Below are 57,671 nucleotides of genomic sequence, written 5' to 3' on the forward strand. Positions count from 1 at the left end.
TCACGTTCCTCGACACACCAGGTCACGCCGCCTTTACGACGATGCGTGCTCGTGGAGCCGAAGTGACAGATATCGCGATTATCGTTGTCGCAGCGGATGACGGCGTGATGCCACAGACGGAAGAAGCCATCTCACATGCGAAAGCGGCAAACGTGCCGATCATCGTCGCCGTGAACAAAATGGATAAAGAAGGCGCAAACCCTGACCGCGTCAAACAAGAATTGACAGAGTTCGGTCTCGTACCGGAAGAGTGGGGCGGCGAAACGATTTTCGTACCGATCTCAGCTTTGAAAGACGAGGGGATCGATGAGTTGCTCGAGATGATCTTACTCGTATCAGAAGTCGAAGAGTACAAGTCGACGCCTGAAATGCCAGCTCGCGGTTCGGTCATCGAAGCGAAGCTCGATAAAGGCCGCGGTCCTGTCGCCACGCTTCTCGTTCAACATGGGACACTCCGGATTGGTGACTCGATCGTCGTCGGCAGCACGTTCGGACGCGTCCGGGCCATGGTCAACGATATCGGTCGTCGTGTGAAAGAAGTCGGTCCATCGACGCCAATCGAGATTACAGGATTGAACGATGTCCCACAAGCCGGGGATCAGTTCATCGTATTCGAAGATGAGAAAAAAGCACGTGCAATCGGAGAAAAACGTTACCAACGTTACCTCGAATCACAGCGTCGCGAATCGGCTAAAGTTAGTCTTGATGACTTGTTCAGCCGCATTCAAGAAGGCGAAGTCAAAGATTTGAACGTCATCATCAAAGCAGACGTTCAAGGTTCGGCTGAAGCACTCGCTGGTTCACTCCGCAAAATCGACGTCGCAGGCGTTAAAATCAACATCGTCCACCAAGGTGTCGGTGCAATCACAGAAGGTGACGTCATTCTCGCTTCGGCGGCAAATGCGATCATCATCGGATTCAACGTTCGCCCAGATGGTAACGCCCGGTCGATGGCCGAGCAAGAGCATGTTGAAATGCGTCTGCACCGCATCATCTATAACGCGATCGATGAAATCGAGAGCGCGATGAAAGGGATGCTCGACCCTGAGTTCGTTGAAGAAATCACAGGACAAGTTGAAGTCCGTGACGTCTTTAAAGTCTCGAAAGTCGGTACGATTGCCGGCTGTTACGTCACAGAAGGTAAAATCTCACGCGACGCCGGCGTCCGCATCATCCGTAACGGGATTGTTGTGTACGAAGGAAAACTCGATACGCTCCGCCGCTTCAAAGACGACGTCAAAGAAGTCGCGACAGGTTACGAGTGTGGGATTAAAGTAGAGAAGTTCGACGACATCAAAGTGGAGGACGTTATTGAAGCGTTCATCATGAAAGAAGTCGAACGTAAATAAAGCGAGGAGGGAACACGTATGAACATTCGTGCCCAACGCGTCGCAGAGCAGATGCGTAAAGAGATTACAGATATCTTGCTCCGTGAAGTCAACGACCCACGTACGAAGAACGCTACAATTACAAGTGTCGATGTGACAGGAGATTTGCAGCAAGCGACAGCCTACTACACGGTGCTCGGAGACGACGCCGAAGTGAAGGCTGAGACGCAAGCTGGTCTCGATAAGGCGAGCGCATTTATTCGCCGCGAGATCGGGAGCCGCATTCGTCTTCGGAAAACGCCAGAATTGTCGTTCGAATACGATTCATCGGTCGCATATGGTAGCCATATCGATTCATTGATTCGTGACTTAAATCGGAACGACCAATAAATTGAAGGGGGGACTCGCGTCTCCCCTTTTTTGATGGGAGGAATCCAGATGGAACCAACAGGTGTATTGATTTTAGATAAAGACAGCGGCATGACGAGCCACGACTGCGTGTTCAAGCTCCGTAAATTGTTCCAAACGAAGAAAGTCGGTCATACCGGCACGCTCGACCCCGAAGTGACCGGTGTCCTGCCGATCTGTCTCGGCCGGGCGACAAAGCTGTCACGTTTTCTGACCGATGAAGGCAAACGGTACGCCGCCGAGATTACAATCGGGACGGCGACGATGACCGAGGATGCCCATGGCGAGGTCGTCGAGACGCGCGAAGTCGGTCCGCAGGCGTTCACTGCTGCAGACATCGATCGCGTCCTCGAGACGTTGACAGGAAAAATTGAGCAAGTCCCACCGTACTTCTCTGCCGTCAAAGTGAACGGCAAGAAATTGTACGAATACGCCCGAAAAGGTCAGACGGTGGAACGACCGCGCCGTATCGTCGAGATTCATCGCCTCGTCCGGACGAATGACCCGGTCATCGAAGACGGTGTCTGCCGTTTCCGTGTCGACGTCGAGTGTGGCAAAGGCACATTCATTCGGACGCTCGCCGTCCAAATCGGGGAGCGTCTCGGCTATCCGGCCCATATGAGCGACCTGCGGCGGACGAGGTCTGGTTCGTTCGAGGAGACGGCCGCTGTCACGTTGCAACAACTCGCCGACCTCGAGACGGTCGAGGAACGCATGAACCACCTCATCCCGCTCGAAGAGGTCATCAAGCGTTGGCCTGCCATGACGATTCCGGCCAATCGGGAGCGGTATATTCGAAACGGGGGACGTTTGAACGACGTCTCGCTCGAATTTGAACTGTTTACTGTCTATAATGAAGAAGGAATTCCACTTGCCCTCTATCGACGGCTTGACGGAACAACAGACGCAAATGTCGAGGTCATGTTGACCATCGACTAAAGGGGAGATTGAAGTATGGAAACGATCCATCTGACGTATCCTGAGACACCAGACCTGGTCCCTTCGGTCATGGTGCTCGGATTTTTCGACGGCGTCCACACCGGACATCAGGCCGTGATTCGGCATGCACAGGCGCAAGCGAAACAGCTCGATGTACCCGTGACCGTGATCACGTTCGACCCGCACCCGAAACAAGTGCTCTCAAACAAACCGGATGCGGTCCGTTATATCACACCGCTCCAGCGGAAATTGAACCGAATTGCCGGACTCGGTGTCGAACGGTGTATCGTCATCACGTTCACGAAAGAGTTGGCGAGCCTGTCACCGCAACAATTCGTGGATGACTATTTGATCGGTGCCGGTGCGGTCCACGTGACGGCAGGTTTTGACTACTCGTACGGTAAATTTGGCGAAGGGACGATGGAGACGCTGCCGTATCATGCGCGCGGTCGCTTCACGACCTCGGTCGTCGCCGAACAGACGAGCGGCGGCGAAAAAGTGTCGTCGACGCGGATTCGCCAATTGCTCGGTGCCGGTGACGTCGATGTGGCGAGCGAGTTGCTCGGTACGCCGTACGTCATCTGCGGGGAAGTCATCCACGGCGACGCCCGTGGCCGGACGATTGGCTTCCCGACGGCGAACGTCGTCATGGACGCATCGTATGTCATGCCGCGTCTCGGTGTCTACGCGACGCGTGTACGGCTTCAGGACGGCCGGACGTTCGACGCGATGACGAACGTCGGTCGGCGGCCGACGTTTTATGAGACCGGGGACGTCTCGATCGAGAGCCACTTGTTCGATTTCTCAGAGGATCTATACGGGCAACTGATCGAGATCGAATGGATGCATTATTTGCGTGACGAGCGGGCGTTCGACGGACTCGACGCACTCATCGCTCAACTCAAGCAAGATGAGACAGCCGCCCGGGCAATCCTGTCTTGACTTTGAATGGGTGGTACGGTATCCTAATTTGGTACGCAAAGTACACCGCTTCGCTTGGCTGGACGATTCACCAACGACGGCTCGGCAACGCGGCAATTTTCTATTAAATGGAGGTGGAGAGGCAATGGCACTCTCAAAAGAACGTAAAAACGAAATCATCGCGGAATACGCGACAAAACAAGGTGACACTGGTTCACCGGAAGTTCAAGTTGCAGTATTGACTGAACAAATCAACACTTTGAACGATCATCTTCGTACACACAAGAAAGACCACCACTCACGTCGCGGTCTTTTGAAAATGGTTGGACGTCGCCGTAACTTGCTTACGTACCTTCGTAACAAGGACGTTACACGTTACCGTGAATTGATTCAACGCCTTGGTCTCCGTCGTTAATCCGAACGGACCATGTGACGGACTGGGACACTTGTTCCTAGTCCGTTTCTTCTTTTTTGGGAGGAAAATCATTAGACATTCATATGAATGAGTTACATAATAAACTAGATAAGGTTTGAGAGGAGAATGTTCATGTTAGGTACGAAACAAGTCTTTTCTACTGAATGGGGCGGTCGTCCGCTATCTGTAGAAGTCGGGCAACTTGCGAAACAAGCAAACGGCTCGGCACTCGTCCGTTATGGGGACACGGTCGTGCTCGCCACGGTCACAGCATCGAAAGCGCCGAAGGATTTAGATTTCTTCCCGCTCACGGTCAACTATGAAGAAAAATTATACTCGGTCGGTAAAATCCCAGGAGGTTTCCTCCGTCGGGAAGGACGTCCTGGAGAGAACGCGATTTTGACATCACGTCTCATCGACCGTCCGATCCGTCCGCTTTTCCCTGACGGATTCCGTCACGATATTCAAGTCATGATCTACGTCATGTCGAACGATCCAGACTGCTCGGCTGAAATGGCCGGTATGCTTGGAACGTCGATCGCACTCTCGATTTCGGACATCCCGTTCGACGGGCCGATCGCCGGAGCGACAGTCGGACGTGTCAACGGTGAGTTCGTCGTCAACCCGACGACAGCTCAACTCGAACAGACGGACCTTGAACTCCAAGTCGCCGGAACAGCAACTGCGATCAACATGGTTGAAGCAGGCGCGAACGAAGTACCGGAAGACGTCATGCTCGAGTCAATCTTGTTCGGTCACGAAGAGATCAAGAAATTGGTCGCGTTCCAAACAGAGATCGTCGAAGCTGTCGGGAAACCGAAGTTCGAATATACGGTATCGAAGTTTGATGACGCTTTGTCGGCTGAGCTCGAAGCAGCACGTCCAGAAATCAACGCCGCGGTTCAAGTCGAAGAGAAGCATGCACGTGACGCAGCAATCAACGAAGTGATTGCCAAATACGTAGCTGCATACGAAGAATCACTCGCTGACGAACCGGCCAAGTTGAAAGAAGTATCTGGCATCTTGAACAAGTTCGTCAAAGACGAAGTCCGCCGTTTGATCACGGTCGACAAAGTTCGTCCGGACGGTCGTCGCCCGGAAGTCATCCGCCCGCTCGCATCAGAAACGGGCTTGTTGCCACGCGCCCACGGCGTTGGGTTATTCACACGTGGACAAACACAAGTCATGTCGGTCGCGACACTCGGCGTCATCGGAGATGCTCAAATTATCGACGGCATCGGGTTAGAAGAGAACAAGCGCTTCATGCACCACTATAACTTCCCGCCGTTCTCGGTCGGAGAAGCTCGTCCGGTGCGTGCGCCAGGTCGTCGTGAAATCGGTCACGGTGCCCTCGGAGAACGTGCACTTCTTCCAATCATCCCGAAAGAAGCCGACTTCCCGTACACGATTCGTCTCGTCTCGGAAGTACTCGAGTCGAACGGTTCGAGTTCACAGGCGTCAATCTGTGGTTCGACACTCGCCCTCATGGACGCAGGTGTGCCGATCAAGGCACCAGTTGCCGGGATCGCAATGGGTCTCATCATGGAAGGCGAACACTATACGGTCCTCACTGACATCCAAGGTCTCGAAGATCATCTCGGAGACATGGACTTCAAAGTAGCAGGAACGAAAGACGGGATCACGGCGCTCCAAATGGACATCAAAATTGCCGGGATCACGCGTGAGATCTTGGAAGAGGCACTCGAACAAGCACGTTCAGGCCGTCTCCATATCTTGAACCATATGCTTGAGACGCTCGACGCACCGCGTCCGCAGTTGTCGAAGTATGCACCGAAAATCGTGACGATGACGATCAATCCGGACAAGATCCGCGACGTGATCGGACCGGGCGGGAAGATGATCAACAGCATCATCGACCAAACGGGTGTCAAAATCGATATCGAGCAAGACGGTACAGTCTTCATCGCGTCGACCGATCAAGAAGGCATCGACATGGCGATGGCGCTTATCGGCGATATCGTCCGCGAAGTCGTCGTCGGCGAAGAGTTCGATGCGACGGTTCGTCGTATTGAGAAATTCGGCGCTTTCGTTGAGTTGTTCAAAGGCAAGGACGCGCTCGTCCACGTCTCTGAGTTCAGTCTTGATCGCGTCGCGAACGTCGAAGACGTCGTTAAACTCGGTGATACAATTAAAGTCCGCGTAACGGAAATCGATGACAAAGGCCGAGTCAATGCCTCGCACAAAGTGCTCATCCTTGAAGGATTGTCACCGGAAGAACGCGAAGCATACGAAGCGAAACGTAAAGCGCAGCGCGAGAGCCGTCCACCACGTGACAGCCGTCCGCCGCGTCGTGACGGAGACCGTCGTCCGCCACGCCCGACAAACTAATCATGATGGCCATCGTCTGGTGCGATGGCCTTTTTCATAGGAGTGATAACATGGAATGGATCACATTAGACAACGGCGTCCGCATCGTGATTGAACCGATGGCGGATGTCCGCAGCACGTCGACCGGTGTCTTTATCAAAGCTGGCACTCGCACCGAAGGCATGACCGAGATTGGCATCAGCCACTTGATTGAACATATGCTATTCAAAGGAACAAAGACGAGAACGGCAAAAGAGATCGCGTCGTTCTTTGATGAACTTGGCGGAAGCGTGAACGCGTTCACGTCAAAAGATCATACGTGCTATTACGTGAAGACGCTTGACGAGCACGCGGTCATCGCCTTCGACGCGCTTGCCGACATGCTATTCGATTCGTTGTTTGATGAGACGGAGCTCGAGAAAGAAAAGCGGGTCGTCTTAGAAGAGATTAAAATGTATGAGGACACCCCGGAAGATCTCGTCCACGAGCTGCTCGCGAAAGCCGTCTATAAGGACGACATCCTCTCCGAACCGATTCTCGGGACGGAAGCGAGCGTCCTCGGACTATCTCGGGAGCAATTGCTCCGCTACGTCGCTTCGACGTATACAGGCAACAGTGTCGTCGTCTCAATCGCCGGCCACGTGCCGCAAGAGTTGGTCGAGGCGGTCACGAGAAGGTTTGCCGACCTTCCATCAGGGGAATCACCGAAAGAATCGACGACGCCGATCTTGTATAGCGACGTGGTGAAAAAACAGAAAGAGACGGAGCAAGCGCACCTGTGCTGGAACTTCGAGGCGATTGCCGCCAAAGACGATCGATTGCCGCATTTGGCCTTGTTGAACAATGCGATCGGGGCGACGATGTCGTCACGGCTGTTCCAGTCGATTCGAGAAGAGGAAGGCCTCGCCTACTCGATTTACTCGTACTATACGACGTTCGACGACCACGGGACGTTCACCATTTATATCGGAACGTCACCAGAAACGCTCGCGCAAGTCGAGACGATCATGACGCGTGAGCTCGAAACGTTAAAAGCGGATGGGCTGTCCGATGAGGAAGTCGAGAAAGGGAAACGACAACTGAAAGGGTCGCTCGTCCTTGGGAACGAGAGCACGAGCGCACGGATGAACCGCAACGGGCGCAACCTCGTCCTGCTCGATGAAGTCGAGGATTTGAACGAAGTGCTCGACAAAGTTGATCGCATTGAAACGCGTGACGTCAACACCCTTATCAATGAGGTGCTCGGCCACGCCCCTGCCAAATCATATGTCCTTCCGTCCGAAGACTGACTTGAAACCGAATTGTAAGTTCTCTACACTGATTAAGAGGTATTCTTTACTTTGGACAGGAACAGGTGAAAGAAGGGAAAGACTTGAACTTAACGGATTTAGCTAACCACATACAATTGATTAATCAACCAAACCTACAAGGCATCACGGTGACCCATGTGACGACCGACTCGCGTGAAGTCGTCCCAGGGACGCTGTTCGTCGCCATTAAAGGCTATACGGTCGACGGTCACGACTACGCTGATTTAGCAGTCACTAAAGGCGCAGTCGCCGTCGTCAGTGAACGGCCACTCTCTTTGAGTGTGCCGAACTTGATCGTGCGTGACAGCACGCGTACGGTCGGTCTATTGGCGTCCGCGTTCTATCAATATCCGTCTGAGCAGATGCGTCTGTTCGGGATCACGGGAACGAACGGCAAGACGACGACGACGACCATTTTACGTGATGTCCTCACCGAGCTCGGACATAGCACCGGCTTGATCGGCACGGTCGAGGTACGCATTAACGATACGGTCGTCCCGAGCAAAAACACGACACCGCAAAGCTCTGAGCTGCAACAGTTGCTCGCCCGGATGCACGAAGAAGGCGTCACCGATGTGATGATGGAAGTGTCATCGCACGGACTCGAACTCGGTCGCGTCATCGGTACGGACTTCGATATCGTCGGCTTCACGAACTTGACGCATGACCATCTCGATTTCCATGGTACGTTCGAAAACTATGCGCGGGCGAAAGGCTTATTGTTCGCTCAACTCGGACAGATGGCGTCGCGTCACAAAGTTGCCGTGTTGAACGCGGATGATCCGTACAGCAAGCTGTACGAGACGATGACGGGCGCCCGAGTGATCACGTATGCAATCGACGAGATGGCCGATGTGACGGCATCAGATATCGTTCAGACGCTGTCAGAGACGAGTTTTAGCCTCAACTACCAAGGGGAGAGTCATCCGTTGACCGTTCAATTCATCGGAAGGTTCAACGTGTACAACATCTTGCTCGCGACCGGGTGTTTGATCGCTGCCGGCTATCGTTTGCCCGAGATCGTTCAGGCACTCGAGTCGATTCATCCTGCCAAAGGGCGGATGCAACGTCTCGACGTACCGGGGTATAACGTCTATGCGGACTATGCGCATACACCGGATGGCATCGAGCAATGCTTGAAATCACTCGTCGGTGTCCCGAAAGAGAAGATTGTATTCTTGATCGGTACAGGCGGGAACCGTGACGTTACGAAGCGGCCGACGATGGGAGAGATGGCCTCGAAATATGCGGGGACGGTCGTCATCACGACGGATGACCCGCGTTTTGAAGCGTACGACTCGATCACGAGCGGAATCGCCGCCGGGATGACCCACGATAATTTCGTCGAGATTGGGGACCGGGAAGAGGCTGTCCGTTATGCGGCTCGGTTGGCCGAACCGGACAATATCGTCGTCTTGGCCGGAAAAGGGCATGAGAAATATCAAATCATCGGTAATGAGAAAATTCCGCTAGATGAAGAAGCAATCGTCCGAGCGACAATTTTGAAGACGGAGGAAATATGATTTATGGCAGTACAACCGATCACCTTGACAGAGAAAGAGCATGACGATTTCGTCAAAACACACGACCGTGGGGACTTGCTTCAGCTTTCGAGTTGGGCCGACGTCAAACGACAAAACGGCTGGTTCGCCGAGCGGGTCGCCGTCGCGAACGATGGGGTGACGAGCGGGGTGGCGTTACTCTTATTCAAACGTGTACCGAAGCTCCCATTCACACTCTGCTATGCGCCACGCGGCTTCGTCGTCGACTATGACGACGTGGCTTCTTTACGGGCATTGACCGAGGAGGCGAAGCGGGTCGCCAAGGCGAACAAAGCGATCGTCGTGAAAATCGATCCGAATATCGATCGAGATGAAGTGCCAGGTCTATTGACCGAGATGGCGAGTCTCGGCTTCGCCCATAAAGGATACGGCGGTGGGTTTGATTACGCCCAACCGCGGTTCACGATGGAGACGGATTTACGCCCGAGCGAGAAAGACATCTTCGGCAAATTCCATCATAAATTCCGCTATAACGTTCGCTTGGCCGAACGGAAAGGGATCGTCTGCACGGAAGTCGGGCGCGACGGGCTTAAGACGTTCGCCGACTTGATGAAAGTGACGGGCGAGCGTGACGGTTTTGCCATTCGTGGACTTGACTATTTCGAGAACCTATACGATTGTCTGCAACCTGATGACGCCCGTTTGTTTTTGACGAAACTCGAGCCGAAACTCGCACTCGACCAACAGATGGCCACGCTCAAAAAAGCGGAGCGTGACCTTGGGAAAATCGAACGGTCACTCGAGACGGAAACGGTCGAGAAGAAACGGACGAGCTTGTTGAACCGTCAAAAGCAGACACGTGAGCAAATCGAGAAGATTCAAGCCGCGTTACCTGAACTGACGGAGTTACACGAGAAATACCCGAACGGTCTCGTCTTGTCGGGCGGTCTGTTGACGCTTGCCGGACGACGCTCGTATTATCTGTACGGGGCATCCTCGAACGAGTTTCGTGAGTTCATGCCGAACCACCTCATGCAATGGACGATGATGCAAGCAGCCAAGGCGAGCGGGGCCGAACGCTACGATTTCGGTGGCGTATCGGGTAGCACGGAGCCTGATGACGAGTATGCAGGGCTTTATGCGTTCAAGTCGGGCTGGGGAAGCGATTTGATCGAGAAAGTCGGCGAGTTCGACCTCGTCTTGAATCGTCCGCTCTATTTCGCCCTCGAGACGGGATTACCGCTCGTCAAAGGACTCCGTAAACGGTTGCGCCGATGAAATGGACCGGCGTTTTGACGTTCGCGATGACGGCGTTTTTAGTCGGAATCTTTTTAGCGTACACGTTGTCACGTCCGGGCCCGATGCCATGGGTCGATGAACCGACATTTGAAGCGGGAATGTGTGAACGCAACCCGGGCTCGGAAGATGTCGTCGTCGAGCGAAGTGAAAAGGCGTTCGCGAAGCTTCATCCGCACGTCCGCGAGCGGAGCGAGTCGTTCGTGCGCCTGGCCTACTCTTGCCTCGGCCTCGAGGTCCGTCTGACGTCGGGGTATCGGTCGGCCGATGAGCAGAACGCGCTCTATGCCCAAGGGCGCTCGAAACCGGGACAAGTCGTGACGAACGCCAAGGCGGGACAAAGTTACCATAACTATGGGCTCGCCGTCGATTTCGTCATCATCCACAATAACCGTGCCGATTACAATCTCGAGTCGGACCACAACCGATCGGACGAACCCGATTGGCAAGAGTTAGGAGAACTCGGCAAAGCACTCGGCTTCGAATGGGGCGGGGATTGGAGAAGTTTTCCGGATTACCCGCATTTACAAATGGACTTCGGCTTGTCGATTCGCCAACTCGCTTCCGGGAAACGTCCGGACGACAAAGCGACGATGCCACTCGCCGATGTGATGAAACCTCTCGTCAATTGAACGGAAATGTTGGCATATCAGCAGTTTTCCGATACAATATTCAGTAGCGATAAGTGGACGAAACAGAATATGCAACATCTAGGAGGTTTTTGTTAGTGTCAAAGAAGAAGACAGAGAACGTTAGCGTCTTTGCGCTTGGAGGCGTAGGCGAAATCGGGAAGAACATGTACGTCGTGGAACTAGACGACGACATCTTCGTCATCGATGCCGGCCTTATGTTTCCAGGCGATGAGATGCTCGGGATTGATATTGTCATCCCAGACATTACGTATTTAAAAGAAAATAAAGATCGGGTACGCGCGATTTTCATCACCCATGGTCACGAAGACCATATCGGTGGGCTCAGCTACGTACTCCGTGATTTAAAGCACGTTCCCGTGTATGGGACGAAATTGACGCTCGGTTTAATCGAGCTCAAATTGAAAGAGGCGGGCTTGTTAAAAGAAGTCGACCTCCGATTGATTGACGCCAAAACGAAATTGACTATCGCTGATCATTTCATCACTTTCTTCCGCGTCAACCACTCAATCCCGGATTGTGTCGGTGTCTGCATTCAAACGTCACAAGGCGCCATCGTACACACGGGCGACTTTAAGTTTGATTACACGCCAGTCGATGGGAAACAGTCGGACTTTAACAAGTTGGCAGCCATCGGCCAACGCGGCGTCCTCTGCTTATTGTCAGATTCGACGAATGCGGAACGCCCTGGCCAAACTGGTTCGGAGTCGCTCGTCGGCGCCGAGTTGAACGATGTCATCTATCAAGCTGAGGGCCGCGTCATCGTCGCCTCTTTCGCTTCGAACGTGCACCGTCTTCAACAAGTGTTCGCGGCAGCCGAGGCGAACGACCGCAAAGTCGCCGTCGTCGGTCGCAGCATGGTCAATATCGTCGAAGTGGCGCAGAAGCTCAACTACCTTCGCTTCAAGCCGAAGACGCTCGTCGAGCTGTCGCAAGTGAATCGCTTGCCTGACAACAAAGTCGTCATCTTGACGACCGGTTCGCAAGGCGAGCCGATGGCGGCCTTGACGCGCATGGCGCGCAACGCCCATAAGCAAGTGAACATCCGCTTGAACGACACGGTCGTCATCGCGGCGACACCGATTCCTGGGAACGAGAAGTCCGTCTCGAAGACGATCGACCTTTTGTTCCGCTCAGGAGCGAACGTCATCTATAACCAACGGAAAGTACACGTCTCGGGACACGGTTCGGCCGAAGAGCTCAAGCTCATGCTGAACCTCGTCAAACCGAAGTACTTCCTTCCGATTCACGGAGAATACCGGATGCAGATGGCCCACTCGAAACTCGCCGAGCAAGTCGGTGTGAAATCGAACAACATCTTCATCGTCGAAAAAGGGGATGTCGTCGAGTTCACGGGACGTAAAGCTCGGATGAGCCGTAAAGTACCGGCCGGCAACGTCTTGATCGATGGGATTGGCGTTGGGGACGTCGGGAACATCGTCCTCCGTGACCGTCGTCTCTTGTCACAAGACGGTGTCGTCCTCTGTGTCGTCACGTTGAACCGGAAACAGAAGAAATTGATTTCAGGACCTGAACTCATCTCGCGCGGATTCGTCTATATGCGTGAATCCGAAGAGATGATCTCAGAAGCGAACCGCATCGTCACGAAACAGATCGAGAAGAGTCTCCAGGCTGGAAGTGATTGGACCGAGTTGAAATCAAATATCCGCGAGCGGCTCAGCGTCTACTTGTTCGAACAGACGAAACGTCGTCCGATGATCTTGCCGATCATCATGGAGATTTAAGGAATTGAGATTGAGGCAAAAGTCATCAGACTTTTGCCTCGTTTTTTTAGGAGGAATCTAAGGTGGCACAAAAATCGAGAAAAACTCCGGCGAAGCGGAAGCGACCGACGACAAGGCGTGCGAAAAAACAGCCAATCCCACTACGTACATATGGCTGGGTCATGTTCGTCATGTCGATCACGGCGTTCATCTTCTCCTTGTTCGACTTCGGTTGGGTCGGGAATCAGACGTCACTCCTCGCGACGACGTTATTCGGAGGCTGGGGGGCACTCACGTATTTGGCAATCGCATTCACGTTGCTCGTCTTTTTAAACGAATTTCGTCCGATGCAACGGACGGGCATCCTGTTCCTGTTCGTCTCGTTTCTCATGTTCGGAGATTTGGTATGGGGAGCGGAACGAGGGACGATCAACGGGGCGCTGTATCAGCTCAACCAATACTTGCTCTCCGACTTTGGGATCATCTTTTTAGGCGTGCTATGCATGATCATCGGGATCTCGCTCTTATCGCCAACGATTTGGCGGACGATCGGGTCGCGCCTGCTCGAGACCGGTACGGCCATCAAACAAGAGTGGAACGACCGGGAGCGGGTCAAACCGGCTCCGGTGTCCAATCGGAAGAAGGCGGTTTCGGCACCGGCAAAAGTTGAATCGAAGCCGGTCGAAGCCGAGCCTGAAGCAGACGCGGTGACGATGCATGACATCCCGATTGTCGGGTTCAGCGAGAAAGTCGTCGCCGAGAAACGTCCGAAAACGGAAGAGGTGGCCTCGACGGAGGAAGTGACGGAGCTACCGACCGAGGACATGATGATGACGGCGTCACAAGACGTGTCGGACACGTATGAATTGCCGACGTTCACCATCCTCAGCGAACCGGTCGTGACCGACCTGTCCGGCGAGAACGCCCGTCTGAAAGCAAATGCGACAAAACTCGTCCAGACGCTCAAATCGTTCGGCGTCGGTGTGAAGGTGTTAAAGATTCATCTTGGTCCGACCGTGACGAAATATGAACTGCAACCGGATATCGGGGTCAAAGTGAGCCGCATCACCTCGCTCAGCGATGACCTTGCCCTTGCGCTTGCCGCCAAAGACATCCGGATCGAGGCGCCGATCCCAGGAAAGGCCGCCATCGGGATTGAAGTGCCGAACCAGGAAGTGGCCCCGGTCTGTCTCCGTGAAGTGCTCGAGGCCGATCCGGTCAAGCGGGAGCAGTCGCCGCTCCTCGTCGCCCTTGGGCGCAGCATCAGTGGCGAGACGGTGACGATCGCCTTGAACAAGATGCCGCACTTGCTCGTCGCTGGTTCGACCGGTTCCGGGAAATCGGTCTGTATCAACGGCATGATCGTGTCGCTCTTGATGCGGACTCGTCCTGATGAAGTCCGGCTCATGATGATTGATCCGAAAATGGTCGAGTTGAACGTCTATAACGGTGTCCCACACTTGCTGACGCCGGTCGTGACGGATCCGAAGAAAGCTGCCCAAGCACTCAAACAAGTTGTCGCCGAGATGGAGCGGCGCTATGAGTTGTTCAGCCGTTATGGTGTGCGGAATATCGAAGGCTATAACGAACTCGTCGATAAATCGGACGATGAGGACGCCAAACGTCTGCCGTTCATCGTCGTCATCGTCGATGAGCTCGCCGATTTGATGATGGTCGCCTCGAACGACGTCGAGGACGCGATCATGCGTCTTGCCCAGATGGCACGGGCGGCCGGCATCCACATGGTGCTCGCCACCCAGCGTCCGTCTGTCGACGTCATTACGGGCGTCATCAAAGCGAACATCCCGTCCCGCATCGCGTTCGCCGTCTCGTCGCAGACGGATTCACGGACGATCCTTGACGGGGGAGGTGCTGAGAAGTTGCTCGGCCGGGGTGACATGCTCATGCTCGCCAACGGGATGAACAAACCGATCCGTGTGCAAGGTGCGTTCGTGTCGGACCAAGAAGTCGAAACGGTCGTCAATCATGTCATCGCCCAGCAACGGGCCCAATACGTCGAGGCGATGATGCCGAAAGAAGAAGAGGTCACGACCATTGATTCGGACGATTCATTGTTCGAAGAAGTCGTTCAATTCATCTTGACGCAAGAGACGGCGTCCACTTCGATGATTCAACGAAGATTCCGCATCGGTTATAACCGGGCAGCCCGCTTGATCGATTCACTCGAACAAGCCGGATATGTCGGGCCGTCAGAAGGCTCGAAGCCGCGGAAAGTGCTCATTAACCAACCAGAGGGTTAATAAATAAAACGAACGATTAGGTATAATCAATCCTAATCGTTCGTTTTTTATCTAATTTCAGATAATCCGGTTCAAACGACACGATCGGGGTCGACGTCATGTTGGGACGAACTAATATAGCACATCTGACCTATTTGATTCATTAGGACATACTACTAAAAATGTTGAACCGCTTTCATTTTTTAATACCGTTTTCATTTTACGATTTCTTTTCAAAGCCTGCCAGAACAGGTAATATAGACTATGAAGTGTACATAATCCCTTCACTTTAAAATATTTCCCTGATTCCGAACAAAAAGTATTGCGTTCTATTTCTCGAATCCCTATACTTAATATTGGCAAGGACATTCATACGTCAGATGTCTGAGCACTGGTAAGAAATAGGTAAAGGTGGTGAGGCCCATGTCGATCAAGCTCGATCATCGCTTGCTCTATCTTCGCGTGATTGAGAAAATCAAGCAAGATATCGACGATGGTGTCTATCGTGAAGGAGAGAAACTTCCTTCAGAATTCGAGTTATCGAAGCAACTAGGAGTCAGTCGAGCGACACTCCGGGAAGCACTTCGTATTCTCGAAGACGAGAAATTTGTCGTGCGGAAACATGGCGTCGGGACATTCATCAGTTCAAAACCCCCGTTTACTTCAGGGATTGAAGAGCTGTTCAGCGTCACGGACATGATCATGCGCGCCAAAATGACACCAGGAACGAAAGTGTTGGTGGCCGAAAAGGTTCTAGCGACCGAGAGAGAAGCCGAGCGTTTAAAAATCGAACCGAACTCACCGATTTATCGGATCGTCCGGATTCGATATGCGGATGAGACACCAGTCGTCTACTGTGTCGATAAAATCCCAGCCCATCTCGTCTCGAATCCGAAGGCGTTGACGGAAGGAAAGTCATTGTTTGATGCGCTCGAAAAAGAGGTAGGACGTCGGGTCGCATATGCGATCACGCACATCGAACCGAGTGTGAACGCTGAAATTTCGACGCAACTTCAAACGGACCAACCGTTACTGGCATTGAAACAATTGCATTACGATGAGAGCGACTTACCGCTGCTCGATTCGGCAAACTTTTTCCGAGCGGACCGCTTCGACTTCCACGTCGTCCGCAAACGCGTTTAAGCACGTTCGTTTTATCCGGAAACGGTTATTTTTGGGGAACAGCGTGAAAGCGCTTTCTTATACCGGTGTAAAGACTACTGATGACATGACAACCTTAATTGTTATGATCCGAAAGGGGAAACACGACGATGAACAAGAAAAAAACAATTCTCTCAGCTTTAGCAGCAGGTCTCACACTCTCGACAGTACTCGCAGCATGTGGCGGGGATGACAATGAAGGTGCTTCAAACGGCGAAGGCGGCGGCGAAGGCAGTGACTTCAAAGTAGCAATGGTAACCGATACTGGCGGTGTCGATGATAAGTCGTTCAACCAATCAGCTTGGGAAGGTCTCACGAAGTTCGGGGAAGACAACAACTTGACTGAGAACGAAGGATTCAAATATCTTCAATCATCGAAGCAAGCCGACTACCAGCCAAACTTGCAACAATTGGCACGCGATAACTTCAACTTGATTTACGGAATCGGCTTCTTGATGGGCGAAGACATCCAAAAAGTTGCTGAGCAGTTCCCAGACAACAACTTCGCGATCGTCGACATGGTCGTTGATGCACCGAACGTCGCATCAATCACGTTCAAAGAGCAAGAAGGTTCGTTCCTCGTCGGTGTTGTCGCTGGTCTTACTACGAAAACTGACAAAGTTGGATTCGTCGGCGGCGTTGAGTCTGACTTGATCAAGAAGTTCGAGAACGGTTATAAAGCTGGCGTCATGGCCGTTAACCCGGATGCGACAATCGACGTGAAGTACGCTGAAGACTTCAACTCAGCTGAAAAAGGTACAGCAATCGCTTCAGGTATGTACGGAGCAGGTTCTGATATCGTGTACCACGCAGCAGGCGGTACTGGGGTTGGCGTATTCACAGAAGCGAAAAACCGTAAGAAGAACGGCGAAGATGTATGGGTCATCGGTGTTGACCGTGACCAATACGAAGAAGGTCTTCCAGAAAACGTAACGCTTACTTCAATGGTCAAACGTGTTGACACGGCTACTTACGAAGTATCGAAACTTGCGATGGAAGATAAGTTCCCAGCAGGCGAAATCGTTGAGTTCTCTTTGAAAGACGATGGTGTAGGGATTGCTGAAACATCTGATGAGAACGTTTCAGCTGACGTCCTCGCAAAAGTTGAAGAGTACCGCACACAGTTGATCGACGGAGACATCACGGCTCCAGCGACTGACGCTGAGTTCGAAGAGTTCATGAAAACAGTAAAATAATTCATTGAGTTAGGGGGGACCCATGCGGTCTCCCTTTACTTAAAGTTAGGGGTGGACTTTCTTGGAATATGTAATTGAAATGCTCAATATTCGCAAAGAGTTCGGAACGTTCGTTGCCAACGACAATATCACCCTCCAATTGCGCAAAGGAGAGATTCATGCGTTGCTCGGCGAGAACGGGGCCGGAAAATCGACGCTCATGAACGTCCTGTTCGGTCTTTATCAGCCGGAAGGCGGGGAGATCCGCGTGCGCGGGGAGAAAGTGAACATTGAGAATCCGAACATCGCCAACGACCTTGGAATCGGTATGGTACACCAACACTTCATGCTCGTTGAGAAGTTCACGGTGACCGAGAACATCATCCTCGGCTCAGAGCCGAAGAGTGGACTGACGGTCGACCGGGCGACGGCGCGTAAAAAAGTCATGGACATCTCGGAACAGTATGGTCTTCGGATCGATCCGGATGCGAAAATCGAGGATATCTCGGTCGGGATGCAACAACGGGTCGAAATTTTGAAGACGCTCTATCGCGGGGCCGAAATCTTGATTTTCGATGAGCCAACCGCTGTACTGACGCCGCAAGAGATTCAAGAACTCATTCAAATCATGAAGCGTCTGATTGAAGAAGGTAAATCGATCGTTTTGATCACGCATAAGCTGAAAGAGATCATGCAAGTCGCCGATCGCTGTACGGTCATCCGTCGTGGACGTTATATCGGTACGATTGATATCGATGAGACGGTCAATGAAGATCGTTTGGCAGAAATGATGGTCGGGCGTGAAGTTAACTTTGATGCGGAATATTCCAAGGCAGATCCACAGCAAGTCGTCCTCGACGTCCAAAAACTTGTCGTCAAAGACAGTCGCGGGCTCAAAGCCGTCGACGGCTTGGATTTACAGATTCGTTCAGGGGAAATCCTCGGGATTGCCGGGATTGACGGGAACGGACAGACCGAATTGATTGAAGCCATCTCGGGCTTGAAGAAACCCGAGTCTGGAAAAGTGATGTTGAACGGGAAAGACGTGACCGGGTTCACGCCGCGCAAAGTGACGGAGTCTGGTGTCGGCCACATCCCGCAAGACCGGCATAAACATGGCCTCGTCCTCGATTATACGATTCGCGACAACATGGTGCTCCAAACGTATTATAAAGAGCCGTTCTCGAAGCGCGGTTTGATGAACTATAAAGCCGTGGCTGAGAAAGCGAAAGCGTTGATTGAGAAGTTTGACGTCCGAACTCCATCGGTCGACGTACCTGCCCGTGCCTTGTCGGGTGGTAACCAACAGAAAGCCATCATCGCCCGTGAAGTCGACCGGTCACCTGACTTGTTGATCGCGGCGCAACCGACGCGCGGTCTTGACGTCGGGGCCATCGAGTTCATTCATGAACAGCTCATCAAAGAGCGTGAAAAAGGACGCGCCGTCTTGTTGATCTCGTTCGAGCTCGAAGAGATTTTACACGTCGCGGACCGAATCGCCGTTTTGTATGAAGGGAAGATTGTCGGAATCCGTGATCCGAAAGAGACGACGGAGCAAGAACTCGGCTTCTTGATGGCCGGCGGTAAGAGAGGAGAAGAAACAGTATGAATAAACTAGGATTTAATCGACTGCTCATCCCGCTCTTGTCGATCTTGATGGGACTTCTCGTCGGGGCGATCGTCATGCTCATCGGTGGCTATGACCCGATTCGAGGGTTCTCGTCACTGTTTGAAGGCATGGTCGGCAGCCCGTACGCAATTGGTGAGACGCTTCGCGCCGCAGCGCCGCTCATCTTCTCAGGTTTGGCCGTCGCGTTCGCGTTCCGGACCGGCCTCTTCAACATCGGGGTCGAAGGCCAAGTGTTGATTGGCTGGGTGGCAGCGGTGTATGTCGGGATCAACTTTGATTTGCCGATGTTCATCCACTTGCCGCTCGCGCTTCTCGCGGCCATGTTCGCAGCAGCGCTCTGGGCGTTCGTACCTGGTTTCTTGAAAGCCAAGTTCCACGTCCACGAAGTTATCACATCGATCATGATGAACTATATCGCGCTCTACACGACGAACGCGATTTTGCGCAGTGTCATCGGGGTAACGAACGAACGCACCGAATCCATTAAAGATTCGGCGTCGCTCGCGTCACCGATGCTTCAAGAATTGACGACGTTCTCGCGCTTGCATTGGGGTGTCCTCATCGCCGTGCTCGCAGCGATCGTCTATTACTACATCTTGCAACGGACGACGCTCGGTTATGAGCTTCGTGCCGTCGGTTTCAACAAACACGCATCACAGTACGCAGGAATGAGCGTCAACCGGAACATCATTCTCTCATTCGTCATCTCGGGTATGTTCGCAGGACTCGCAGGGGCGATGGAAGGTCTCGGTACGTTCAACGGCATGACGCTCAGCGCCTCGTTCACCGGAGTCGGTTTTGACGGGATCGCCGTCGCGCTCCTCGGTGCGAACACGGCCGTCGGTGTCGTCTTGGCAGCTATCTTGTTCGCTGGACTCAATATCGGCGGACTCGCGATGCAGCTCGGTGCGAACATCCCATCTGAGCTCGTCAAAGTCATCATCGCCGCGATTGTCATCTTCGTGGCTTCAGGTTACGCCTTTAACTACGTGATTGACAAATTCAAAGGAAATCGTAAGAAAGGAGTGGAGAAAAAATGAGCTTCTTAGAAGTCCTCTACATCGTCGTGCCGGTTGCCTTAGCCTATGCGACTCCACTCATCATCGCGGCGCTCGGCGGCATCTTCAGTGAACGTTCGGGTGTCGTCAACATCGCCTTAGAAGGCATCATGGTCATCGGTGCTGCGACAGGAATTATCACGACGCTCACGTTGACAGATATGGGGCTGGGCGGTCTCAGTCCATGGATCTCACTTTTGGTCGCTATGGTCGTCGGTGCGCTCTTCTCGCTCTTCTTGGCGGTGCCGGCCATCCTTTGGCGGGCTGACCAGACGGTACTCGGGGTCGCGATCAACATGCTCGCGATCGGACTCGCCATCTTCGTCGTCCGTGTGCTTTACAACAAAGGGCAGACCGACTTCATCGAGTTTCGGATTGCCAAAGAGAACGTGCCGATTCTATCGGATATCCCGGTGCTTCGCATGTTCTTCATCAACGTGCAGTACACGTCGTTCATCGCGATCATTCTCGCGTTCGTCGTCTGGTTCGTCATCTTCAAGACACCGTTCGGTCTTCGTCTCCGTTCGGTCGGGGAACACCCGATGGCGGCTGACACGATGGGGATCAACGTCACGAAAATGCGCTTCATGGGCGTCATGCTCTCAGGAGCGTTCGGCGGACTCGCTGGTGCAGTGTACGCTGTCACCGTCACGACAAACTTCAGCGGGACGACGATCGTCGGTCAAGGTTTCTTGGCCATCGCCGCCATGATTTTCGGGAAGTGGAATCCGCTCGGCGCGCTCGGTGCCGGTCTGTTCTTCGGATTCGCCCAAGCGTTGTCGATCATCGGTAGCAATTTGCCGGTCATCAGCAACGTGCCGCAAGTGTTACTCTTGATTGCGCCGTATGCGCTCACGATCCTTGCTCTCGCAGGTGTCGTCGGACGTGCGGATGCACCGAAATCGGTCGGTATCCCATATATTAAAGGGAAACGCTAATCATCAAAAGGACAAATGTCCATTTCATCCAGGTTGTTTGACGCTTAAGTCAAACAACCTTTTTTGTTATACTGGTGTAGAGGTGAGACAATTGAAAAAATGGTGGCAACTGCTGATCGCCGTCGTGCTGAGCATCTCGCTCGCGGGATGCTCCGTCGACGACTGGTTCGCCGAACAAATCGACCCGCCAGAATCGCTCGTCGAACTCGAGTCCGATTTTCCGTCGGCGTCGGTCGCGCAACAAGTCGCACGGCCGCTCGGCAAGACCGAGACGGTCACGCTCGACCGCGTCATCGACGGAGATACGCTCAAAGTCGAGTTTGAGAACGGAGCGACCGAATCGATTCGTCTCTTGCTCGTCGATACGCCAGAGACGAGCCATCCGACGCTGCCGGTCCAACCGTTCGGAGAGGATGCGAAATCATTCGTCGAGCGTTGGCTGCCAGAAGGAGATACGATCACGCTCGAGTATGACGTCGGGCGCTACGATCGCTATCAACGGACACTCGCCTACGTCTGGTATGACGAAGCGATGTTGAACGAGGAATTGTTGCGCCGCGGGTTGGCGCGTGTCGCCTATGTGTACGCGCCGAACACGCAACACGTCGATGCGTTTCGGGAGGTCGAGCAGGCCGCGCGTCAGGAATTGCTCGGGATTTGGAGTCTTGAGGACTACGTGACCGGCAACGGCTTCGACCACGAGGCGACCGAGCCGGCCCAGCCGAAACGAGACACGGATGGATGTGACATTAAAGGGAATATCAATCGGGACGGAGAGAAGATTTATCACGTTCCGGGCGGGGCGAGCTATGAGCGAACGATCCCAGAAGAGATGTTCTGTACGGAAGAAGAGGCGCGTGAAGCGGGTTTCCGGAAAGCGACGCGATAAAAAAAGACATGTGCGCCCTTCAGGCACACATGTCTCTCTTATTCGTACTTGAGTGCGTCGCCATCGAACGATTCGTCCGCGACTTTAATTGAGTCGGTCGGGCATCCTTCGAACGCGTCCATCAAGTCCTCATACAATTCGTCCGGGACTTCGATCGTGCCCGTGTTGTCGTCCATCAAGTTGAACGCGAGGCCTTCGTCGTCATAGTCGAAGATGTCTGGGGCGGCTGCTCCGCAGGCCCCACATGCGATACATGTATCTTTATCAACAATCGTAAATTTTGCCATTTGTAACCCTCCATACGTTTCGTCTCTCTGCATAGAAATGATTTTCTACTGACTATGAGTAATTGTAGTCTACATACCCAAATATTTCAATGAGGAAACGAATAACGTTTTGGAAGCATAATTTTGACCGAGGAGGTGGAACGATGGTTCATTTAGCGGATGGGGTGTTGTTGCTTTCGATTGAGCGCTTGAAAGGGGAGCGCAGCGAGCGCAGTTTGTTTCATGTGTTGAACGGCAAACGTTCGGCGACGACACTGCAAGATGCCTTTTTTTATGACTTGGAACCAATTTTCGGATTGTTCCCCTATACGAAGTACGACTATGAGAAACTGCTCGCCTCGTTCGAGAAGCGAGGCTGGCTCAATCGTTCGAGCTTCACGTTGACCGAGGCCGGCAAGATGCTCGCTTCGCCGGAGGCGGTCAGTGAGCTGTTCGACCGACTCGGCGGTGAGTATCGGGACTATACGACGATGACGTGGAAGCGGCTCAGTTTGTTCGTCCAGACGTTCATGTCGCTCGAGCATGAGCGGACGTTCTATCCGGTGCAGGCCGATCGGCTGGCCGAACGCTGGGTCAAACAGATCGTCCGGACCGAGCGGGAGTGGCAACCGTTGATCCACAGCTTTCACCAGGAGCTTGAAACGGCGCTTGAAGAAGTGGGGGACCCGTACGCGACCGCCGTCGTCTATCGGTTCACCGGTGCGTTCGAGACAGGATACACGTATGAACAAATCGCCTCACTTCTCGATGTCGATGCGCGCACGGCTCGGCTCTATTTCTTGGCCGGCTGGAACGCCCTGTTGTGGAAGTTGCCAAGGGATGCCAAGTTGCTCGGCTTCGCGCACGGGTTGTCGAGCGAGCGGATGACGTTGTCGGCGCGCGAGTCGTATGAGCAGTTTTCGGCTGGTCGGACGTTCCAACAAGTCCAGTCCCAGCGACGGTTGCGCACGAGTACGATTGAAGACCACGTCGTCGAGATGGCGATGTATTTAGAGGAGTTCCCGCTCGACCAATTTGTTCCGTTCGAGCAAATCAAGCAAGTCGAGCAGTTGCGTGACGAGTCGAGCTGGGCGCTCAAGCCGATTTTTGAACAAATCGACGGGATCAGTTACTATCAAATCCGATTGGTGTTCGCGAGATTGAAACGAGGTGAGACATTTGTTTGAGAAGACGTTGAAGCGGGTGTTCGGCTACGACAGCTTCCGTCCCGGGCAACGGGATGTGATCGAAGCGGTCGCCGACGGCCAGGACGTGTTGGCCATCATGCCGACCGGAGCGGGCAAGTCGTTGACGTTCCAACTCCCGTCCTATCTTAAAAATGACGGGCTGACCATCATCGTGTCACCGCTCTTGTCGCTAATCGAAGATCAGATGCTCCACATCCGTGAACGCGGCGAGCGGGGAGTGGCGCGATTGACATCGATGGAGACGCTCGAGGAGAAACAAGACATCTTGAATCATTTGAAGCGTTATCGCTTCTTATACTTATCGCCCGAACAACTCGCCGTGCCGCACGTGACGCGGGCGCTCGCTCGGACGCGGATTCAAATGCTCGTCGTCGACGAGGCCCACTGTATCTCGCAGTGGGGCCATGAGTTCCGACCTGAGTATGCCCGTCTAGGCGAGTTGCGTAAACAACTCGGTAGCCCGCAGTGCATGGCCGTCACCGCGACGGCCCCGGAGACGGTGAAACGGGATATCATCGAGAAGTTGGCGTTGTTTTCGCCGGCGCAGTTCGTGCATTCGGCAAACCGGCCTGAGATTCGACTCATCGTCGAACGTCTCGAGTCCGAGGACAAGATGCGGCGGTTGAGCGAGCTCGTCCATGACGTCCCGAAACCGGTCGTCATCTATACGGCGACACGGCGTGAGGCCGAAGCACTCGCTCTTCATCTTGACGACGCCTTGTTTTATCACGGTGGCATGTCGACCGAGGACCGCCGGCTCGTGCAATCGCAATTTTTGCGAGATGAAGTCGCCATCATGGTATGTACGAGTGCGTTCGGGATGGGTGTGAATAAAGACAACGTCCGTTCGGTCATCCATTATCAAATCCCGGCCACGCTCGAGGCGTACATGCAAGAGATCGGGCGTGCCGGACGAGACGGCGAACCCGCATTTGCCGTCTTGCTCTATGCCGAAGGCGACGAACGCATCCAACAGTTTTTGATCGACCAACAATATCCGAAAGACAAAGACATCCGTCTCGCGTATTTGGAACGCGACAACGGCACGAGTCTGGCCCAGTTACCGCGTCTCTTGCGGTTGAACGAGGAAGACCCGGTCTGGGGATTGTTGAACCAAATGCTCGCCGAGCGGACGCTTGCCGAGGCGATCGATTGGGTAAAAGATAGAAAGCGGGCCCGCTATCGTCAACTCGGACAGATGATGGACTACGCCCTCATCAAGACGTGCCGGCGCGATTACTTGTTGAACTATTTCTCGGAACAACCGGTCAAACAAGCCGATTGTTGCGACGTCTGTGGGGAGATTGTGTTCCCGCCGTCGGTTCAAATTGTGTCTAAAAATGTGACAGATTGGAAACATCGTTTATCTCGTATCTTCTCCTTTGATTGATATCATAGTAAAATGATAAAAAAGGTAAAGGAGGGCACACGTTGCGACATCGGAACCAAGCGGACTCACTTCGTGAACAAGTGGTGGACACGTTGCCGTCTCGCGCTGAACGACAAGAGCATGAGCGGAAAGAAAAATTGAACGACAATTGGCTGAAACGGCCGCTCGCCATGATGCTGACATTGACGATGTTTGCCATTATTCTCGTATTTTTATATATAGGTCGTCATACAATATTTTTCTGACAATACGACGGGGACGTCGTATTTTTTTATGAGCAATCTCTGTTTTGTCGAACCAATCGCACAATCTCACCAATTTCTCACAGGAATTGCACAATAAAACAGGTAAAGCGCTTCAGATGGGTCTATACTAAATAAGAAGAACTTGTAGGAAAGGAGGGGCTGCTGTGCCGAAGTACTCCATTAAGACGGTCGCGTCGCTCACCGGGGTCAACCCGACGACGATTCGAGCGTGGGAACGCCGCTATCAATTCATCGTGCCGAGCCGGACCGAATCCGGCCACCGATTGTATTCCGACCAAGACGTCGAAAAGATTAAATGGGTCGTTGAAAAACAACGGGAAGGCTTGACCGTGTCCCAAGCGATTCAACAACTTCATGAAGCCCCGAAGCCGAAGCCTGCCCGCCTCTATGACGAGGAGCTCATGGACGGGTTGCTCGAGGCGTTACTTTCATTTGACGAACGCAAGGCGCACGATTTGATCAATCGTGCCTTTAATACGTTCAGTTTTGAGAAGGTCACGAAAGATATCATTGGTCCGTTGTTGATGGAGATCGGGACGCGTTGGGAGAATGGGGATATCACGATCGCGCATGAGCATTTTGCGACCGCTTTTTTGCGGGCCCGATTGTCGACCCTCTCGCTGCAGATGCCGATGAACCCATTTTTACCGCGGATCATTTGTGTGTGTGCCCCGGGCGAGATGCACGAGATCGGTCTGTTGTTCGTGACGCTTTACTTGCGTCAATATGGATACGACGTGATTTTCCTTGGTGCGGGCTTCCCGAAAGAGGATTTAAATGAGGCGTTGCACGATATCGACGCCAAGTGCTTGATTTTCTCCTGCACGTTGACGGAACATCTCGAGGACCTGAAAGAGGCGATGCGATTTATCCAAGCGGATCATCCCGATCTCGTCATCGGGGCCGGCGGATATGCCGTCAGCCTTCACGCGACCGAGTTTGAGTCGGCCTTCCTTGGAGATACGCCCGAGGCATGGACCGAGTGGTTGTCAACTATTTGACAGGTTGCACAAACGAGAGTAGCTTATAAAGTAGGATTGATTAATCTTTGGAGGTTTTCGTTTGAGATTTGAAAAGCAAACTAAAGAACATTTAAGGGTATATTTGACGGCGAGTGACCTTTCGATTCGAGGGATTGCCATCGATACGATCGTTGGCGAGAGTGGTCAAGACTTGTGGCGGGAATTGCTCGAGACGGCGGAAGCGGAATTCGGTTTCATGCCCCAAGGCACCGTCGACTTGAACGTGACGATGTTTCCCCGTGATGGGCTCGTCATCGACGTCCAAAAAGTCGAGGCAGCCGTCCCGGATGCGGATCAAGAACAAGTCGAGATCCGTTTGACGATCGATGTGATTCATCATCTGATTTATCAGTTTGATGATATCGAGGACGTCATCAACGCCTCGGTTCGTTTGTTCCCGCACATGCAGGATACGGAGCAGGGCGGGGCGCTCTACCATTATGACGGACACTATTATTTACACTTTGTCGAAGTGCTCAAACCGGACGTCGAAGAGCGGTTGGCCGCCATCTTGTCGGAATACGGCCGCACGACGACCGTTAGCCCTTACGTCATGATGGAGTATGGCAAGACGATTCAAACTGAACAAGCCGTGAAACAGCTGTACGATACGTTCGCGTAAGTACGGCTTTTTTACTGTTCTGTTTCTATTGTTTTCGGCCGACACATGGTATGATAAAACTTGAATTTTTGAGAAGTTAGCCGAAGGAGAGATTTGATGAAAGTCGCGGTATTATATGGTGGTGTATCAGGTGAGCGGGAAGTGTCGCTCACGAGTGGTAAAGGAATGATTGAAGCGCTCGAAGCACGGGGTCACGACGTCGTGGCGATTGATTTTCACCCGGACCGGGCCAATGAGCTGTTGACGCTTCAAGCCGACGTCGTCGTCAGCGCCCTGCATGGCAAATACGGCGAAGATGGCCGTGTTCAGTCGCTCTTAGAGATGGCCGGATTGCCGTACACGGGGTCGGGCGTTTTGGCATCAGCGCTCGCGATGGACAAAGCCCGTGCGAAAATTATTTTCGCCGCTGCCGGCATTCGCATCGCCCGTGACGTCCTCATCGAGTCGGGCGACGACATCGACGCAAAAATCGTCGAGTGGGGTGGTGAATTCCCATGTGTCGTCAAGCCGGCCCAAGAAGGGTCATCGAACGGATTGACGATCGCGATGGACGAAGCGATGCTCCGTGAAGGGATTGATAAAGCGTTCGCGTGCGATACGGCTGTCTTGGTCGAGCAATATATTAAAGGCCGTGAGTTGACGGTACCCGTCCTTGGGAATCACGGGGCTGAGGCCGCACTCCCGGTCATCGAGATCATCCCGAAAAATGAATTTTATGACTATGAGTCGAAGTATTCAGAAGGTGGATCGATTCACGTTTGTCCGGCCGAGTTGCCGGACGCGTTGACTGAAGAAGTTCAAACGGCTGCCATCAAAGCGCACCGTGCCCTCGGTTGCAGCGGTTATTCTCGTTCGGACTTCCTCGTCTCTGAAGATGGGCTCGCTTATATTTTAGAGACGAACACGCTTCCGGGTATGACACCGCTCAGCTTGTTCCCGGACAGCGCCCGGGCCGTCGGGATCTCGTACGGTGAGCTGTTAGAGCGATTCATCGAACTGGCACTAGAAAAGTAAGAAGGGAATTCCCCCTTCTTTTTTCATTTTAGAAAACGCTTTCATTATTTTTGTAAAAGCCTTTCAAATTGGGCGCGTATCAGCTATACTTTTAAACGAATACGAGGTTGATTCTTGGGGGAGAATTGACAATTTAGGGGAGGAAACCTTCATGATTACGGATCAAGAAAAAGGTCATCAAAAACGAAAAAACATCCTTGAATCGACACAAGAAGTGATACACGAGGCGCTTGATAAGCTCGGGTATCCAGAAGAGATGTATGAGCTCTTGAAAGAGCCACTTCGGATGTTGACCGTCCGCATCCCGGTACGTATGGATGACGGATCGACAAAGATTTTCACAGGATACCGGGCGCAACATAATGACGCGGTCGGACCGACGAAAGGTGGGATTCGCTTCCACCCGAGCGTGACGGAGGTCGAAGTGAAGGCGTTGTCGGTCTGGATGAGCTTGAAGGCCGGAATTGTCGACCTTCCATACGGTGGCGGTAAAGGCGGGATCGTCTGTGATCCGCGTGAGATGAGTTTCCGTGAAATCGAACGATTGAGCCGGGGTTATGTCCGAGCCATCAGTCAAATCGTCGGACCGACGAAAGATATCCCAGCGCCGGACGTGTTCACGAACTCGCAAATCATGGCGTGGATGATGGATGAGTATAGCCGCATCGATGAATTCAATTCGCCGGGCTTCATCACTGGTAAACCGCTCGTGCTCGGTGGCTCGCATGGACGTGAGACGGCGACGGCAAAAGGTGTCGCCATCATGATCCGGGAAGCAGCGCTGCGCCGTGGGATCGAATTGAAAGGGGCGCGTGTCGTCGTCCAAGGGTTCGGGAATGCTGGTAGCTTCTTGTCGAAGTTCATGCATGACGCCGGGGCGAAAGTGATCGCCGTCAGCGATGCATATGGTGCGATCCACGATGAGAACGGGCTCGATATCCCGTATCTTCTCGATCGTCGAGATTCGTTCGGGACGATCTCGACGCTCTTCAAGAACACGATCTCGAACAAAGAAATGTTAGAACTCGACTGCGACATCTTGGTCCCGGCCGCGATCGAGAACCAAATCACCGAAGACAACGCCGACAACATCAAGGCGTCCATCGTCGTCGAGGCCGCCAACGGACCGACGACGAACGAAGCGACCCGCATCTTGACAGAACGCGGCATCCTGCTTGTCCCGGATGTGCTCGCTTCGAGCGGTGGGGTAACCGTCTCGTATTTCGAATGGGTTCAAAACAATCAAGGTTACTATTGGACGGAAGAGGAAGTGGAAGAGAAGCTTGAGAAAGTGCTTGTCCACTCGTTCAATACGGTATACAATACCTCGTCGGCGCGTAAGGTCGACATGCGTCTCGCCGCCTATATGGTCGGTGTGCGCAAGATGGCAGAAGCGTCGCGCTTCCGCGGTTGGGTATAATTAGACAGCGAAAAGAGGGAGAACCTGGCTTCAGGTTCTCCCTCTTTTTGTCGATTACGTGGTCACACCGTTGCGCTCCCGAAGCGTCTCGGCGATCGCTTGGCCATGGAATCGGCCGTTCTCGATAAAGATTTTATTGGCATCATTTCCGGCGGCGACGACACCGGCGATGAACAAGCCGTCGACGTTCGTCTCGAACGTCGTCTCGTCAAACGAGGGCACACCGGTCTCCTCATCGACTTGGACCCCGGCATCGGCGAACAGCCCATGGTCGGGCAGGTAGCCCGTCATGGCGAGGACGTGGTCGGTCTCGAGCCGATGTTCTTCACCGTGCTGACGATAGACGACGTGATGCGGTTCGATTCGAACGATCTCCGCTTCGAGCTCGAGTCGCACCTTGTCATGACGGACGAGCGAGTCAAAAGTCGGCAGAACCCACGGTTTGACGGACGGACTGTAACCGTCTCCACGGTAGAGTACCGTGACGTGGGCGCCGGCCTTCTCGAGCTCGATGGCCGCGTCGACCGCGGAGTTCTTACCGCCGATGACCGTCACGCGTTGTCGGTAAAACGGATGCGCTTCTTTGAAATAATGCGTGACGTGCGGCAACTCTTCACCTGGGACGTCCAACGTACGAGGACGGCCATAATACCCGGTGGCCAAGATGACATAATCGGCCTGACGCTCTTTGACGCCGTCACGGTCATGGCGTGACCGAACGATGAACCCGTCCTCGGAACGCGTGACCGTTTCGACCGTCTCGAACGGTTGGACGTTGAGACCGGTCCGGCTGACGACTTCCCGATAGTAGACGAGCGCGTCTTGACGACGCGGTTTCAAATCTTTACAGATAAACGGGATATCCCCGATTTCGAGCAAGCTGGCAGAAGAGAAAAACGTTTGATGGGTCGGATACCGATAGATGGCATCGACGATATTGCCGCGCTCGATGACCGTGCACGAGATGCCGATCCGTTCTAATTCGATCGCAGCCGACAGCCCACATGGTCCGGCGCCGACGACGATAGCATGTTTATTCAATGAAATCACCTCATCCCTCATTGTATGGAAGGACGAAACGGTTGGCAAGCCGCCAACTCACTGTTGGAAGCTGAAGCTATGTTCCATGACCGCTTGGGACGAACCCGCCTCGAGCTCGACAAGGAGGCGAAGTCTCGCTTTTTGTGAGTTCAGACCGTTCGAGAAGATGATGCCCATCTCTTTCAGTTGCTGGCCGCCGCCGACGTAGCCGTACACGTCTTGCACGATTCCGTTGAAACAACGGCTGACGATGACGACCGGCATGCGTTCGACGAGCATCTCGAGCGCGGGGACGATTGACGGTGGGACATTCCCTTGCCCGAGTACTTCAAGGACGAGCCCGTCATAGCCGAGCGCGAGCACCGCCTCGAGCAGGTCCGGCTCCATCCCGGCGACGACTTTCAGCACCGCGACCCGTTTCGTAATCGATGGAATCATTTTCGGTTGTTTTGTCGTCGGCTGACTGTAAATGAGGACGTGATCTTTCGTCACCATACCGACGTTGCCGAAGTGGACCGATTTGAACGTGTCGACCGAGGACGTGTGCGTCTTCGTGACGTTGAACGCGGAGTGGATTTCACCGTTGAAGACGACGAGCACGCCTTTGCCGCGTGCCACATCACTTTGGGCGACCCGAAGCGCCGTGATGAGATTGAATTCGCCGTCCGAGCCGACCTCGTTTGACGAGCGCATCGCTCCGGTCAACACGATCGGTACCGGTGCACCAAGCGTGATTTGTAAGAAGTAGGCCGTCTCTTCGAGTGTGTCGGTCCCGTGAGTGATGACGACCCCATCGTATGTGTCTTGTGTCAGTTGTTGATTGATGAACTGGGCGAGCTCGAGCATTTTCTCGGGCGTCATGTGCGGCGACGGGATGTTCGAGAAATGTTTCGTTGTGATATTCGCGATGTCCGTCGCTTTCGGTAACGTCGCGTCGATCGGATTGACTTCGCTCGGCATGACATGTCCCGACCCCGATTGAGACATGGCGATTGTGCCGCCGGTGTGGATCAGTAATAAATGGTTCATAAACAGACCTCCAACTTTTTTGTTCGTTTCTTCCAATTTCTAGGTTCGACCTACTTTTTCTTTCCTCTATTTCAGTGTATGCTTAACGTGAGAAAGGAGAGATGCATCATGATTGCAATCGCCTTGTCTGCGGTTGCGCCAGGGTTCGCCCTTCTTTCCTACTTCTATCTCCGGCATGAATTGGAAGCGGAACCGCTCGGCTATGTGATCCGTTCGTTCGTCGCCGGGGCCATTCTCGTCTTTCCGATCATGTTCGTGCAGTATGCGTTCGTGGAAGAAGGGGTGCTCGTGGGCCCGTTTTGGAAGGCGTTCGTGGCCACCGCGCTATTAGAAGAGTTTTTTAAGTGGTTCATGATTTATTATACAATATACATACATAAAGTCTTTGATGATTACTACGACGGGATTCTCTATGCGGTCGCCTGTTCACTCGGCTTTGCCACGTTAGAGAATTTTCTATATTTATGGGTGTACGACTCGATTGAAATCGCCATTTGGCGTGCTGTGTTGCCGGTGAGTGGGCATGCGCTCTTCGCTGTCGTGATGGGGTTTTGCCTCGGCCGGGCCAAACATTCCGCCCATGAGCGCTTCTGGCTGTTCACGGCCGTCATGGCGGCGACATTGTTGCATGGCATGTTCGACTATATCTTGCTCGTCGAACCGATGAACAAAGTGCCGGCTGTCGTCTACATCGTCGTTCTTTGGATGGTCGCGCTTTTGCTCGTGCGGACCGCCAATCGCTCCAACCATCGCCAGTACAAATAGAATAAAAGGGGAATCGTTTCATGTTAAAAGTAGGACAAGAGTTACGGGTAGAAGTCGAAGGGAGAAAAGAAGGAAAGACAAAAATCGCGGCTATCAACGACCAAGTCGTCTGGATCGAGTCCCCGAGTGAGACGGATACCTTAAAGACGTTTTTCTTGCACGAGGACGAATCGATGCGTGTCTATTTCTTCGTAGGAGAAGAGCAGCTCTATGCGTTTGATACGGTCGTGACGAGACGGGTGAGCGATGCGCAACTGACGCTTCGCTACGCCTTCGCGTTGCCGGATGAAAAGAAAATCAAGCGCGTGCAGCGCCGTGAATATTTACGTGTCCCTGAAATGATCAATGTGACCGTATCCGCCGAGGACGGCCAGGCGTTCCCATCGTTTGAGACGACGTCGCTCGACGTGTCGGCCGGCGGTATGCGAATCGTGGCCAATCGAGCCCCGGTCGCGGTCGACGAGTCGATGATCGTCACGTTCCATATTAATGATGACCGGGGCGTGCCGCAGACGTTCCGCGTCAAGAGCCGCCTCGTCCGCATCCATGAACAGACGGCCAAACAAGAGTTGTCGCTTTGCTTTGAAGAGTTATCACACCGGGACCAGGAGACGATTTTACGTTATTGCTTCCGAGCCCAGCTCGAAGCGAGAAAACGGACCGGCTCCGTATTTTCTTCACGATAAAAAACTGGTATGATGTTCTCGGAACAAATGACCGAGAGGAGGCGGGTATCGGGATGAGCCGATACCCAATTTTTATGAATAAACCATTACAAATCGCATTAGATGGACCGGCTGGGGCCGGCAAGAGCACGATCGCGAAAACGCTCGCTAAAAAACTAGGATACGTCTATATCGATACGGGTGCGATTTATCGCGCCGTCACGTATCGCGCGCTTCAAGACGGCGTCGGTCTCGAAGACGGTCCGATGCTCGCTGAGATGATCGACAAGATGGATTTACGTCTCGTCCCGTCTGAGAACGGTCAACGCGTGTTCGATGGCACGGAAGAAGTGACCGATGTCATCCGGACGAGCGAAGTGACGAACAACGTCAGTTTCGTCGCGCGCCAGCCGGAAGTACGGGCTGCCCTTATGGATTTACAGCGTGACCTCGCGAGTAAAGGCGGAATCGTCATGGACGGCCGTGATATCGGCACGCACGTCTTACCAGGCGCCGACTTGAAAGTGTTCATGACGGCGACGGTCGAAGAACGGGCCCGCCGTCGCCACGAAGAGAACGTGGCGAAAGGGTTGCCGAGCGACCTCGGACAGTTACAGCTTGAGATTGCCCTCCGCGACAAGCGCGACTCGGAACGAGAGGTCGCTCCGCTTCGCCAAGCGGACGACGCGCACTACCTCGACACGACCGAGCTGTCGATCGACGGGGTCGTCGAGGCGATCGAGCAATTGATGAAGCAGGTGATTGAACGATGAGACCACTCAACAATGGGCCGTTCGGCATGTATCGTCTCGCGGTGGGCGTCGTCAATATCATTCGCCGGTTGAGTTTCCGCGTCGAATATATCGGACGGGAAAACGTCCCGCTCGACGGGTCGATGATCGTCTGTTCAAACCATCAATCGAACTGGGACCCGGTACTTCTCGCCGGGGCGATGCCGAAACAACGCCAGCTCCGCTTCTTTGCGAAGAAAGAGTTGTTTGAAGTCCCGGTATTGAAACATATCTTGAACCGCGCTGGTCAAATCCCTGTGTCACGCGGAGAAGGCGACCGCCAGGCACTCCGGGTCGTCTTGCAAAAGTTGAAGGAAGACGAGGTCATCTCGATCTTTCCGGAAGGGACACGCTCGAAAGACGGGACGCTCGGCAAAGCCCAGGCCGGAGTCGGGTTCTTTGCGCTCCGCTCGGACGCCTCGGTGCTTCCGGTAGCCATCATCGGCACATATAAGTTCCGTTCGAAGCTTAAAGTCGTGATCGGCAAGCCGGTCGACTTGAGCGGGCTAAAAGCGGAGAAGGCGAGTGCTCAAACCGCGGCCGATTTGATTATGGCGACGATCGGTGATTTGTACATGCAGCATTCACGGAACGTTCGTTAATTTCAGGTTTAATCTCGCGCTAGGAAAGGAACTAACCTGATAACACCTTGACAAATCTTTCGAATTATAAGAAGTTTATACTAGGTGTAAGCGCCTTAGGGCGTTCCTTTTTGTACTCATCGTGAGGGGGTAGTGTTGGAATGGTCGAAGAAATGAAAGATATGCCTGATTTTGAGATTAATCGAGGTCAAATTGTGACCGGTACTGTCGTCAAAATCGAGGACAAACAAGCGTTGATCGATATCGGTTATAAAACCGAGGCAATTTTACCAATCAGCGAAGTATCAAGCATGCATTTAGACGATTTAAACGAATCACTCCATGTTAACGACGAAATCCGTGTCAAAGTGAAAAAGGTCACGGACGAAGAGGTGGTCGTTTCGAAGAAAGACGTGGATGCCGAGGCAGCTTGGGATCAAATCGTCGAGAAATTCGAATCTGGCGAAGTGTTCGAGGTCATGGTAAAAGACAAGGTCAAAGGTGGACTTGTCGTTGACATCGGTATCCGTGGATTTATCCCGGCTTCGCTCGTAGAAAACCACTTTGTCGAAGACTTCTCATCCTACTTGAATAAACCGATTACGGTTAAAGTCGTCGAGATTGACCGCGAGAAAAATCGCGTCATCTTGTCGCATAAAGCGGTTGCTGAAGCTGAAATGAGCGCGAAGAAAGCGGAGACGCTCGAATCGCTCGAGGTCGGTCAAATCATCGAAGGGACGGTTCAACGTCTCACTGATTTCGGTGCATTCGTCGATATCGGCGGCGTCGACGGACTCGTCCACATTTCGGAAATGGCCCATAGCCGGGTAGAGAAACCGAGCGATGTTGTGACTGAAGGAGACAAAGTCAAAGTGAAAGTGCTTGGACTTGACCTTGACAACGAGAAAGTGAAGTTGTCGATCAAAGAGACGCAACCTGGACCGTGGGAATCGGTGGAAGGTAAAATTCAACCGGGCGACGTGATCGACGGGAAAGTCAAACGTCTCGTCACGTTCGGTGCTTTCGTCGAAGTCGCGCCGCAAGTCGAAGGTTTGCTACACATCTCGCAGATTGCGAACCGACACATCGCGACGCCGTCTGAAGTGTTGTCAGAAGGCCAAGACGTGAAAGTGAAAGTGCTCGATGTCCATCTTGATGAGAAGAAAATCTCACTCTCGATGCGTGCGCTCGAGTCGAGTGATTCGACGCGTGAAGACGCGGACCAATCACTGCTTGACGAGTATAGTGACCAAGGAGGGTTCTCAGTCTCTGAATTGACAGGAGAAGAGACCTCGGACGATTCTAAATAAGACGGTCGTTCAAGCGGGAGCCAGACTCCCGCTTCTTTTTGTATGGTCACGGAAATAGCGCTGTGATATGATAGTACAGTTGCAATTAGAAACGATTAGTTATTGAATGAAAGTTAGAGAGGTGTTTATATGGGAATTCCAGCAGTGGCCATCGTAGGCCGCCCGAATATTGGGAAATCCACGATTTTTAACCGGATTATCGGAGATCGCGTGTCGATCGTCGATGATAAACCGGGGGTAACACGCGACCGCATTTATGGGACGGGTGAGTGGTTGAACCGTAAGTTTCATTTAATCGATACAGGCGGGATCGAGGTCGGTGATGAGCCGCTTCTCGTTCAAATGCGCCACCAGGCCGAGCTTGCGATCGATGAGGCGGACGTCATCATTTTCATGGTGAACGGACGCGAAGGCATTACAGCGGCAGACGAAGAAGTGGCGAACTTGTTGTTCCGTTCGAACAAACCGATCGTCCTCGCCGTCAACAAAGTCGATAACTTCGAGATGCGCGAACTCATGTATGAGTTCTATTCGCTCGGATTCGGCGACCCGTTCCCGATTTCGGGGACACACGGACTCGGGCTTGGAGACTTGCTCGACAAAGTTCTCGATTTGGCGCCAGATAAAGATGACTATGAATACAATGAAGAAGTCATCCAGTTCTCGCTCATCGGACGTCCGAACGTTGGGAAATCGAGCTTGACGAATGCGATTCTCGGTGAAGAACGCGTCATCGTCTCGGATATCGCGGGGACGACTCGTGATGCGATCGATACACCGTTCACACGGGATGGGCAAGAGTACGTCATCATCGATACGGCCGGTATGCGTAAACGCGGAAAAGTGTATGAATCAACCGAGCGTTATAGCGTCATGCGTGCCCAAAAGGCAATCGAACGTTCGAACGTAGTCCTCGTCGTCATCGACGGCGAAGAAGGCATCATCGAGCAAGACAAACGCGTCGCCGGCCTCGCCCACGAAGCGGGGAAAGCCATCGTGCTCGTCGTCAACAAGTGGGATGCCGTCGACAAAGACGATAAGACGATGAAGAAGATGGAAGAGAAAATTCGTAAAGAGTTCTTGTTCCTCGACTACGCGCCGATCGTATTCTTGTCGGCTCTCACGTCGAAACGTCTTCAGACGTTGCTTCCGGTCATCAAGGAAGTGGCCGAGTCGCACCGTCGTCGGATTTCGACGAGCGTGTTGAACGACGTCATCGTCGACGCGGTCGCGATGAACCCGACACCGACGGACAAAGGACAGCGACTCAAGATCAACTACGCGACGCAAGTGGCCATCGAGCCGCCGACGTTCGTGTTGTTCGTCAACGACCCAGAGTTGCTTCACTTCTCGTACAAACGTTATCTAGACAACCAGATTCGCCGCGCATTTGACTTCACTGGTACACCGATTCATATCGTGGCGCGTCAGAAAAACTAGTAATGGGGGTGCCTTCTATGGCAAAAGTTGCTGTCATCGGCGCAGGGAGCTGGGGAACGGCGTTATCACTCGTCCTCGCTGACAACGGACACGACGTCCTGCTCTATGGACGTGAAGAAGAGCATGTGCATGAAATCAATACCGACCACACGAATTCGACGTATTTGAAAGATGCGCCGTTACCGACCTCGATTCGAGCGACGACGGACTTGGCAGAAGCGGTCGCCGGCCGCTCCATCGTGTTCCTCGTCGTCCCGAGCTCGGCGATTCGTCCGGTGTCTCGTGAATTGAACGCACTTCTCACAGAGCCGGCCGTGCTCGTCCATGCCGCTAAAGGGATCGAACCGAAGACGCACAAACGTCTGTCGGAGATCATCGCCGAAGAAATCGATCCGGCGAAACGCCGGGCCATCGGTGTTTTGACCGGCCCGACCCACGCGGAAGAAGTGGCGGTCCGTAAATTGACGACCATCACGATCGCCTGCGAGGACTTGGACGTGGCCGATGAGATTCAAGAGTTGCTCACGAACGATCAGTTCCGGGTGTATTTGAACTCGGACGTCATCGGAGCGGAGTATGGTGGTGCCCTTAAAAACATCATCGCGCTCGCTGCGGGGATGACGGACGGCCTCGGTTACGGCGATAATGCCAAAGCGGCCCTCATGACGCGCGGGATCGTCGAAATCGCGCGACTCGGGGTCAAACTCGGTGCCAACCCGGCCTCGTTCTCGGGATTGACCGGGATTGGTGATTTAATCGTCACGGCCACGTCTCAGCATAGCCGTAACTGGCGTGCCGGGAATGCGATCGGCCGCGGTGAAAAACTCGAGGACGTGCTCGGTCATATGGGCATGGTCGTCGAAGGTGTTCGTGCCTGTGAGGCGGCGCATACGCTCGCTCGGGAAGCCGGTGTCGAGATGCCGATCACGGAAGCCCTTTACAACGTATTGTTCGAAGGCAAGAGCCCGCATGATGAAGTACAAAAGTTAATGAGACGCCCGCAAAAGCATGAGATGGAAGAAGTATTCCATTTCGAAGGCGGCGAAGAGCAAAGGGACTGACGTTTTCGTTCAGTTCCTTTGTTTTTTTTGCTACACTTATGTACGGAGAAAGAATTAAAGAGAAAGTCGAGGGGATAGACGTGACACCGTCACTCATCAAGATGTGGATTTCATTTGCGGGGATTGGAGCGTTTGCCATCGCCGCGCTCATGGTGGCAATCAGCCATACGAAGCTATCGGGATGGTTCGCGGCGCTCGTCCGCGTCATCGCATTCGTCATATTTTTATTTGGAACGATCATCATGATTTATGTGGTCGCTTCAGGACCGACAGGAGGATAACACGTGAAACGGATTTTGTTGGTCGCTAGTCTTTTGGCGGCGACCGTGCTCAGTGGATGTATGTTCCCGGACTCGAACCGGGTCGATAACGTGCCGTATGAAGATCAATTGAAATCGGTCCAGACGGCCGTTGATTCGTTCAAAGAGACGACCGGTGTCTTGCCAATCAAAACGAAACCGGCTGAAACGCCTCTCATGGAGCGTTACCCGATCGAATTCGCCCGTCTCGTGCCTGGTTATTTGGCCGATCCGCCGGCGAACAGTTTCGAAGGGGGCGGCTTGTTCTTATATGTCCTTGTCGACGCCGAGACCGAGCCTACGGTCAAGCTCATTGATTTGCGCGTGACCGAACGGTTGCAAACGTTACAGACGAACATTAACGCCTTTCGGGCCAAAGAAGGGAAATTTCCGTTTGACGGGTCGGTCGGTAAGAATCAATTCACGATCGATTATGATCTCATCTTCGTCTCAGAAGAACCGACGGTCCCGAGTCCATACACCGATACCGAGTTGCCGATCTATGTCGACGGGACCGGGCAATTATTTGTCGATTACCGGACCGACCTCGAAGCCGCCCTTGAGAACACGGATGTAGAGCCGAAAGTCGGGGAAGACATTCGGTATTTGCTCTATAATGACTCCCCGTTCGCCCCTGCTTATTCGCAAGGGTACACGATTAATGAACAAGGTGAGGTCGAGTTTTTAAACAACTGATCGTCGGAACGGGTCGAATATGGGCTTTTCACTTAAAAAATGTTGTCATATCAACGTTTGTACGATATGATTAATCCCGTAAACTCCCTGTGAGAGGAGGTGAATCGTGATGAACAAAACTGAATTGATCCAAGCAGTTGCGGAGAAAGCCAACGTTTCGAAAAAAGAAGCTACACAAGTTGTAGAAGCTACATTCGAATCTATCACTGAAGCACTCCAAAACGGTGATAAAATTCAATTGATCGGTTTTGGTACTTTTGAAGTTCGTGAACGTGCTGCCCGTAAAGGCCGTAACCCACGTACGAAAGAAGATATCGAAATCCCGGCGAGCAAAGTTCCTGCCTTCAAAGCAGGTAAAGCGCTCAAAGATGCGGTCAAATAATGTGCAATACATAAGTCGCCGAAAGGCGGCTTTTTTTGTGGTGGAAAGCGAGTTCACATGGCGTGAATGTGACAAAAATGTGCTATACTATGTCAGAATGACAACGAAGAGGACGAGGGGGGATAGCATGGAACAGATGACATACGAAACCGTTGTCACCGACCTTGCTCGTCAAATCGAAGAACGCATGACCCATCCGTATTTGACGAGACACGAGATTGTACCCGCAGTCGACATGCCTTTACTTCGTTGGATGGTCGAGATGATTGAAATCGAATCGAATCAACAACGTCAGCTCGTGCTTGCGACGTATTTTGCGCACCAAGCGCTCGAACTGCACGATCAAGTAAAGGATAGTCCGAACGGATCGCTCGAGCGGCAATTGAAAGTGCTCGCCGGCGATTATGCCTCGGCTCAATTTTATAAAATTCTGGCCCTGTTTCCTGCCGATTATAGCAATCGCTTCGGCCGGACGGTCCAGCTCGTCAATGGGGCGAAATGTACACTTGCGTTAGACGCAGACGTACCTGTCACGACGTGGATGGAAGCGAACTTCGGATTGATCAAAACGTTTTCTGAAGTGATCGGTCAGGCTTACTTGACCGCATACGGAAAAACGATCATCGAACGAAAGGCGGCGGAACTGCGCCAAGAACAACGAGAACAGCTATCGACGCTCCTGGCGCACGCTGTCGCTTAGAACGGAAAGGATGTTACGTATTGCAACCGAAAGAAAAAGAGCAAAAAGTATATGACGTGTTTCAATCAATCTCACCGAGCTACGATACGATGAACTCAATCATCAGCTTCCGTTTGCATAAATGGTGGCGTAAAGCGACAATGCGTCGCATGCAAGTGTTCCCAGGGGCTAAATGTCTCGACGTCTGTTGCGGGACGGCTGATTGGACGATTCAACTCGCCGAGGCGGCCGGGAATACCGGTGTCGTCAAAGGTCTCGATTTCTCCGAGAACATGCTCGCGGTCGGACAAGAGAAAGTGGAAGAATATCCGACAATCGAACTCATCCATGGTAACGCGATGGCATTGCCGTTCGGCGATCACTCGTTCGACTATGTGACGATCGGTTTTGGTCTTCGCAACGTTCCGGACTATATGACGGTGCTCCGTGAGATGCACCGGGTGTTGAAGCCGGGTGGTACGGTCGTCTGTCTCGAGACGAGCCAACCGACGGCACCACTCTTCAGCGAGCTATACCGATTTTACTTTGGATCGGTCATGCCGCTGTTCGGTAAAGTGTTTGCCGGCTCGTATGATCAATATAAGTGGCTCCAAGAATCGACCGATCAATTCCCGGACCGGTTGACACTAAAACGGATGTTTGAGACGGCAGGATTCGAACAAGTCGAAGTGAAGGCGTTCTCCGGCGGTGCGTGTGCCATGCACTTAGGAAAGAAGTGGTGACCGATGTCTTTGAAGCGACTTTATCGCCACATGAACCGAGAGATTGAACAGATTGACCGGTTCTTGTCGACGCGAGTCCAAACCGATCATCCGGTCATCGAAGCGGCTTCGAAACAACTGTTAGACGCGGGCGGGAAGCGGATTCGGCCGGCGTTCGTCCTGCTTAGCGCCGGATTCGGACAGACGAAAGACATCCGATTGACGAAAGTGGCGGCGAGTCTAGAATTGATTCATATGGCCTCGCTCGTTCATGACGACGTCATCGATGACGCCACATTGCGCCGCGGCAAACCGACCGTCATGGAACGTTACGATGAACGGGTTGCGATGTACACCGGTAATACGTTGTTCGGTGAAGCGATTCGGCTCGTCTCTGAGATCGATTCCCCAGACGTGATGCAAATCATGGCTGATACGATGGAACTGATCTGTGTCGGGGAGATCAATCAAATCCAAGATCAATATGACTGGGCCCAGTCTCCGAAACGATATCTCGACCGCATCGCCCGCAAGACGGCGCTGTTGATCGAGACGAGTTGTGTGGCTGGTGCCGTCGTCTCGGGAGCCTCTCCTGACGTTGTCAAACAGCTGCGGTTGTTCGGCTATGATATCGGGATGGCGTTTCAAATGACGGACGACTTGCTCGACTTCACCGCAAAAAGTTTCCAACTCGGAAAACCGGTCGGTGAAGATTTGAAACACGGCCATAAAACGCTACCGCTCTTCTATTCAGCGGAAAATCCGGAATTTTTCGATCGGTTGCAACAAGTCAGTCATTCGTCTGATTATGCTTTGACGCACACGCTCGTTCGTGAAGTGCAACGCAACGGGACGCTCGAGCGGAGCCAACGGACGATCGACCGTTATGTGAACCGGGCGATCCGACGTCTTGACGGGTTACCGGACGTGGCCGACAAACGCTCCCTCATCGAGATTGCCGAGTACATCGGGAAACGAAAATGGTAATCGACACCTTGTAAACCCTTTCAATAATGGTGATGACCGTGTAAACTAATAACGTACATGGTACACATATCGATTTAGGGGGATTAGGGGAATGGAAAAAACATTTTTAATGGTGAAACCGGATGGCGTGAAACGTGGATTGATTGGGGAAATCATCTCGCGCTTCGAACAAAAAGGCTATACGTTGAATCGTCTTGAATTGTTGACACCATCAGTGGAAGTTGCACAATCGCATTATGCGGAACATAAGGAAAAGCCGTTCTTTGGAGAGCTAGTCGACTTTTTAACGTCTGGTCCTGTTGTGGCGATGGAATGGGAAGGCGAAAATATCGTCGCCGTCTCTCGGTTGATGATCGGGAAGACGAACCCGCTTGACGCACAACCTGGAACGATTCGTGGCGACTTGGCCTCGACGATGTCACAAAACGTCATCCATGGTTCAGATAGCGTGGAGAGCGCAGAGCGTGAATTGTCACTCTGGTTCGCCACTGAAGCATCACACGTTTGATGACGATAAAAGGGACGGGGGCCTCCTGTCCCTTTTTATATTGGGATTGAAGCGCTCTCACTCGTTTTGGCACGACATGATCTAGGAGAAGAGAAAGAATTGAGGTTGGAACTGGTGATAAATGATTATGCCATCTTCGTTAAAAAGTTTTATTTGAAGTCAGGGATCGACTTGAATTTATATAAAGAGGCTCAGATGAAGCGGCGGATGATCGCGCTTCGTGAGAAGAAAGGGTATGCCACGTTCATCGAGTATTTCAAAGCGATGGAAGCGGATCGAGGATTGTACGATGAATTTTTAGATCGCATGACGATCAACGTGAGCGAGTTTTATCGGAACCCCGTCCGCTGGCAGCAGCTTGAGACGGATATCTTACCCGAGCTCATCCGAAAAAGCCAAGGCAAATTGCGTGTCTGGAGCGCGGCCTGTTCGACCGGAGAAGAGCCGTACTCGTTAGCGATGCTATTATCGAAACATTTGTCACCCGCCCAGTTCACAATCACGGCGACGGACCTAGATGATGTGGTGATCGAAAAAGCGAAGCAAGGCAAGTACCATGAGCGGGCGCTCGTCGACTTGCCCCCTGATTTTCGGCAGCGTTATTTCACTCGCCGTGGGGACGACTATTACATCACAGAAGACATCAAGAAATTGGTGACGTTTAAAAAACATAACTTGTTGGCCGACGTGTACGAGCGGAATTTTGATTTGATCGTCTGTCGCAACGTCTTGATTTATTTCACCGAGGAAGCGAAAGAGAAAGTTTATAAATCATTCCACCGTTCGCTTCGCCCGGGCGGGATCCTTTTCGTCGGAGGCACGGAGCAAATCTTTCAACCGAAACGGTATGGCTACAAGATGAAACAAAGTTTCTTCTACGAAAAATTTGAAGAGTGAGGTGGCGCACATGCGTTATTTGACGGCAGGAGAATCGCACGGTCCCGGACTCTCGATCATCATCGAGGGTGTGCCGGCCGGGCTTGAAGTCGACGTGCAGGCAATCAATGACGAGCTTGCCAAACGGCAATCGGGTTATGGTCGCGGCCGTCGCATGCAAATTGAATCAGACCGAATCGAGGTGAGGGCCGGTATTCGTCACGGGGTGACGACAGGGGCCCCTATTTCGTTTTGGATCGAGAACAAGGACCATACCCATTGGCGGAACGTCATGCAGGCCGAACCGGTCGACGCGGATGTTGAAATCAAGCGTCGCGTCGTCCGGCCACGGCCGGGTCATGCCGACCTCGTCGGCGGACTGAAATATGACCATCGCGACCTGCGAGACGTGCTCGAACGCTCGAGCGCTCGAGAGACGGCGGCCCGTGTCGCTGTCGGGGCACTCAGCAAGCAACTGCTCGCTGCGGTCGGCATGTCACTCGTGAGCTATGTCAAAGTGATCGGCGGTGTCACGGCCGAGACATCATACGAGTCGCTCGACACGTTGCACGCCGCGATTGAGGCGTCGCCGGTCCGGACGATGGATGAGGCGGCAGGTCAGGCGATGATGCATCGAATCGACGAGGCGAAAGCTGCCGGTGATTCGCTCGGCGGTGTCGTCTGTACGGAAGTGCATGGCGTCATCCCAGGGCTCGGGTCGTATGTCCAATACGACCGAAAACTCGACGCGGCCATCGCCCGCGCCGTCATGAGCGTCAACGCGATTAAAGGGGTCGCGTTTGGGGATGGGTTCGAGATGGCGTATCGACCAGGCTCTGAAGTCATGGACCCGATCGCCTATGGCCCGGACGGTTATACGCGGCTGAGCAACCATCTCGGTGGTTTCGAAGGCGGGATGACGACGGGCATGCCGATCGTCTGTACGGCTGTGATGAAGCCAATCCCGACGCTATATAAACCGCTCCAATCCGTCGATATCGATACGAAAGAACCGTTTCTCGCACAAATCGAACGGAGTGACGCCTGTGCCGTCCCGGCCGCCTCGCTCGTCGTGGAGGCCGTCGTCGCGTTTGAGCTCGCCCGCGAGTTATGCGAGACGTTCGGACATGACACGGTCAACCGGATCCAGTCACGTGTCGCCGCATACCGAGAGGAGATTCGGACGTGGTGACGCTCCATGTGAACGCCTCGACCCCGTACGACGTCACAATTGAACGAGGGGACGCCTGGCTCGACCGCGTCCCTTACTTCTCGTGCTCCACCGTCTGGGTGGTCACAGATGAGACGGTCGACCGGTTGCACGGAAGTGCGTTCCGGGACCGGCTCGCGCATAAACATCGGAACGTCGTCTGGTCGGTCGTCCGCCCGGGTGACGGCTCGAAGTCGCTCGACACGATCGAACGGCTCGTCACGGACGGATTGACGAGCGGTTGTGACCGGGATACGCTCGTCGTGGCATTCGGTGGCGGCATGGTCGGGGATTTAGCCGGCTTTTTAGCGAGCGTCTATATGCGCGGTGTGCGTTACATACAAGTGCCGACGACGATTCTCGCGCATGACTCGGCCGTCGGCGGGAAAGTGGCGGTGAACCATCCGTTCGCGAAAAATGCGATCGGTGCCTTCTATCAACCGGCGGGCGTCCACTATAACGTGGACCGTCTCGAGACGTTGTCCGCGCGGGACGTCTTGAGCGGGCTCGGTGAATTGATTAAGCACGCCTATCTGTCACGTTACGTCCTCGGTCACTCGTTCGAGGTGGAGTTGTTCAATGCTTTGGCACAAGGACCGCTCGATTGGGAAACGTGGCTCGCACGAGGGATCGAAGTGAAGCGATTAGTCGTCGAGGCCGATGAACGCGAACAAGGCGTGAGGGCGTGGCTGAATTTCGGTCATACGTTCGGCCATGCGTTGGAGTCGGCTGAGGCATACCGGTTGTCGCATGGGGAAGCGATTCTCTACGGGATGGTGTACGCCTTCCTCGTCTCCGGCGACGAGGAACGGGCCGAAACCCTCGCTTCATTCATGAGGCGGGAAGGCATCACAACGGTCAACTGGCAATCGTTTGACACGTATCTCGCAGGCATGGGACGCGATAAAAAGAATCGGGACGGGCAGATCCGCTTCGTCCTGCTCGGCGCTGAGGTGACCGTTACGAGCGTCACGGCCGAGCGACTCACTGGAGCGTTCCATCAAATGAAAGGGTGGTTTTGACATGGGATTGAATGGATTCATACGGGTACCGAGTGACAAGTCGATCACGCATCGCGCTCTCTTGTTCGGGGCCGTGGCGACCGGGGAGACGACGATTTATGATCCACTCCTTGGCGAGGATTGCCGGTCGACGCTCGAGGCGATCCGGCGATTAGGAGCGGAGGTCATCGAAGAGCCGGACCGTCTCCTCATCACGGGGGCGAAGACGCTCACATCGGCCGAACTCGATTGCGGGAACTCGGGCACGACGATGCGTCTTTTGACAGGGCTTCTCGCCGGTTACGATGGGGAGTTCACGCTTACCGGAGACGCCTCGCTCTCAAAACGTCCGATGCGTCGGGTGACGGACCCGCTCCGACAAATGGGCGCGGACCTCGACGGGGAGTTCGCCCCGATCCGAATTCACGGCCGGACGCTGGCGGGCATCGATTACACGTTGCCTGTCGCGAGCGCGCAAGTGAAGTCAGCGGTCCTGCTTGCGGGACTTCGTGCGACCGGACCGACAATCGTGCGCGAGCCCGTCTTATCGCGGGACCATACGGAACGCATGCTGCCTTTGTTCAGTGGGCAATTGGACATCACGGCAGAGGACGGTGTCCGAACGATCCGGTTAGCTCCATCCGTGCTCAAGGGGGCCACGGTGGCCGTTCCGGCCGATCCATCTTCGGCTGCCTTTTGGTGGGCCGGGGCGGCGCTCGTCCCGGGCAGTCGCGTCACGACGACCGACGTCTGTTTGAACGAGACACGAATCGGATTTTTACGTACGCTCGAACGGATGGGTGTGAAGACGGAAGTGACGAACGTTCGCACGCTCGGGGAAGAGTCAGTCGGCGACGTGACAGTGTCGACGAGTACACTTCACGGCATCCGCTTGGACGGGGATGCCATCCCGCACCAAATTGATGAATTACCGTTGTTCGCTCTCGTCGCGTCGCAAGCGACGAGTCCGTCATCGGTCCGGGACGCGGGCGAACTCCGAGTGAAAGAGACGGACCGGATTCAGACGGTCGTGCACGAACTCTCGGCACTCGGGGTCGATGTGCGCGAAACCGAGGACGGATTTGGCGTCTATCCGAGCCGGTTGCACGGGGGTCATGTCTCCTCGCACGGGGATCATCGCTTGGCGATGATGCTCCAAATCGCGGACTTATTGACGACGGACCGTGTGACGATTGAACACGTCGAGGCAGCTGATGTAAGTTACCCACGATTCCGTGACGATTTACAACGCCTCGGCCGTGAGATAGAATAACGTCAATACGAGTAGCCGGTAGGAGGAATTATAAACATGTTAGACGAAATAGAATTGAATCATATTATTGAGATGCTCGAGAAAGGTGAGACCGAGCATGCCCTCATGCATCTCGAGTCGCTCGAGAAGGAAGGGTCGGACGAAGACCGCCTGGCCATCGCTGACATCTACCTCGAACTCGGGCTCGCCGATCGGGCCGTGAACGTACTCGCGGCACTCTACGTCGACTACGCGGGCAATCCGCACGTCGCCTTGTCACTCGCCGAGGCCTACTTGGACAGCGACCGGGAAGAAGAGGCGATTGCCGTCCTCGAAAAGATTGATACGACAGACAAGGAAGCGCATATGCGCAGCCTCGTCTTGCTCGCTGATCTCTATCAATCTCAAGGGTTGGATGAGGTCGCGGTGAAGAAATTGATGGAGGCGCTTGAGGCGAATCCAGACGAACCGCTCCTCATCTATGGCCTAGCCGAGTTGTATGCGTCGATCGGTTCATTCGAACAGGCGGTCCCGCTCTATGCCCGTCTGCCGCACTTGCGCTTGCCGGAAGAACTCGACTATCAGGCGGACTACGCCGAGGCGCTGACGATGATCGGCTCGTTCGAAGAGGCGCTCAATGAGTATGAGAAAGCAAACGACCGCAACTTGAATACCGTGTTCGGTCACGCGATGACCGCCCATCGCATCGGTCGCGATGAAATCGCCGTGAAACAGTTCGAGTCACTCCGGGCGATGGACCCGGACTTCACGTCGCTTTACTTGCCCTATACGGAAGCGCTCGACGCGCTCGGCCGCTTCGAAGAGGCATTGGATGTGATCGATCAGGGAATCGACCGTGACGACTACAACGACGAGTTGCGGACGGTGAAGGCGAAGCTGTTCTTGAAGCAAGGGCGGACGGACGAGGCGGTCACGGAACTCCGGGAAGCGCTCGCGCTGAACCCGGAATCGCTCCAGGCGACCGAGCTCCTCTTATCAGTCTTATTCGAATCGGGTGACATGGAGGCCGTCCTCGAGACGATCGACACGCTCGAAGAGCATTCGACGTCCCCGCTCATGACCTGGTACAAAGCGAAGGCGGCCTATGAACTCGAGGACTACGATCAAGCCGTCACGTTATACGGGTCGATCGAGCAAGTTTATAAAGAGGACGTGTCATTTGCCATCGAATGGGCTACACTATTGATAGAAGAAGGACAGCGTGCCGAAGCGCAACGAGTGCTCGAGCAAACGCTTGCGCTCACCGTCGATGTCGACGACCGCCAAGTTCTGGAGGAGCGGCTCGAACGGTTGACGGACCACGATTAATCGATACAAAGGAGATGGGGTCATATGGTCGAGCGGAAAAAGATGTTCTTAAAGCGATTCCTCGCTCATCATACGCTTCGCAAACGAGAAGCCAAGTGGATTATCGACTACTGGCTCAGACATCCAGAAAAACTCGGGAACGTTCATTTCGTCACGAACGCCTCGGTCTCACCGCGTAGCCTGATCATGACGGCGTACGGTTTTGACGGGGAACCGTTCCGTTACCGCCGGGGTGACCTCATCACGGTCAATCCCGAGAAGGCGTATCACGACATCCGGCTCCATGACGGCGCCATCTACGTGGAGCTCAACTTCCAAGGGATGATGATCGACGAAATGTGGATTGACATCGTTGAATTGAACCCGTTCGAACCCGTGGCCGAACTTAAGGATGAAGTGACGACGTCCGCGCAAACGGTCATCCGGGCCTCGGTCGCCCAGTTCGAGGAAGAACGTCTGCTCGTCGAAATCGACAAGGCGCTCGACCGGCGTGACGAAAAATTGTTCCGCAATTTGACGAGTCAGCTGCATCAAGTGCGAGCCTCAAAATTATTTTAATAAAAACAAGCGCTTCCGTTATGGTCGGCGCTTGTTTTTTGGTATATTAATGACGTAGGAATACACAATAATTTCACATTTCGTTCATAAGTTTCGCATAGGGAACGTTTGTAGGTACGCTACAATGGACATGATGATGTATGTCTGGAGGAGAGGAGGAGGAAGATGAGGTTCGATGGCATAGACGCGATGAAATCGCTGACAGAACGCCAATACGTCGACACGCTCGTCGTCCCACTCGTCGAACTGGCGTTTGATGAGGACATGGTGCGAAAAGCCGAAGGGAACGAAGTCATTCAGGCGGTGGCACTCGAGACCGAACGGCAACTGTCGGGACGGACGATGCTCAGCCCGACACTCAGTTACGTCGACGTGGACGCTGGCCGGGCGACGGCAGAAGCGGTACTCACGAAAGCGGTGTCCTCTGGGTTTTCCCACGTGTTGTTCATCTCCTCGGATTTGCGTTTCAAAGGGTCTGAACTGCCGATTATGTTTGTTCCGCCGCTTGCTTTAAAAGGCATGTCCGGCGAGCAGTCGCACACGATGGTTCAAAATTTTGCGACGCAAGTCATTACCGAGCTTTCGAGCCGTTGGATGGCGACATGAAGCGGTTGACGTGGAGGTTTTATTGATATACTATTTTGTTGAGTGAGAAATTTTTGTGAAGAATGCATAAAGAATTATGGGGTTATGCACACGAATGAGGGGGGAACGAAATGGCTCAAAATGGGTCAAAAGTCACACGCCGTCAGTTCTTAACGTATACGTTGACTGGTGTAGGTGGCTTTATGGCGGCAACATTGATCAGTCCGATGGTCAACTTTGCGATCGATCCGGTCTTAAAAAAATCGGGAGCGGGCGATAAAGTAAAAGTCATCAGTCTTGATGACATCACGACTGAGCCGCAACGTGTCGACTTTAAGAAACAAACGCAAGATGCTTGGTATGAATTTGAAGAAACGCTTTCGGCGTGGGTATTTAAAGATGAGAGCGGCGAGATCATCGCCTTGTCTCCAATTTGTACGCACCTCGGCTGTCAAGTAGGATATGGTGGAGACCCGACTCGACCGACAGAGTTCTTCTGCCCGTGTCACTTCGGTCGCTATGAGAAAGATGGAACGAACATTCCTGGTACGCCTCCGACTGCACCACTTGCACGCTACGAAAAAGAAGAAAAAGACGGCTTCCTATACTTGGGCAGTCCAGTCGCACAGTTGTGAGAGGGGGAATAGTCGATGTTACAAAAAATTTATGATTGGGTCGATGAACGCGTCGACATCACGCCGTTATGGCGCGACATCGCTGACCATGAAGTTCCAGAACACGTCAACCCTGCCCATCACTTTTCAGCATTTGTTTATTGCTTCGGCGGTCTGACGTTCTTCACGATCGTGATTCAAATTCTGTCAGGGATGTTCTTGACGATGTACTACGTACCAGATATCATCAACGCGCACGCGTCGGTGTACTATTTACAAAACGAGATCGCACACGGACAAATCGTTCGTGGGATGCACCACTGGGGCGCATCGGTCGCCATCGTCATGTTGTTCTTACATACGCTCCGCGTATTCTTTACCGGATCGTATAAGAAACCGCGCGAACTCAACTGGGTCGTCGGTGTTCTCTTGTTCTTCGTCGTCTTGGCGCTCGGTCTTACAGGGTACTTGTTGCCGTGGGATATGAAAGCGTTGTTCGCGACGAAAGTTACGCTTCAAATTGCCGAGAGTGTCCCGGTCATTGGTGGCATTGCCAAGACGCTTCTCGCCGGTGGTGAGATCGTCGGCGCACGGACGCTCACGAACTTCTTCGCCATTCACGTCTTCTTCTTACCGGCGGCCTTGTTCGGACTCCTCGGAGCCCACTTCTTGATGATTCGTAAACAAGGGATTTCAGGACCGCTATAAGCCGATTCGAAGATATAAAGGGGGAGAAACGATATGCATCGCGGTAAAGGGATGAAATTTGTAACCGACTCTCGAGTAGGAATCTCGAATCGGAAACAAAATATTGCAAAAGACTATTCTGAATACCCAGGACGCACTGAGGCGTTCTGGCCGAACTTCTTGTTGAAAGAGTGGATGGTCGGTTCGGTCTTCTTGATCGGATTCATCGCCTTGACGATCGTCGAGGCACCACCGCTCCAAAACATCGCCGATCCAACGAACACGTCTTACATTCCGTTACCGGACTGGTATTTCTTGTTCTTGTATCAATTGCTCAAATACCAATTCGCAGCAGGGGACTGGATCCTTCTTGGGACGGTCATCTTGCCAGGCGTCGCTTTCACGGCGCTCTTGATCGCACCATGGCTCGACCAAGGACTCGAACGCCGTCCGGCGAAACGTCCGGTCGCCATCAGCTTCATGCTTCTCGGCGTGTTGTCGATCTTCTACTTGACGTGGGAATCGGTTCAAACGACACATTGGGATCAAGTGCATGAACAAGGAATCTTGGAAGTACCGGGCGAGGGCCCTGAAATCGATACGGCCGCACCAGGTTACGAGATTTACTCGGCGCAGTCATGTGTGAACTGTCACGGTCAGAACCTCGAAGGCGGGGCAGCAGCTCCTGCACTCGTCGGCACTCAGTACACGGCCGAAGAGATCGCGGATATCGCGGTCAACGGTGTCGGTACGATGCCGGCCGGCCAATGGGACGGTTCGGATGAGGACCTCCAAGCCATGTCTGAATTCATCGCTTCATACGGTGAAGGCGGAGAAAACAACCAATAAACGATTGGTTCAAGAAGTGTGACCCGTCAAACGGGCCACACTTCTTTTTACTTTCGTTTCGTTGCGCTACAATGAAGAAAAAAAGGATGGAATACTCGAATGATACATATGTTGCGCCCGATCCTGACACACCGGCTCGTGTTAGGACTACTCTTTCTCATCAATCTGCTCGGCACGATCTACGGGTACGTCTGGTATGAGCCCCAGCTTCGCGATACGCCGCTCATCTATTGGCCGTTCGTACCGGACAGCCCGACGGCCTCGCTCTTCTTCACGATTGTGCTCGGCCTATGGCTCGCCGGAAAGAAGTCGCCGCTCATGGAGACGCTCGCCTTCGTGACGCTCATCAAGTATGGGGTGTGGGCCGTCATCATGAACCTCTTGTTCTTGCGGGAACTCGGACCGGACGCGGAGACGTTCACCGTGCTCATGGCCGTCATGCTGATGGTGTCGCACGGAGCGATGGCGTTCCAGGCGCTGTTGTATGCACCGTTCATGACATGGACGGTTCGTTCGTTCGTTATGACGCTCGTCTGGGTAGTCCACAATGACGTCGTCGATTATGTGCTCGGCCAATGGCCGCGCTATCCGTCGCTCGCCGAGCATATCGCCTGGATCGGCTACGGTTCGTTCTGGTTGACGGGAATATGTTTTTTTATGGGATACCACCTCATCCTGCGCACTTCACTTGATAATAAGTTCATAAGAATGTAAAATCAGGGTATCAAATACACGCAGAGGTGATAGAGAACATGTCATTAGGTGGCTATATTTTCTATCTTGCACTGATTATGCTCATCCCATTATGGGCCCAGATGCGAGTGAAAAGTACGTACAAAAAATTTCTTCAACAACCGATTCAAAGCGGCGTCACCGGCGCCCAAGTCGCTGACTTCATCATGAAACAAAACGGCGTCAACAACGTCCGCATCGAGATGGTCGACGGACTGATGAGTGACCATTACGATCCGGTCAATAAAGTCGTCCGTCTCTCACGTGAAGTGTATCAAGGCTCGACAATCTCATCGGCTGCGATTGCGGCCCACGAGATCGGCCACGTCATTCAAGATGCGACCGACTATAAGATGATGCGTGTCCGCCACCGGCTCGTGCCGGTCGTGAACATCACGTCGAACTTGTCGTTCCCGCTTCTCTTAGGTGGTTTCTTGCTCGGCGCGATGGGCCTCGCCCAACTCGGTGTCGTCATGATGCTCGGGGCGGTCGTGTTCCAACTCGTCACACTCCCAGTCGAATTCGATGCCTCGAAACGGGCCATGGCTGAACTGACGAGCCACGGAATCGTCACGGCAACCGAAGAGTCGGGTGCGCGCAAAGTGCTCAACGCGGCAGCATGGACGTACGTGGCGGCAACGCTCGTCGCCGTCGCCGAATTGATCCGCTTGGCACTCATCGTCTTCATGCCACGTGATGAGTAGAATCAACGGTCCCGTCTCGCGACGGGACTTTTCTTATCATGTTTGGAAAGGGGACCGAGATGTCAAAACCACAGTTGACGAAGGCGGGTCGTCTGCGTCTGATCGAACAACTCGAGACGCTTCGCATCGAGGGTCGGCGTGAAGCACTCGAACGTGTCAAGGCGGCCCGGAAATTTTGTGACTTTCGAGAAGATGTGACGTACTTTGACGCAGTGCGTGAACAAGAGCGCATCGAGACGAAAATCATCGAACTAGAGCGAACGCTCGCCGATGCCGTCGTCGTGGAAGAGGAAGCGACTGCCGGAAAGGTTGGGTTCGGTGACACGGTGACGTTGCGAGAACTGCCGGATGGTGACACCGAGACGTACCAAATCGTCGGCGAGCTCGAGGCCGATCTGGCAAACGGGTCGATCTCGGCGACGTCACCGCTCGGTAGCGGTTTGATGGGAGCTGCCGTCGGTCAAACCGTCTCCATCGCTTCACCGGGCGGCACGCTCACGTTTGAGATCGTCCGCATCGAACGATAATGAAACAACGCCCCGTTCATTCGAACGGGGCGTTGTGCGTCGTGACTTATTTCAAAGGAATCCGGTTCTCATCGAACGTGAACCCTTCACCACCGACTTCATAGACGTGGTGGAACGTGACGAAAGCGTGCGGGTCGATCTGTTTGACGATCGTCTTCAACCGGTTCACTTCGTTCCGTCCGACGACGACGTAGAGGACTTCAAGTTCCTTGTTCGAATAGCCGCCTTTGGCGAGAAGACGGGTCGTCCCGCGGTTCATCGTGGCGTGGATGCCGTCGGCGATGGCCGTCCGATGGTCGCTGATGATCATGGCGGCCTTCCCGGCATACGTCCCTTCCTGCATCGAGTCGATGACGCGGGCCCCGATATAGACGGCGAGGAGCGTATACATCGCCTCGCGAATATCAAGATACGTCAAACTGAGGACGATGACGAAAAAGTCGAACACGAGGAACGTCTTGCCGATCGACCAGCCGACGTAACGTTGCACGAGCCGGGCAATGATGTCGACGCCTCCGGTCGTGCCGCCGTTATTGAAGATGATGCCAAGACCGACCCCGATGAACAGGCCGGCGAACAAACTCGCGAGCACCATGTCGTCCGTCAAATCGATGACGAGGTTTGAGTACTTGGCAATGAGGGCGTACCAGAGCGAGAAGCTGAACGTCCCGATGAGCGTGTAGATGAACGTCGTCCGCCCGAGCAGCTTATAGCTGACGAAGAAGAGCGGGATGTTGAGCGCCAAGTTCGTGATCGATGGCGACCAATCGAACAAGCCCCGCAGAATCAAGGTGATGCCTGTGAAGCCGCCTTCCGCCAAGTTGTTTTGGACGTTGAAGTGGTAGACACCGAACGCGAAAATAAAGGAACCAATCAAAATGAAGAATATATTGCGAAACCGAATCGGTAATTGTACCGTCATCTGGTTCACCTCCCATCTAGTAGCGTACTCGAAAAACCTCTCGATTGCCTACCCTGAACATATGACAATCGAGACGGAGTCCGATATACTTTTCACAGAAGAGGTGATTTTATGAAAATAGTAGCAATTGGGGCCCATCCGGACGACATTGAGATTGGCATCGCCGGTATGACCGCCCAATGGACCGAGGACGGGGTCGAGGTCCTATACGTCGATTTGACGAGAGCCGAACTGTCATCGAACGGGGACGTCGTCACCCGGGGGAAAGAAGCCGAGATGGCCGACCGTGTGCTCGGCATCCGGCGTGTGAACCTCGGTTTTCCGGACCGGGGTTTGACAGGGGACAATGAACAAGTCGAGGCGCTCGTCCGTTTGATTCGGACCGAACGTCCGACACATGTCTTTTATCCATACGGCGTCGACCGCCATCCTGACCACGGGGCTTGCGCCCGACTCGTCGAGGAGGCGCTCTTTAACGCGGGAATCCGTAAATTTATGCCGGACGTCGCCGCGTATCGACCGTCGAGCGTCTATCAATATATGATCAACGCCCATACGACGCCTGACGTCTGCATCGACATCACGGCGACGATTGAACATAAACTAAACGCTTTACGGGCTTATGCCAGTCAGTTCACACCGGTCGACGGTGTGGCGACACCGCTCACGGACGCCTATCTCGATCGGGTGTTGGCACGGGAACGGCATTTCGGCAGTTTGATCGGAACGGAGTACGCCGAAGGGCTCATGACGACCCGTCCGTACGTTGTCACGAAGGCGGGTGAGCTCGCATGAGACTACGCATCGGGGTCCTTTGTTATCCGTCGGTCGGAGGTTCAGGCATACTCGCTACCGAGCTCGGCATGAAACTCGCCGACCGGGGGCATGACGTTCATTTCATCACGTCGAGCATCCCGTTCCGACTGAACGCCTACCATCCGAATATCACGTTCCACCAAGTCGAGATCAACCAGTACTCGGTGTTCCGCTATCCGCCGTACGACATCACGCTCGCCTCGAAAATCGCGAGCGTCATCCAGGCGTTCGGTCTTGATGTCATTCATGCCCACTACGCGGTGCCGCACGCTGTCTGTGCCGCCCTCGGGCGCGAGATGGCCGGGACGAAGACGCCAATCGTGTCGACGCTCCACGGGACCGATATCACCGTGCTTGGGGAAGACGAAGAACTCAAGCCGGCCATCCTTTATGGGTTGCGCCAATCGAACGCGATCACGGCCGTCTCGGACAGCTTGAAACAAGAGACGCTCGAGCGGATCGGGTCCGATTTGTCGATTGACGTCATCCATAACTTTATCGATGAGGCCGTCTATCAACCGCAGGCCGATACATCGCTTCGCGAACGATACGGTTTATCGGAACAGGACCGGGTCGTCATCCATATCTCAAACTTCCGTCAAGTGAAGCGAATCGACCTCGTGCTCGAATCGTTCCAGCAGATGAACGTGCCGCACAAAAAACTGCTCCTCGTCGGTGACGGCCCGCTCATGGGAGCGATGCGCCGCCTCGTGAGCGAGATGGGGCTCGAAGAGCAAGTCATCTTCGCCGGGAAGCAAGAGCAAGTGGCGGCACTTCTATCGATGTGCGACGTCCATATCCTGTTGTCGGATAAAGAGGCGTTCGGCCTCGTCGCTCTCGAGGCGATGGCGACGGGTGTGCCGTCGGTCGTCAGCGATGCGGGCGGATTGCCGGAAGTCATCACCGACGGCGTGGAAGGGTTTGTCGTCAAACGCGGCGACGCGCTCGCGGCGACGAAAGCGCTCGAAGCGATCTTGCTCGACCACGAGCTCCATGCACGCTTCCGTGCGAACGGGCTCGAGCGGGCCAAACAGTTCGCCTCGGCCGATATCGTCACGGCGTATGAATCGCTTTATGAACAGGTGGTGGGACGATGACGGAATGGGAATACGCTAAACGAATCATCGAGACGATCAACGCCCACGGTGGCGAAGCGTACATCGTCGGGGGGGCCGTCCGTGACTATATGCTCGGTACGCTTCCGGATGATATCGATATCGCCACGTCGCTCTTCCCGGACGAAGTCATGCGCTTGTTCCCGAAATCGGTACCGACCGGGATTGACCACGGCACGGTGACGGTCATCCTCGACCATCATCCGTTCGAAGTGACGACGTTCCGCTCGGAAGGGACGTACTCGGACTCGAGACGACCCGACCATGTTTCGCTCGGCGTCTCGCTTGAAGAAGATATGAAACGGCGTGACTTCACCATGAACGCGATGGCGTTCCACGACGGCAACGTCGTCGACTTGTTCGGCGGACGGATGGACCTCGAGGCACGTGTCATCCGGACCGTCGGCAGCCCCTATGAACGCTTCAACGAGGACGCGCTCCGCATCATGCGGGCGTTCCGCTTCATGGCACAGCTCGATTTTCGGCTCGACGAAGACGTGCAACGGGCTTCACGCGAACTCGGCCACAAACTGCAAGACATCGCGAAGGAACGGGTCGCCATCGAGTTCGAGAAGTTGATGATGGGCCCGGCATACCGAAAGGCGCTCGCGGCGATACTTGACCTCGGCATCTATCAATACTTGCCGAACGTCACGGAGACGCTCATCCGCCGTGTCATCGCCGACAAGCGGACCCCGGTCGACCCGGTCGGGGGCTGGGCGTTGTTCGTCTATTATGCTGACGCCACCGATTGGCTGACACCGTGGAAACGCTCGAACGTACTGAAGCGGGAGGCGGGCGTGCTCGCGCGTCTGTTCGACAGCGGGCTCGACACGTTCACCATCTATGAGACGACGCCGGAGACGCTAGCGACATACTTGCGGATGTCCGGACGAAGCGAGACGGCCGAACAGTTGAAGCGGCAGTTGCCGATCCAGTCGCGTCGGGAACTCCGATTCGATGGTCGCGATGCGCTACATCTCGGTGCCCGGGGACCGCTCATCAAACAGCTGCTCGCCCACGTTGAGCGGCTCGTGCTCATTGGCGAGCTCGCCAATGAGCCGGAATCGTTACGAAAGGAGGCCGAACAATGGCTTCGACACGCGGAAAAGTCTTAAATCTGTTGCAGGACGGGGCCGTCTGGAGCGGTCAAGAGTTGGCCCGCCAATTAAATATTTCACGTACCGCTATTTGGAAGCATATCGAGACGTTAAAACAAGACGGGTATGCGATTGAAACGATTCCTCGAAAAGGGTATCAATTGTTCGGTCAGACCGACCGGCTCGATGAACCGGCGTTCGTATCGTTCCGAAAAGGGCGGTTCGGACAAGTCGTCCATGCGTTTGAGCAAATCGACACGACCCAACGCATCGCCCATGAATTGGCGCAAAAGGGCGTCCTCGAAGGAACGCTCGTCATCAGCGAAGAGCAGACAGCGGGCCGAGGCCAACTCGGCCGGAACTGGTATAATCCGAGCCACGTCAATATCGCGGCGAGCGTGATTTTGCGGCCGGCGTTGCCGATTCGAGACGCCTCGAAGCTGACGCTCATGGCGGCGAGCGCGTTCGCGCGCGCCCTGCACGCGCAAGGCATCCCGGCCACCATCAAATGGCCGAACGACTTGTTGCTCAACGGGAAAAAAATCGGCGGCATCTTGACCGAGATGCAGACGGAGGGTGACCGGATTCAAGCCGTCATCCTCGGCTTCGGGATGAACGTCAACAGCGAGGTCATCCCGGAAGAGCTCGCGCATCGGGCCACATCGATCAAACTCGAGACGAATCAGACGCATCGCAGAAGCGAGCTGCTTGCCAACTT

60 protein-coding genes (2 of these 60 cut by a window edge) are annotated in these 57,671 nt (G+C 53.8%); 56 read left to right on the forward strand and 4 right to left on the reverse strand.

Annotated elements, in window-relative coordinates; all coding sequences use genetic code 11:
* From infB to KNP86_RS02785, 18 genes are all read left to right on the forward strand, one after another.
* Window positions 1–1,349, forward strand: the 3' portion of a protein-coding gene (infB, locus tag KNP86_RS02700; RefSeq protein WP_214710613.1) for a translation initiation factor IF-2. It extends 886 nt beyond the left edge of the window; only the last 1,349 of its 2,235 coding nucleotides appear in the window; its start codon lies beyond the left edge, outside the window; it ends in the stop codon at window positions 1,347–1,349.
* 18 nt (window positions 1,350–1,367) lie between these two features.
* A complete protein-coding gene (gene rbfA, locus KNP86_RS02705) occupies window positions 1,368–1,718 on the forward strand; it encodes a 30S ribosome-binding factor RbfA (RefSeq protein ID WP_034777282.1) in 351 nt (116 codons plus the stop codon).
* Between the two features lie 48 nt (window positions 1,719–1,766).
* Window positions 1,767–2,675 carry a tRNA pseudouridine(55) synthase TruB gene (truB, locus tag KNP86_RS02710; protein WP_214752736.1) on the forward strand — a complete coding sequence of 303 codons (909 nt, stop codon included), beginning with the start codon at window positions 1,767–1,769 and terminating at the stop codon, window positions 2,673–2,675.
* A gap of 15 nt (window positions 2,676–2,690) precedes the next feature.
* The gene (locus KNP86_RS02715; protein WP_214752738.1) at window positions 2,691–3,617 is read left to right on the forward strand and encodes a bifunctional riboflavin kinase/FAD synthetase; all 927 of its coding nucleotides are present in this window, start codon (window positions 2,691–2,693) and stop codon (window positions 3,615–3,617) included.
* Between the two features lie 124 nt (window positions 3,618–3,741).
* Window positions 3,742–4,011, forward strand: a complete 270-nt coding sequence (gene rpsO, locus KNP86_RS02720) for a 30S ribosomal protein S15 (protein WP_015881433.1) — start codon at window positions 3,742–3,744, stop codon at window positions 4,009–4,011.
* A gap of 132 nt (window positions 4,012–4,143) precedes the next feature.
* The gene (pnp, locus tag KNP86_RS02725; protein WP_138859580.1) at window positions 4,144–6,360 is read left to right on the forward strand and encodes a polyribonucleotide nucleotidyltransferase; all 2,217 of its coding nucleotides are present in this window, start codon (window positions 4,144–4,146) and stop codon (window positions 6,358–6,360) included.
* A gap of 50 nt (window positions 6,361–6,410) precedes the next feature.
* Window positions 6,411–7,628, forward strand: coding sequence for a M16 family metallopeptidase (locus KNP86_RS02730; protein ID WP_214752740.1), 1,218 nt, complete (start codon window positions 6,411–6,413; stop codon window positions 7,626–7,628).
* Between the two features lie 83 nt (window positions 7,629–7,711).
* A complete protein-coding gene (locus KNP86_RS02735) occupies window positions 7,712–9,172 on the forward strand; it encodes a UDP-N-acetylmuramoyl-L-alanyl-D-glutamate--2,6-diaminopimelate ligase (protein WP_232939398.1) in 1,461 nt (486 codons plus the stop codon).
* A gap of 3 nt (window positions 9,173–9,175) precedes the next feature.
* The gene (locus KNP86_RS02740) at window positions 9,176–10,429 is read left to right on the forward strand and encodes a lipid II:glycine glycyltransferase FemX (RefSeq protein ID WP_214752742.1); all 1,254 of its coding nucleotides are present in this window, start codon (window positions 9,176–9,178) and stop codon (window positions 10,427–10,429) included.
* Window positions 10,426–11,079 carry a M15 family metallopeptidase gene (locus KNP86_RS02745; protein WP_214707485.1) on the forward strand — a complete coding sequence of 218 codons (654 nt, stop codon included), beginning with the start codon at window positions 10,426–10,428 and terminating at the stop codon, window positions 11,077–11,079. Before KNP86_RS02740 ends, KNP86_RS02745 begins: the two co-directional genes overlap by 4 nt.
* 95 nt (window positions 11,080–11,174) lie before the next feature.
* Window positions 11,175–12,842 (forward strand): ribonuclease J, encoded by a 1,668-nt coding sequence (locus KNP86_RS02750; protein ID WP_034777292.1) that lies wholly within the window; start codon window positions 11,175–11,177, stop codon window positions 12,840–12,842.
* 62 nt (window positions 12,843–12,904) lie between these two features.
* A complete protein-coding gene (locus tag KNP86_RS02755) occupies window positions 12,905–15,082 on the forward strand; it encodes a DNA translocase FtsK (protein ID WP_214752744.1) in 2,178 nt (725 codons plus the stop codon).
* A 402-nt stretch (window positions 15,083–15,484) separates the two neighbouring features.
* Window positions 15,485–16,204 carry a GntR family transcriptional regulator gene (locus KNP86_RS02760; RefSeq protein ID WP_034777294.1) on the forward strand — a complete coding sequence of 240 codons (720 nt, stop codon included), beginning with the start codon at window positions 15,485–15,487 and terminating at the stop codon, window positions 16,202–16,204.
* Window positions 16,205–16,332: 128 nt separating this feature from the next.
* A complete protein-coding gene (locus KNP86_RS02765; protein ID WP_034777296.1) occupies window positions 16,333–17,418 on the forward strand; it encodes a BMP family lipoprotein in 1,086 nt (361 codons plus the stop codon).
* 61 nt (window positions 17,419–17,479) lie between these two features.
* Complete coding sequence (locus KNP86_RS02770) at window positions 17,480–19,006, forward strand: ABC transporter ATP-binding protein (RefSeq protein ID WP_034777297.1); 1,527 nt, start codon at window positions 17,480–17,482, stop codon at window positions 19,004–19,006.
* Window positions 19,003–20,067 carry an ABC transporter permease gene (locus tag KNP86_RS02775; RefSeq protein ID WP_034777298.1) on the forward strand — a complete coding sequence of 355 codons (1,065 nt, stop codon included), beginning with the start codon at window positions 19,003–19,005 and terminating at the stop codon, window positions 20,065–20,067. Before KNP86_RS02770 ends, KNP86_RS02775 begins: the two co-directional genes overlap by 4 nt.
* On the forward strand, window positions 20,064–21,023 hold the full coding sequence (locus KNP86_RS02780; protein WP_034777299.1) for an ABC transporter permease: 960 nt from the start codon (window positions 20,064–20,066) through the stop codon (window positions 21,021–21,023). The genes KNP86_RS02775 and KNP86_RS02780 overlap by 4 nt, the downstream gene beginning before the upstream one ends.
* Window positions 21,024–21,105: 82 nt before the next feature.
* On the forward strand, window positions 21,106–21,912 hold the full coding sequence (locus KNP86_RS02785) for a thermonuclease family protein (RefSeq protein WP_214752746.1): 807 nt from the start codon (window positions 21,106–21,108) through the stop codon (window positions 21,910–21,912).
* A 38-nt stretch (window positions 21,913–21,950) separates the two neighbouring features.
* Here KNP86_RS02785 and KNP86_RS02790 read toward each other — a convergent pair whose 3' ends face one another.
* Window positions 21,951–22,199 carry a ferredoxin gene (locus tag KNP86_RS02790; protein WP_021067177.1) on the reverse strand — a complete coding sequence of 83 codons (249 nt, stop codon included), beginning with the start codon at window positions 22,197–22,199 and terminating at the stop codon, window positions 21,951–21,953.
* A 143-nt stretch (window positions 22,200–22,342) separates the two neighbouring features.
* Here KNP86_RS02790 and KNP86_RS02795 point away from each other — a divergent pair, with 143 nt between their 5' ends.
* The 7 genes from KNP86_RS02795 to KNP86_RS02825 all read left to right on the forward strand — a co-directional run bounded on the left by KNP86_RS02795 (window position 22,343) and on the right by KNP86_RS02825 (window position 29,120).
* Window positions 22,343–23,365 carry a YpbB family protein gene (locus tag KNP86_RS02795; protein ID WP_251130401.1) on the forward strand — a complete coding sequence of 341 codons (1,023 nt, stop codon included), beginning with the start codon at window positions 22,343–22,345 and terminating at the stop codon, window positions 23,363–23,365.
* Window positions 23,349–24,776, forward strand: coding sequence for a RecQ family ATP-dependent DNA helicase (locus tag KNP86_RS02800; protein WP_214752748.1), 1,428 nt, complete (start codon window positions 23,349–23,351; stop codon window positions 24,774–24,776). The genes KNP86_RS02795 and KNP86_RS02800 overlap by 17 nt, the downstream gene beginning before the upstream one ends.
* Window positions 24,777–24,817: 41 nt before the next feature.
* Window positions 24,818–25,021 carry a hypothetical protein gene (locus KNP86_RS02805; RefSeq protein WP_034777302.1) on the forward strand — a complete coding sequence of 68 codons (204 nt, stop codon included), beginning with the start codon at window positions 24,818–24,820 and terminating at the stop codon, window positions 25,019–25,021.
* Window positions 25,022–25,185: 164 nt separating this feature from the next.
* Complete coding sequence (locus tag KNP86_RS15755; RefSeq protein ID WP_034777304.1) at window positions 25,186–26,043, forward strand: MerR family transcriptional regulator; 858 nt, start codon at window positions 25,186–25,188, stop codon at window positions 26,041–26,043.
* Between the two features lie 61 nt (window positions 26,044–26,104).
* On the forward strand, window positions 26,105–26,686 hold the full coding sequence (locus tag KNP86_RS02815) for an adaptor protein MecA (protein WP_034777305.1): 582 nt from the start codon (window positions 26,105–26,107) through the stop codon (window positions 26,684–26,686).
* Between the two features lie 96 nt (window positions 26,687–26,782).
* On the forward strand, window positions 26,783–27,700 hold the full coding sequence (locus tag KNP86_RS02820) for a D-alanine--D-alanine ligase (protein ID WP_214752750.1): 918 nt from the start codon (window positions 26,783–26,785) through the stop codon (window positions 27,698–27,700).
* Window positions 27,701–27,851: 151 nt separating this feature from the next.
* The gene (locus tag KNP86_RS02825; protein ID WP_021067184.1) at window positions 27,852–29,120 is read left to right on the forward strand and encodes a Glu/Leu/Phe/Val family dehydrogenase; all 1,269 of its coding nucleotides are present in this window, start codon (window positions 27,852–27,854) and stop codon (window positions 29,118–29,120) included.
* Between the two features lie 54 nt (window positions 29,121–29,174).
* On the opposite strand, the gene KNP86_RS02830 is transcribed toward KNP86_RS02825, so the two are convergent.
* Together KNP86_RS02830 and KNP86_RS02835 are read right to left on the reverse strand one after the other, a co-directional pair.
* A complete protein-coding gene (locus KNP86_RS02830; protein WP_214707497.1) occupies window positions 29,175–30,182 on the reverse strand; it encodes a YpdA family putative bacillithiol disulfide reductase in 1,008 nt (335 codons plus the stop codon).
* A gap of 36 nt (window positions 30,183–30,218) precedes the next feature.
* A complete protein-coding gene (locus tag KNP86_RS02835; RefSeq protein WP_034777308.1) occupies window positions 30,219–31,190 on the reverse strand; it encodes an asparaginase in 972 nt (323 codons plus the stop codon).
* Window positions 31,191–31,298: 108 nt separating this feature from the next.
* Between KNP86_RS02835 and prsW the strand changes: the two genes are divergently transcribed.
* The 27 genes from prsW to KNP86_RS02970 all read left to right on the forward strand — a co-directional run bounded on the left by prsW (window position 31,299) and on the right by KNP86_RS02970 (window position 53,000).
* On the forward strand, window positions 31,299–31,955 hold the full coding sequence (gene prsW / locus KNP86_RS02840; RefSeq protein WP_034777310.1) for a glutamic-type intramembrane protease PrsW: 657 nt from the start codon (window positions 31,299–31,301) through the stop codon (window positions 31,953–31,955).
* 20 nt (window positions 31,956–31,975) lie between these two features.
* Window positions 31,976–32,641: a flagellar brake protein gene (locus KNP86_RS02845; RefSeq protein ID WP_214752752.1), complete on the forward strand. Its 666-nt coding sequence runs from the start codon at window positions 31,976–31,978 to the stop codon at window positions 32,639–32,641.
* A gap of 74 nt (window positions 32,642–32,715) precedes the next feature.
* Window positions 32,716–33,393, forward strand: a complete 678-nt coding sequence (gene cmk, locus KNP86_RS02850) for a (d)CMP kinase (protein WP_034777312.1) — start codon at window positions 32,716–32,718, stop codon at window positions 33,391–33,393.
* Window positions 33,390–34,013, forward strand: coding sequence for a lysophospholipid acyltransferase family protein (locus KNP86_RS02855; RefSeq protein WP_034777314.1), 624 nt, complete (start codon window positions 33,390–33,392; stop codon window positions 34,011–34,013). Before cmk ends, KNP86_RS02855 begins: the two co-directional genes overlap by 4 nt.
* Before the next feature lie 140 nt (window positions 34,014–34,153).
* Complete coding sequence (rpsA, locus tag KNP86_RS02860; RefSeq protein ID WP_034777315.1) at window positions 34,154–35,302, forward strand: 30S ribosomal protein S1; 1,149 nt, start codon at window positions 34,154–34,156, stop codon at window positions 35,300–35,302.
* A 129-nt stretch (window positions 35,303–35,431) separates the two neighbouring features.
* A complete protein-coding gene (gene der, locus KNP86_RS02865; protein WP_034777316.1) occupies window positions 35,432–36,742 on the forward strand; it encodes a ribosome biogenesis GTPase Der in 1,311 nt (436 codons plus the stop codon).
* Window positions 36,743–36,759: 17 nt separating this feature from the next.
* Window positions 36,760–37,803: an NAD(P)H-dependent glycerol-3-phosphate dehydrogenase gene (locus KNP86_RS02870; protein ID WP_034777318.1), complete on the forward strand. Its 1,044-nt coding sequence runs from the start codon at window positions 36,760–36,762 to the stop codon at window positions 37,801–37,803.
* 80 nt (window positions 37,804–37,883) lie between these two features.
* Window positions 37,884–38,084 carry a DUF2768 family protein gene (locus KNP86_RS02875; protein WP_034777319.1) on the forward strand — a complete coding sequence of 67 codons (201 nt, stop codon included), beginning with the start codon at window positions 37,884–37,886 and terminating at the stop codon, window positions 38,082–38,084.
* Between the two features lie 3 nt (window positions 38,085–38,087).
* Window positions 38,088–38,798 carry a hypothetical protein gene (locus KNP86_RS02880; RefSeq protein ID WP_214752753.1) on the forward strand — a complete coding sequence of 237 codons (711 nt, stop codon included), beginning with the start codon at window positions 38,088–38,090 and terminating at the stop codon, window positions 38,796–38,798.
* A 109-nt stretch (window positions 38,799–38,907) separates the two neighbouring features.
* Window positions 38,908–39,180, forward strand: a complete 273-nt coding sequence (locus KNP86_RS02885; protein WP_021067196.1) for an HU family DNA-binding protein — start codon at window positions 38,908–38,910, stop codon at window positions 39,178–39,180.
* A 127-nt stretch (window positions 39,181–39,307) separates the two neighbouring features.
* A complete protein-coding gene (locus tag KNP86_RS02890; RefSeq protein ID WP_034777321.1) occupies window positions 39,308–39,880 on the forward strand; it encodes a heptaprenyl diphosphate synthase component 1 in 573 nt (190 codons plus the stop codon).
* A gap of 20 nt (window positions 39,881–39,900) precedes the next feature.
* Complete coding sequence (locus KNP86_RS02895; RefSeq protein WP_034777322.1) at window positions 39,901–40,602, forward strand: demethylmenaquinone methyltransferase; 702 nt, start codon at window positions 39,901–39,903, stop codon at window positions 40,600–40,602.
* A gap of 3 nt (window positions 40,603–40,605) precedes the next feature.
* The gene (locus KNP86_RS02900) at window positions 40,606–41,568 is read left to right on the forward strand and encodes a polyprenyl synthetase family protein (protein ID WP_214752755.1); all 963 of its coding nucleotides are present in this window, start codon (window positions 40,606–40,608) and stop codon (window positions 41,566–41,568) included.
* A gap of 91 nt (window positions 41,569–41,659) precedes the next feature.
* Window positions 41,660–42,076 carry a nucleoside-diphosphate kinase gene (gene ndk, locus KNP86_RS02905; protein ID WP_034777324.1) on the forward strand — a complete coding sequence of 139 codons (417 nt, stop codon included), beginning with the start codon at window positions 41,660–41,662 and terminating at the stop codon, window positions 42,074–42,076.
* A 117-nt stretch (window positions 42,077–42,193) separates the two neighbouring features.
* Entirely contained in the window at window positions 42,194–42,973 is a 780-nt protein-coding gene (locus tag KNP86_RS02910; RefSeq protein WP_034779832.1) for a CheR family methyltransferase, read from the forward strand.
* Between the two features lie 10 nt (window positions 42,974–42,983).
* Window positions 42,984–44,144: a chorismate synthase gene (gene aroC, locus KNP86_RS02915; protein ID WP_214752757.1), complete on the forward strand. Its 1,161-nt coding sequence runs from the start codon at window positions 42,984–42,986 to the stop codon at window positions 44,142–44,144.
* Window positions 44,138–45,184 (forward strand): 3-dehydroquinate synthase, encoded by a 1,047-nt coding sequence (locus KNP86_RS02920; protein WP_214752759.1) that lies wholly within the window; start codon window positions 44,138–44,140, stop codon window positions 45,182–45,184. The genes aroC and KNP86_RS02920 overlap by 7 nt, the downstream gene beginning before the upstream one ends.
* Window position 45,185: 1 nt before the next feature.
* On the forward strand, window positions 45,186–46,436 hold the full coding sequence (gene aroA, locus KNP86_RS02925) for a 3-phosphoshikimate 1-carboxyvinyltransferase (RefSeq protein WP_214752761.1): 1,251 nt from the start codon (window positions 45,186–45,188) through the stop codon (window positions 46,434–46,436).
* A gap of 36 nt (window positions 46,437–46,472) precedes the next feature.
* Window positions 46,473–47,744 carry a tetratricopeptide repeat protein gene (locus tag KNP86_RS02930; protein ID WP_214752763.1) on the forward strand — a complete coding sequence of 424 codons (1,272 nt, stop codon included), beginning with the start codon at window positions 46,473–46,475 and terminating at the stop codon, window positions 47,742–47,744.
* Between the two features lie 24 nt (window positions 47,745–47,768).
* Window positions 47,769–48,302, forward strand: a complete 534-nt coding sequence (locus tag KNP86_RS02935; RefSeq protein ID WP_034777333.1) for a ReoY family proteolytic degradation factor — start codon at window positions 47,769–47,771, stop codon at window positions 48,300–48,302.
* A gap of 165 nt (window positions 48,303–48,467) precedes the next feature.
* Entirely contained in the window at window positions 48,468–48,908 is a 441-nt protein-coding gene (locus KNP86_RS02940; RefSeq protein ID WP_214707512.1) for a DUF2487 family protein, read from the forward strand.
* A gap of 110 nt (window positions 48,909–49,018) precedes the next feature.
* The gene (locus KNP86_RS02945) at window positions 49,019–49,522 is read left to right on the forward strand and encodes a QcrA and Rieske domain-containing protein (protein WP_021067208.1); all 504 of its coding nucleotides are present in this window, start codon (window positions 49,019–49,021) and stop codon (window positions 49,520–49,522) included.
* A gap of 15 nt (window positions 49,523–49,537) precedes the next feature.
* Complete coding sequence (gene qcrB, locus KNP86_RS02950) at window positions 49,538–50,209, forward strand: menaquinol-cytochrome c reductase cytochrome b subunit (protein ID WP_021067209.1); 672 nt, start codon at window positions 49,538–49,540, stop codon at window positions 50,207–50,209.
* 33 nt (window positions 50,210–50,242) lie between these two features.
* Window positions 50,243–51,037 carry a menaquinol-cytochrome c reductase cytochrome b/c subunit gene (locus KNP86_RS02955; protein WP_021067210.1) on the forward strand — a complete coding sequence of 265 codons (795 nt, stop codon included), beginning with the start codon at window positions 50,243–50,245 and terminating at the stop codon, window positions 51,035–51,037.
* A 99-nt stretch (window positions 51,038–51,136) separates the two neighbouring features.
* Complete coding sequence (locus KNP86_RS02960) at window positions 51,137–51,751, forward strand: DUF1405 domain-containing protein (RefSeq protein ID WP_214752765.1); 615 nt, start codon at window positions 51,137–51,139, stop codon at window positions 51,749–51,751.
* 38 nt (window positions 51,752–51,789) lie between these two features.
* Window positions 51,790–52,473: a zinc metallopeptidase gene (locus tag KNP86_RS02965; protein ID WP_034777336.1), complete on the forward strand. Its 684-nt coding sequence runs from the start codon at window positions 51,790–51,792 to the stop codon at window positions 52,471–52,473.
* A 59-nt stretch (window positions 52,474–52,532) separates the two neighbouring features.
* Window positions 52,533–53,000, forward strand: coding sequence for a GreA/GreB family elongation factor (locus KNP86_RS02970; RefSeq protein ID WP_052090100.1), 468 nt, complete (start codon window positions 52,533–52,535; stop codon window positions 52,998–53,000).
* A 46-nt stretch (window positions 53,001–53,046) separates the two neighbouring features.
* Here KNP86_RS02970 and KNP86_RS02975 read toward each other — a convergent pair whose 3' ends face one another.
* Window positions 53,047–53,922 carry a YitT family protein gene (locus tag KNP86_RS02975; RefSeq protein WP_138859556.1) on the reverse strand — a complete coding sequence of 292 codons (876 nt, stop codon included), beginning with the start codon at window positions 53,920–53,922 and terminating at the stop codon, window positions 53,047–53,049.
* A 111-nt stretch (window positions 53,923–54,033) separates the two neighbouring features.
* On the opposite strand from KNP86_RS02975, the gene bshB1 reads away from it, so the two are divergent.
* The 4 genes in view from bshB1 to KNP86_RS02995 are tightly spaced (each overlapping or abutting the next) and all read left to right on the forward strand, a layout consistent with a single transcriptional unit that may run on beyond the window.
* Entirely contained in the window at window positions 54,034–54,717 is a 684-nt protein-coding gene (gene bshB1 / locus KNP86_RS02980) for a bacillithiol biosynthesis deacetylase BshB1 (RefSeq protein WP_214752767.1), read from the forward strand.
* Window positions 54,714–55,835: an N-acetyl-alpha-D-glucosaminyl L-malate synthase BshA gene (bshA, locus tag KNP86_RS02985; protein ID WP_214752769.1), complete on the forward strand. Its 1,122-nt coding sequence runs from the start codon at window positions 54,714–54,716 to the stop codon at window positions 55,833–55,835. Before bshB1 ends, bshA begins: the two co-directional genes overlap by 4 nt.
* On the forward strand, window positions 55,832–56,971 hold the full coding sequence (locus KNP86_RS02990) for a CCA tRNA nucleotidyltransferase (protein ID WP_214752771.1): 1,140 nt from the start codon (window positions 55,832–55,834) through the stop codon (window positions 56,969–56,971). Before bshA ends, KNP86_RS02990 begins: the two co-directional genes overlap by 4 nt.
* Window positions 56,944–57,671 carry the 5' portion of a biotin--[acetyl-CoA-carboxylase] ligase gene (locus tag KNP86_RS02995; RefSeq protein ID WP_214752773.1) on the forward strand. It continues 235 nt past the right edge of the window, so only the first 728 of its 963 coding nucleotides appear in the window; its start codon is at window positions 56,944–56,946; its stop codon lies beyond the right edge, outside the window. The genes KNP86_RS02990 and KNP86_RS02995 overlap by 28 nt, the downstream gene beginning before the upstream one ends.

The organism is Exiguobacterium sp. s16 (assembly GCF_018618115.1).
Taxonomy (GTDB): domain Bacteria; phylum Bacillota; class Bacilli; order Exiguobacteriales; family Exiguobacteriaceae; genus Exiguobacterium; species Exiguobacterium mexicanum_A.

What these genes read in the sequence shown, in the direction of transcription:
- rbfA (WP_034777282.1), top strand. Translation starts at nt 1,368, where the DNA reads ATGAACATTCGTGCCCAACGCGTCGCAGAGCAGATGCGTAAAGAGATT.
- truB (WP_214752736.1), top strand. Translation starts at nt 1,767, where the DNA reads ATGGAACCAACAGGTGTATTGATTTTAGATAAAGACAGCGGCATGACG.
- KNP86_RS02715 (WP_214752738.1), top strand. Translation starts at nt 2,691, where the DNA reads ATGGAAACGATCCATCTGACGTATCCTGAGACACCAGACCTGGTCCCT.
- rpsO (WP_015881433.1), top strand. Translation starts at nt 3,742, where the DNA reads ATGGCACTCTCAAAAGAACGTAAAAACGAAATCATCGCGGAATACGCG.
- pnp (WP_138859580.1), top strand. Translation starts at nt 4,144, where the DNA reads ATGTTAGGTACGAAACAAGTCTTTTCTACTGAATGGGGCGGTCGTCCG.
- KNP86_RS02730 (WP_214752740.1), top strand. Translation starts at nt 6,411, where the DNA reads ATGGAATGGATCACATTAGACAACGGCGTCCGCATCGTGATTGAACCG.
- KNP86_RS02740 (WP_214752742.1), top strand. Translation starts at nt 9,176, where the DNA reads ATGGCAGTACAACCGATCACCTTGACAGAGAAAGAGCATGACGATTTC.
- KNP86_RS02745 (WP_214707485.1), top strand. Translation starts at nt 10,426, where the DNA reads ATGAAATGGACCGGCGTTTTGACGTTCGCGATGACGGCGTTTTTAGTC.
- KNP86_RS02760 (WP_034777294.1), top strand. Translation starts at nt 15,485, where the DNA reads ATGTCGATCAAGCTCGATCATCGCTTGCTCTATCTTCGCGTGATTGAG.
- KNP86_RS02765 (WP_034777296.1), top strand. Translation starts at nt 16,333, where the DNA reads ATGAACAAGAAAAAAACAATTCTCTCAGCTTTAGCAGCAGGTCTCACA.
- KNP86_RS02775 (WP_034777298.1), top strand. Translation starts at nt 19,003, where the DNA reads ATGAATAAACTAGGATTTAATCGACTGCTCATCCCGCTCTTGTCGATC.
- KNP86_RS02780 (WP_034777299.1), top strand. Translation starts at nt 20,064, where the DNA reads ATGAGCTTCTTAGAAGTCCTCTACATCGTCGTGCCGGTTGCCTTAGCC.
- KNP86_RS02790 (WP_021067177.1), bottom strand. Translation starts at nt 22,199, where the DNA reads ATGGCAAAATTTACGATTGTTGATAAAGATACATGTATCGCATGTGGG.
- KNP86_RS02795 (WP_251130401.1), top strand. Translation starts at nt 22,343, where the DNA reads ATGGTTCATTTAGCGGATGGGGTGTTGTTGCTTTCGATTGAGCGCTTG.
- KNP86_RS02820 (WP_214752750.1), top strand. Translation starts at nt 26,783, where the DNA reads ATGAAAGTCGCGGTATTATATGGTGGTGTATCAGGTGAGCGGGAAGTG.
- KNP86_RS02825 (WP_021067184.1), top strand. Translation starts at nt 27,852, where the DNA reads ATGATTACGGATCAAGAAAAAGGTCATCAAAAACGAAAAAACATCCTT.
- KNP86_RS02830 (WP_214707497.1), bottom strand. Translation starts at nt 30,182, where the DNA reads ATGAGGGATGAGGTGATTTCATTGAATAAACATGCTATCGTCGTCGGC.
- KNP86_RS02835 (WP_034777308.1), bottom strand. Translation starts at nt 31,190, where the DNA reads ATGAACCATTTATTACTGATCCACACCGGCGGCACAATCGCCATGTCT.
- prsW (WP_034777310.1), top strand. Translation starts at nt 31,299, where the DNA reads ATGATTGCAATCGCCTTGTCTGCGGTTGCGCCAGGGTTCGCCCTTCTT.
- KNP86_RS02845 (WP_214752752.1), top strand. Translation starts at nt 31,976, where the DNA reads ATGTTAAAAGTAGGACAAGAGTTACGGGTAGAAGTCGAAGGGAGAAAA.
- cmk (WP_034777312.1), top strand. Translation starts at nt 32,716, where the DNA reads ATGAATAAACCATTACAAATCGCATTAGATGGACCGGCTGGGGCCGGC.
- KNP86_RS02855 (WP_034777314.1), top strand. Translation starts at nt 33,390, where the DNA reads ATGAGACCACTCAACAATGGGCCGTTCGGCATGTATCGTCTCGCGGTG.
- rpsA (WP_034777315.1), top strand. Translation starts at nt 34,154, where the DNA reads ATGGTCGAAGAAATGAAAGATATGCCTGATTTTGAGATTAATCGAGGT.
- der (WP_034777316.1), top strand. Translation starts at nt 35,432, where the DNA reads ATGGGAATTCCAGCAGTGGCCATCGTAGGCCGCCCGAATATTGGGAAA.
- KNP86_RS02870 (WP_034777318.1), top strand. Translation starts at nt 36,760, where the DNA reads ATGGCAAAAGTTGCTGTCATCGGCGCAGGGAGCTGGGGAACGGCGTTA.
- KNP86_RS02885 (WP_021067196.1), top strand. Translation starts at nt 38,908, where the DNA reads ATGAACAAAACTGAATTGATCCAAGCAGTTGCGGAGAAAGCCAACGTT.
- KNP86_RS02890 (WP_034777321.1), top strand. Translation starts at nt 39,308, where the DNA reads ATGGAACAGATGACATACGAAACCGTTGTCACCGACCTTGCTCGTCAA.
- KNP86_RS02900 (WP_214752755.1), top strand. Translation starts at nt 40,606, where the DNA reads ATGTCTTTGAAGCGACTTTATCGCCACATGAACCGAGAGATTGAACAG.
- ndk (WP_034777324.1), top strand. Translation starts at nt 41,660, where the DNA reads ATGGAAAAAACATTTTTAATGGTGAAACCGGATGGCGTGAAACGTGGA.
- aroC (WP_214752757.1), top strand. Translation starts at nt 42,984, where the DNA reads ATGCGTTATTTGACGGCAGGAGAATCGCACGGTCCCGGACTCTCGATC.
- aroA (WP_214752761.1), top strand. Translation starts at nt 45,186, where the DNA reads ATGGGATTGAATGGATTCATACGGGTACCGAGTGACAAGTCGATCACG.
- KNP86_RS02930 (WP_214752763.1), top strand. Translation starts at nt 46,473, where the DNA reads ATGTTAGACGAAATAGAATTGAATCATATTATTGAGATGCTCGAGAAA.
- KNP86_RS02935 (WP_034777333.1), top strand. Translation starts at nt 47,769, where the DNA reads ATGGTCGAGCGGAAAAAGATGTTCTTAAAGCGATTCCTCGCTCATCAT.
- KNP86_RS02940 (WP_214707512.1), top strand. Translation starts at nt 48,468, where the DNA reads ATGAGGTTCGATGGCATAGACGCGATGAAATCGCTGACAGAACGCCAA.
- KNP86_RS02945 (WP_021067208.1), top strand. Translation starts at nt 49,019, where the DNA reads ATGGCTCAAAATGGGTCAAAAGTCACACGCCGTCAGTTCTTAACGTAT.
- qcrB (WP_021067209.1), top strand. Translation starts at nt 49,538, where the DNA reads ATGTTACAAAAAATTTATGATTGGGTCGATGAACGCGTCGACATCACG.
- KNP86_RS02955 (WP_021067210.1), top strand. Translation starts at nt 50,243, where the DNA reads ATGCATCGCGGTAAAGGGATGAAATTTGTAACCGACTCTCGAGTAGGA.
- KNP86_RS02960 (WP_214752765.1), top strand. Translation starts at nt 51,137, where the DNA reads ATGATACATATGTTGCGCCCGATCCTGACACACCGGCTCGTGTTAGGA.
- KNP86_RS02965 (WP_034777336.1), top strand. Translation starts at nt 51,790, where the DNA reads ATGTCATTAGGTGGCTATATTTTCTATCTTGCACTGATTATGCTCATC.
- KNP86_RS02970 (WP_052090100.1), top strand. Translation starts at nt 52,533, where the DNA reads ATGTCAAAACCACAGTTGACGAAGGCGGGTCGTCTGCGTCTGATCGAA.
- KNP86_RS02975 (WP_138859556.1), bottom strand. Translation starts at nt 53,922, where the DNA reads ATGACGGTACAATTACCGATTCGGTTTCGCAATATATTCTTCATTTTG.
- bshB1 (WP_214752767.1), top strand. Translation starts at nt 54,034, where the DNA reads ATGAAAATAGTAGCAATTGGGGCCCATCCGGACGACATTGAGATTGGC.
- bshA (WP_214752769.1), top strand. Translation starts at nt 54,714, where the DNA reads ATGAGACTACGCATCGGGGTCCTTTGTTATCCGTCGGTCGGAGGTTCA.
- KNP86_RS02990 (WP_214752771.1), top strand. Translation starts at nt 55,832, where the DNA reads ATGACGGAATGGGAATACGCTAAACGAATCATCGAGACGATCAACGCC.